Source organism: Psychrobacter sp. 1044 (assembly GCF_904846525.1).
GTDB lineage: Bacteria > Pseudomonadota > Gammaproteobacteria > Pseudomonadales > Moraxellaceae > Psychrobacter.
The window spans coordinates 1-46,417 of the sequence record NZ_CAJHAZ010000019.1 but is presented as its reverse complement, the minus strand read 5'-3'; the positions used below and the strand labels follow the sequence as shown (position 1 = coordinate 46,417).

Below are 46,417 nucleotides of genomic sequence, written 5' to 3'. Positions count from 1 at the left end.
TGGCTCGTAATTATAAGTCTATGCTGTATCTAGCTTGTACTATGATTCATTGCAAACTGAATTAGGGACACGCCCTAATAAAGTAGGATTTGTCAAAAATACTTTGAGATTACTTACTTGTTAGAAATCGGATTTGATCAAAAAAATAAAGAATTGAGTCAAAATTACACTATATAAAAAATCATCAATACGAGTAGCAATATATATCGTATATTTGAGGAATGAAACAATGAAATGGCAAGGTAGACGCGGCAGTTCCAATGTGCGCACCAGCAGTGGTGGCGGCAAAATGATAGGCGGTGGTATCGGTGGTATCGGTGGTATTATTATTGCTGGCATTTTATGGCTGGTATTCGGGGTGAATCCAATGACCGCTTTACAGACGGGTCAAGTAGTCGCAGGCGGTGGCAATAGCAGTGCCGCTACCGAACCTGCGACAAGTAACGATCGAGATACGCAGTTTGTCAAAGTAGTATTGGCTGATACTGAAGAAGTTTGGCATCAGATATTCAAAGAAGCTGGCAGCACCTATCAGGAGCCATCATTGATTCTCTTCAATGGTCAAGTCAGCTCAGCATGCGGCAGTGCTAGCTCCGCGACGGGCCCATTTTATTGCCCAGGCGATCAGACTGTCTATCTAGACAAATCTTTCTTTGTAGAAATGCGCCAAAATCTCGGTATCACGGGTGATAAACAAGGCTCTGGCGACCAAGATAATCAAGGTAAAGCGGGTGATTTTGCACAAGCCTATGTTATTGCACATGAAGTTGGTCACCACGTACAGACTTTGTTAGGCATCAGTCAGCAAGTTAATGAAGCCAGCCGTCAAGTCACTCGTGCACAAGCCAATAAGCTATCAGTACTACAAGAACTGCAAGCTGATTGTTTTGCTGGGGTTTGGGCACAACGTAACCAAGAGCGTGTACAGTTTTTGGAGGCAGGTGATATCGATGAGGCCATCAATGCCGCTGGTCAAATCGGTGATGATCGTTTAGCGCGTGCTAGCGGTGGAGCAGTCGTACCTGATAATTTCACTCATGGCACCAGTCAACAGCGTGTTCAGTGGTTCACTCGTGGTTTGGAAAGTGGCAACGTACAGTCTTGTGATACTTTTAGCGGGGCGCTATAAGTGTACTGGATATCATGATAAGCAGATTTACTTTCAACTCATGAGTTAGAAACAAAAAAGCCCGCAATATCGATTGCAGGCTTTTTGTATTTTAGAGCGTTTTAGGCATATTCAATAGATCTAAAATACAAACAGTTGAAATGCTTAAAAACGGTCTTGATAGCACCAAATAATCATTTAGCGATTATCTGCTGTTGTTAAGAATGTAAGCACCAGCGCCACCTACTGCAGCACCACCAAGTGCGCCACGAGCGATGTCTTTGCTGTCGCCGCCACTTCTAATAAGTGCACCAGCAGCAGCGCCGGCAGCAGCACCTTTAGCGGTATTGCTCAAGCCACTATTGTATCCGTTAGTTGCACAGCCACCCATGATAAGGGCAGAGCTAGTAAGAGCAGTCATTGCGATAGTTTTAGCAAATTTCATAGTATCACCTGTTAGGTTATCAAGTTAGTTTATCAAAATCAAAATACGATATTTTTATTACCACTGATTTTAATACCGATAGTAAGCTGTATTAAAATATTTGGGCAAGTATCTTAGAATAATCTATTGTGCTACCGCAAGACATACAAAGGTCTGCATTAGTAAGGATTACATCAAGGATGTTAGATATCTCGAAAATTATACTGCTATCAACACGTGATAGCAGAGTATATCTATACTGGCTCCTATACTAACCCATATAATAATTTCTAGGCGTAGTAAAAGCGCTAAGCTTTGCAAATAGCCTGTAAAGGATGTTTCTCCACTGTATCGTTGGTAGGGGTTTTGCTTAGGGTTATTGTATTTATATTGATAGTAAGCTAACTGTTTTTAATAAACGTACTTTTGGTGTTCAATAGTTAGTGCTTATCCTCATTTTTATGAGCATTTTTAAATTGAGGACATGCCTGAGCATATACAAAAACGAAAATACCGCACGAGTGCGGTATTTTCTATTTAGGTCGAATAGCTATTGAGCATGTTAAAGCGGCACGGAATTAGAACTAGTTCTGTGATTTACGTTTCATTTGCTCAAAGAATTCATCATTGGTTTTCGCTTCTTTTAAGCGATCCAACAAGAACTCAGTGGCTTGTACGCCATCCATCGGTTGCAGCAACTTACGCAAAATCCAGACTTTACGCAGCTTGTCTTCGTCCAATAAACGCTCTTCACGGCGTGTACCAGATTTTTTGATATTGATCGCAGGGAAGACACGTTTTTCGGCCAAGTCGCGTTCAAGCGTAATTTCTTGGTTACCCGTACCTTTGAACTCTTCAAAGATAACGCTGTCCATTTTACTACCCGTATCGATAAGGGCACTGGCGATAATGGTCAAACTGCCGCCTTCTTCCACGTTACGTGCAGCACCGAAGAAACGCTTCGGACGCTCAAGGGCATTGGCATCCAAACCACCGGTCAATACTTTGCCTGACGATGGTATGACCGTGTTATAAGCACGCGCCAAACGAGTAATCGAATCCAGTAAAATTACCACGTCTTGTTTGTGCTCGACCAAACGTTTGGCTTTTTCGATAACCATTTCAGCGACTTGTACATGACGCTGTGGCGGCTCATCAAAGGTAGAGGCAACCACTTCACCGCGTACCGTACGTACCATTTCGGTGACTTCTTCTGGACGCTCGTCAATTAATAGGACGATGAGATAGCATTCAGGGTTATTACGAGTGATCGACTGAGCGATGGTTTGTAGCAGCATCGTTTTACCCGCTTTTGGCGGTGCGACGATGATAGAGCGTTGACCTTTACCAATCGGCGCGATTAGGTCGATGATACGACCCGTCAGATCCTCAGTGGTGCCGTTACCAAGCTCGAGTTTTAAATGCTCAGTTGGGAATAGGGGTGTCAGGTTTTCAAAGATAAGCTTATGACGTGAGCGATCTGGGGTATCAAAGTTGATTTCGCCAACTTTCAATAACGCAAAATAACGTTCAGAATCTTTTGGTGGACGAATCGTGCCAGCGATACTATCACCTGTCTTCAGACTAAAGCGGCGAATTTGGCTAGGGCTGACATAAATGTCATCAGGACCGGCTAAGTATGAGCCTTCTGATGAGCGTAAAAAGCCAAAACCATCCGGAAGAACCTCAAGTACGCCGTCACCATAAATGGCTTCACCGTTCCGCGCATGGGTTTTTAGGATAGCAAAGATGATGTCTTGTTTACGGCTACGCGCCATATTATCAAGACCCATTTCTTTGGCGATAGCCAATAGCTCAGCGATTGATTTTTTCTTTAATTCAGTAAGATTCATAGATAGGTCATTAGCAATTGATCAGATGAGAGATGCCATTAGCAGCACAAGTCACGACAGTGATTAAAACAACGATAGTATGGTGATAGAGGGTGCGTGCACAGAGCTGGATTTATGTAGTTTGGATATTACGTGTCAGCTTATATACGAATTGCAATCGTTTATGCAAGGTAATAAGAAATAAGGATAAAGAAGTCTACATAAGAGTCTGCGTCAAAAACTCAATATCAGTAATTGTGTTTAGTCATTTCGTTCAGCAATGGTGTTTATAACGACGATTGTGTTTTTGTTGATAAACACGAGGAGAATAGCGATAAGACAGTTAGGAAAACCGTTAGTTTTCTGTTGTCAGCAGACTATACGGTCTTCGCAATAGTATTGTCAATAAATTTTGCCAAAAAAGTCGTCTAATTGAGTTTTTTGCATAAAAAACAAGCAAAAAAGCCACTATCTACGTTAGATAATGACTTTTTCGACGGTGTTGCTGTCTCTTTAGAATGCTTATGCAAAACGAGCAAGTCTCGACTTAGAGATGCTTGTCTAACACTTTTGCCAATTCAGCTTTTGGCTGTAGACCCATCACTGAGTCAACTTTTTCGCCATCTTTAAAGACAAATAGCGTTGGGATATTACGGATACCAAAACGGCTGGCCGCTTGTGGGTTGCTATCCACATCAACTTTGACGATTTTAACTTTGCCTTGGTACTCAGTGGCTAGATCTTCTAAAATAGGGGCGATTGCTTTACAAGGACCACACCATGCTGCCCAGAAGTCTACCAATACTGGCACATCTGATTGCAATACGTCTTTGTCAAAGTCGGCATCGGTAGTATGTAAAATAAGGTCTGACATAATTTATCTCTCTTGTTTTATTATTTCTATCGCCATCCATCAACCAATATATTTGTTGCATAATAGAATGATGAGTGACCAAAGAAGCGTTTAGAAGTGGTTAAAATGTGCCATTATATTAACATGTTTGCTCAGGGTTAACAGATGCAGGCTGGTTAAATTGTTTAACAATTACGATTAGCACAATAAATCGACACATAACGACACAGGCATGGTTTTATCTGTCACTTGATAATCCTGTCTGTGTCTTTTGCTCAAAAATAAGCAGTTTATAACACTATATCTATACTCTAATATCTACCACTTAAGACAGCTTTCATATGTAAGCTCATTAATCATTCAAGCCCCTTTATATAAGTGCCCATTTTTATGCCTTTTACTGCTGAAGAAGTCAACGCCCTCAATGCTCAAGAAAACGCCTATCCGCTTGAGTTTTTTCAAGCATTTGCGCAACAGATTACTGTCTACGAAGATGATGATATTTGGGTGGTTGATAAGCCTGTAGGTCTGTTGAGTGTCGATGGCAAAACGCTCAAGGTCAGTTTGCTGGCGAGACTTGAGCGTGCCAATCCCGCAGTCAAGCTGATTCATCGTCTGGATATGGATACCTCAGGGCTGCTCATTTTTGCCAAAAATGCTGCCGCACAAACCCATATTAGTAAGCAATTTATTGAACGTTTGCCACAAAAAAAATATCAGGCACGCGTCTTTGGAGAGTGGGAGCGTGTCGGCGCAACGGGTGAAATATCCGTACCAGTGCGCTATGAGCCAGAGACGAAACCGCGCCATATCGTCGATCCTAGCTGGTCAAAGCATGCCTTAACTTTATATGAAGTTATCAGCCATGAGCAATGCAACGGTCAGACAGTCACGCGCGTAATGCTAAAGCCTGTCACCGGTCGTAGTCATCAGCTGCGCGTCCATATGGTGCATGTGGGTCATGTGATGATTGGCGATCCTATTTATGCAGAAGGCACGGCTTTAGCGATTGCGCCAAGGCTTAATCTCCATGCTCAGCAATTGCGTCTCAAGCATCCTACGCTTGGTGCGTGGATGGATTGGGAAAGCCCAAGCCCTTTTTAAATGAATTTATGTAAAATTTTTTTAAACCCATCATGCAAAAACAAGGAACGTATTATGCTTGATATGACGGCAGCCAAGAAACGCTTCAAAGCTAAATCGGCACTCTCAGACACACCAGTGGATTATGAAGTACTGATTATCGGTGCAGGAATTGCCGGTATTGGTATGGCGTGCCGATTGCAGCAGCAAAAATACAAAGGACTGTTTGGTCATAAAAATTCAGGTAAGCAGAAACGCAAATCATCAAAGCAACAGCAGAAAAGTGCACAGCGATTTTTGGTGTTAGAAAAACGAGCAGATTTGGGTGGTACATGGGATTTATTTACCTATCCTGGCATCCGCTCTGACTCTGATGCCTTGACGTTTGGCTACAGTTTCAGACCATGGCTAAATCATAGGATTTTGGCAAAAGGCGGTGATATTAAAAACTATATTGCTGATACGGCGCGTGAGTTTGGTATCAGCGAACATATTCGCTATCAGCACGAGGTGCAGCAGTTGTCTTGGTCAAGTAGCCATCAACAATGGACGGCGATGGTAAAAAATCATGCCAGCGGTGAGGTATTTACGGTAACAGCAAAGTTCGTCGTTGGCGCCACGGGTTACTACGATTATGAGCAAGGTTATCGTCCTTCTTTTAATAAAGAAGCAGATTTTCAAGGTGAAATCATCCATCCGCAGCATTGGCAAAATGTGGATTATGACGATAAGAAAGTAGTCATTATCGGTAGCGGTGCCACAGCGATGACATTGCTGCCAGCTTTGGTAGATGAAAAAGGTGCGCAATGCGCGCGTCACGTCACTATGCTACAGCGTTCTCCCACGTATGTGGCAAGTGTACCGGGCGATGATTATACGCTTGATTGGCTAGCAGGTAAATTTTCACCGTTGTCAAAAGAGCAAGCTTATACGCTGCTGCGTACTCGTAATGTATTGATTCAACAAGGTACTTATCGAGCGGCTATATTGGCACCCAAGCTTATGAAAGCGTTATTAAAACGCGGTGTCAAAACAGAGCTAAAGGGTAGCGGTATCGATGTGGCGCATTTTGTACCGGACTATAATCCTTGGGACCAGCGGATATGTGCGGTGCCAGACAGTGATTTATTCAAAGCATTGCATGGCAAACGCGCCAGCGTCGTCACCGATCAAATCAGCCATTTTACCAAGACGGGCATCATGCTCGAATCGGGTAACTCTCTCGATGCTGATATCATCGTCACAGCGACAGGATTAAAGCTACAAATGCTCGGCGGTGCCAAAGTATATATTGACGGGCAGGCGATAGATATTGGTTCGCGCATGACTTATAAAGCGGTCATGATTGAAGATATACCAAATATGGTGGCGCTATTTGGCTATACCAATGCCTCATGGACACTAAAAATCGATTTGGCGTGTCAGTATGTGATGCGGTTGCTGGGTTGTATGCATCAACATCATTATCAAGTGGTATTGCCACAAGCACAGACTAAAGATGCCAAAGCGCTTACACAGACAGATACGGTGATGGGCGCGCTATCCTCAGGATATGTCAAGCGCGCTCAACATGAGCTACCCAAGCAAGGCGATATATATCCTTGGCGGGTGACAAACAACTATCTAAGTGACCGCATTATGCTCAAACATCGCAAAATAAAAGATGATTGGTTACGTTTTAGTCGTTAAGGTCGTTTGGTTACAGTCGTTTGTTAAATGTTTTTTAATGGCTATTAATAAAATCAGTAACTTGTTTGCTTAAGATCTGCCACAAGGTTTGTTGTGCACTTTTGCTGCCCCACGCATTATGCGGGCTAAATATAACGCGGGGATGCTTGGCAATGGTCAATAAAGGGTCGTCAGCGGTGATTGGCTCTTGTTCAAACACATCGCTGGCGTAGCCGATGATTTGCTCATTGTTAATGGCATCAGTCAGCGCTTGGCTATCGACAATACCACCACGAGCGACATTGACGATGAGCGGCTGTTTGACCATTTTTGCTAAAGTATCTGCATTAATCAGGTGCTGAGTTTTCTCGTTTAATGGGCAATGCAAGCTCAGTACATCAGACTGTGCCAGTACGTCGTCAAACGCAGTATAGTCGTCATTGCGCGGTGCGCGTCCTTGCTGCTCCGCCCATAATACTTTCATCCCAAAAGCGCGCGCAATATCGGTCACGCGTTTGCCAATAGTGCCAACGCCAATAATACCTAGTGTTTTATCTTCCAAATCTATTAGCGGAATATCCAGTAGGCAAAAATTACCGTTTGCTTGCCATGTGCCATCAGCGACTTTTTGATGATAATAAATACCCGCGCGCATGGCGTTGAGCATGAGCATAAAGGTATGTTCGGGCACACTTTTGACTGCATAACCTGCGACATTATAAAGCGCCACATGGTGCTCAATACAAGCGTCTTGATCTACGTTGTTCATACCAGTAGCGGTCAGCTGAATGAGCTTGAGCTTGGGCAACTTACTGATCACTTCAGCGCTGATCTGCACTTTATTGGTAATAATGATGTCGGCGTCTTTGCAGCGCTCTACAATAACAGCAGCATCTTTTGGGGTATCATCATAAGTGAGGTAGTCGCTGATGCCGTCTGGGGCTGGCAAGTCGATGCCATCAGAAAAAGTGCCTTTATCTAAAAAAACCGCGCGCATGGTTATTCCTTATTAAATAGTTATTTTTAAATGATTTTAATAATGATCGACTTAATGTAGCACGTTGGTGATTTTAGTCAAAAAGGTCGTTAAAAAGTCCAAAGCAAAAAACCTCTACTTCAATATTGAAATAGAGGTTTTGTTGATTGAGACAGTAGTCTTTTGTGCTTATTTAGTCTTATGTACTTATAAAGAGAAACGCTTACGCAGTTTACCAATAAGGCTACGTACGCGACTGCTTAAATCAATACGCACGTCGTTTTCAGGGTCATGCTCGACTTCATAGCGTTTGACCAAATCAGGGCTGGCTTTGAGTTTCGTATGATGCTGAAACGCACGGTTGACGCTAATCTCAAGCAGGCTGGCGCGCATCGGTTTCGGCAAGCAGCGATAGACCTGACCTTTATTAATCAAATCAATCAGCAAGCCAGCATCTTGAAACTCAGTCTGTACCAAAACCACCAAATGCGGTGCATCTTGTTTTAAGGTAAAGATAATCGGCGCGATATTCTCGCCGCTGACATTGATATCGGTGATACAAACACCGATATCTTCATTCGCCAAATAATCGTACGCTTCCTCTAAACTCTCAGCGTGCAGTACTTTATAACTGTGAGAAAATTGCTTACGTATTTGCTCAATCAACTCATTGGTTTCATCGATCACTAGCAGCGTTTGCTTATTACCTGAACTGTCGAATTGGTCGGCATCTTCGTCTGGATTATAGGTCAAGGCGATTTCGGTAGCACGTCCGACCACAGTGATCAGCTCTTCAGATTTACAAGGCTTAGTCAAATAACGATAAATCTCACCATCGTTAATAGAGCCAATAATCGCGTTTAAATCGGCATAGCCCGTCAATAAAATACGCATGGTGGACGGTGAGACATCTTTTACTTCGCGTAAGATATCCACACCGACTCGCTCAGGCATCCGCTGGTCACTGACCGCCACGTGTACATGGTTGTTCTTGATATAGTCAATATACTCAGTCGGGTCGGTGGTGATAAACACGTCATGCGTTTTACGAAACAGCAGTTTCATAGACCGTAAAATGCGTTGTTCATCGTCGATAAATGCCAACTTCGGCTTTGACTCAGCGCTGGTTTCAACTGTGGTTAAGTCATTTTCTAATTCATTCATGATGATATCCTTATGATGATGAATAATAGTCGTTAAATATCTAAATATGTTCTACGTAACAGGGCAGCTGACCCAGCGCTTATGTGACTAGGTTTTGCTCTGTTAAATTATTATCAATCGGCAGTATTAACGTAAATGTAGTGCCAACACCTTCAGTCGATACGACTTTGATATCGCCATTATGTTGCTCCATAATTTGCTGGCTGATTGCCATACCAAGACCAGTGCCTTCGCCTGCGCCTTTGGTCGTAAAGAACGGCTCAAAGATTTGATTGAGAACTTCTGGACTCATACCTTTACCGTTGTCGATGACATCAATATAAACATTGTGATCATCGGCACGGGTGTGCACTTCGATTTTGCCATCAGGTTTTTCACCCATGGCTTGCGCGGCGTTATTGAGCAGATTGACCAAGACTTGATTGATTTGCGACGGTGAGCATTTCACTTCAGGTGTGGGCGCAAAATCAGTCACAATTTCTTGATGTCTAATGGAGTTACCAGCGATTTTAAGCGAGGCTTCGATACATTCGCGCACATCGATGGTTTTCACTTTTGACTCATCAAGACGGGCAAAGTTACGTAGATTTAGTACCATCTCGGTGATTTGCTCGACGCCAAATAACGAGTCTTTAATCAGCTCTTTTAGCTCAGCGGACAAATCATCTTCTTGAATTTCATCGGAAGCACGGACGATATCTGCTAATAACTTATCAATCTTGCCATCAGATGCGACGTCAGACTTGATACCTTTTAACCCTTGTACCAGTTCAATCAGCTCTTCGTATTGCTCAGTTAACTGACCGATAATCTCGAGGTTATTCTGTACATAAGATAATGGCGTATTTACTTCATGGGCAACACCAGCAACCATTTGCCCCAACGTTGCCATTTTTTCTGAACGGATCAATTGTAGCTGCGAGCTTTTCAGCTCTTTTAGTGTGTCTTGCAGCTCAGCAGTACGTTCTTCTACTTTAATCTCTAGCTGTTGATTAATATTGGCAAGCTTACCTTCGTTAGATTGGATACGATCTAATAGGTCGTTAATAGAGCCGTTTACCAGTCCAATCTCGTTGCGACCTGTCTTGAATTTAACTGAGCTTAGCTTGTTGTACTGCTTGTTATTAATGATGTTTTCTGCCAAAGAAATTTTATCAGTGGTTTCTTTCAATGGCTTGAATGCTAAGAAAGTTAGCATAAAGTAGATAATACCAGCGGTGATAAGGAGCGCTAATGCAATCCAGTTAATCAAGTTTTCACTTAAGTTGTCGGCAATGGCGTTAATCTCAGCATCAGGTTGGACAACGATAAGTTTCCAATAGGTTTCAGGAATCTCAAAGACATAGGCTTGACTGCCGTTATAAAAGTCATCGTTGGTCAGCTCAAAGCTCTGCAATAAGCGACTATCCATGGCATTTTGCTTGTTTTCGCTATTATTTAGGTAAGCGGCGTAGTTGACCAAATAATAACCTTTGGAATCACCTGTTTCTGCTTTATCAATCGTATTCAATACTTGCTGAACTTGCGGTGACACGCTAGCTGCAACTTGCTCGATAATCTCGTTACGCTGCGCTTCCAAGAAGTTTAATACCGGATTCCAAGCAGGGTCAGAGTTGATAACTTGTTTGATATCAAGTGGTGTACCGGTTGCTTCATCAATATAGCTTAAGCGTTCAGGGTTAGATGAGGCGATAACTTTATCACTGTTATCCAGCAATAGAATATAACCTGAGCCCGAGCTTTTGCTTAACTTGACGATGTTTTCTTGTAGCTGGTTTAGGGTAAAGTTAACGGTACTGGCACCCCAAAACTGATTGTCACGCTCAATTGCGACACCACAGCTCATGGCAAGCTCGCCTTTAGTTTGGCTGGCGCGAACATGGTTCCAGATACAGCTGTCAGGTTTGAGTAGTTTTAAGACGCTAAACCAATCTTCTTGATAATAAGGATTGGTTGGGTTTGGATCGCTGAGTACCGCTTGATAATCACCGTTTTGGCGTACCATCAAAAACGGATGGGTTGCAGTATTGGCACCAAGAGCGCCTTTTTCTGGCCAAATGCCGCCACTACCCAATAAGTTATAGTCGCGTTTATCAAAGGCATTGGCGGTACTGACTTGCAAAATATTCTCTTGCGGTGGCAGCGTTTGCGCGCTTTGCTGTAACAGCAAGGCACTACGCATGACACGATTGATGTCGGCTGAGATACTATTAACCGCGGTATTACCACGTTCAGCGACCAGCTTTGCTGACTCAAGACGAATTTTATCATGGCCTTCTTTATCAACGACATAGACAACGACCGCAAGTACGACCGCAAAAGCAATGAACAAAATAGTGGTAACTTGGGTACTGACTTGATTAAAAAAGCCAACTTTTTTAGAGGCACTCATGACGGGATTTGTCCTTGGGAGTAGGGAGCACAAAAAGAATTGCCAATGGGATGGATTGGCTACAACGAAATATATGGTTAAGTTTCATCAAAATAGCTTGTTAACACTAGTCATAAACGTCAACTGAAAATAGTGTTAACATAACTTAAAATTATGATAATAAAATAAACTTATAACTTAATGGACTATAACAGGCAATAGTATACTTATAATCGCTGATAAAGCATCGATAACGATTATGAGGTCTATGCTATTTTTTATATAAGTAGTAGTTAGCTAAAAGTCTAATGACTTAGTTAAATTGAATAGCTTTGGTATTAAGAGAGATGTTCTATTGCATTTTTTAACAATACAGTAACAATTTTACGATAACAATATTTTTTGTTTACTTGCGAGTCGTTATCTTATTGTTTTATATGACCAACTTATGCTTGGCGTTGATATAATCTTGCAATAATCTGCTCTTGAAAAGTCAACTTAGCGCACTCATCTAGCTGCTAACGTTATATAATGGTCGGCTTTATCTTGCGACCTAGCTAATGAGCTGACGCTGCCGGTATGGCCGGCGACCTCTCAGACTATTAAGTAATGACATCGCGCTAGTGATTCACGCTAGCAACTCTCATTATGAGCTATCTATTTTTTCCTATTATCTGAGTACAAAAGACATCGCCCTATGACTATCTCTATCGCTTCATTGCACAATACTGAATTTGCCGTTGGTCAACGTTATTTATCTGATACGGAGTCCGAGCTGGGCTTGGGTGTGGTCATCGATGTAGATGACCGATGTGTGCACATTCTATTTCCACAAAGTGAAGAGACGCGCGTCTACGCCAAAAACTCCGCGCCATTATCACGCGTGGTGTTTAAAGTCGGCGATAGTATTTCTGATCAAGCGGGTAAGAGCTATACCGTAACCGCGGTCGACGAAGTGATGGGTGTACTCAAATACAGTGTCGATGAGCATGAACGAGGCATTATGGAAACCCGTCTTGCTGCCAATATCACCTTGGCTAAGCCGCTTGAGCGTCTGTTGGCTGGTCGGATTGAGCGCGGTGATTGGTATGAGCTGCGTCAAGATATCTTGCGTATGCAGTCGGCGCTAGCGGGTCATCCGCTTAAAGGTTTGATGGGTGCGCGTGTCGATATCATTGAGCATCAGCTCTATATCGCTCATGAAGTTGGCAAACGTATCGCACCGCGTGTGTTGCTTGCTGACGAAGTTGGTTTGGGAAAAACCATCGAAGCAGGTTTGATTATTCATCAACAGCTGCTAACGGGCAAAGCTGAGCGTGTACTCATTCTGGTACCAGATAGTTTGCAATATCAGTGGATGATTGAGCTGCGTCGTCGTTTTAATCTAAATTTTGCCTTATTTGACTTGGTGCGTGCTGCTGCTATCAAAGAACACGACCCTGAACAAAACGTCTTTGCCACTGAGCAATGTATCATTGCGGGTATGGATTTATTACTCGATCACCCTGATTTGTACGACCAAGCGATGGATGCAGGGTTTGATTTATTGGTGGTCGATGAGGCGCATCATCTGCATTGGGATGAAGCGCAAGGCGGCAATGATAAATATGACTTGATTGCTGACTTTGCCGAAGAAACGCCAGGGGTCATGCTATTGACAGCAACGCCAGAGCAGCTTGGGGCACAAAGTCACTTTGCTCGTTTGCGTTTGCTTGATCCAGATCGCTTTGATGATTTGGATGAGTTTATTGATGGTCAAGAAGCCTTTGCTGAAACGGCTGCCGTTGCTGGTGTATTGATAGAGGATAAGCCATTAAGCGACAGTCAAATTGCCGCTTTAAGCAGCTTGTTAGACATCAGTCTTGATGAGTTGGCAACGATTAATGATGACGAAAAATTGCGTACTTATGCGCTTAACGAGCTATTAGATCGTCATGGTACAGGTCGTATTCTATTCCGTAATACCCGTGAAAGTGTGAAAGGGTTTTATGGTCGTAGCAGCCAGCCGTACCCATTGGCATTACCTGCCGCATGGAAAGACAGCTATCAAACCAATGGTAAATTGCGTGAGCAGCTATGGGGCGAAGAAAACCAACCTGATGGTGGCTGGCTAGAAGATGACCCACGGGTGCCTTGGTTGATTGATATTTTGCGCGGCGAGCTTAAGCACAAAAAAGTGCTGTTGATTGCCCGTAGTGGCGCGACGGTTGAGAGCTTGGAGGCTGTATTACGTCTGCATGCCGGTATTAAAACCGCTATCTTTACTGAGCAGATGACCTTACTTGAGCGTGACCAAGCAGCGGCGTTCTTTGCTGATAGCGAAGGCGCGCAGATATTGTTGTGCTCGGAGATTGGCTCGGAAGGTCGTAACTTCCAGTTTGCAAGCCAGCTGATATTGTGGGATTTGCCAGCCAATCCAGATACCTTAGAGCAGCGTATTGGTCGCCTAGATCGTATCGGACAAACGCAGCAAATTATGCTCCATGTGCCTTATGTACAGGGCACAGCACAAGAGCGACTGTATCATTGGTATCACGACGCGCTGAATATGTTTAATCAAATCTCTCCAACGGCGCAGAGTGTGCAAGAGCAGTATATCCAAGAGCTAAAGCCCATGCTTGAAGGCGCGGATACTGACGAGAACCGTGCGATACTACAAGATATCATCGAAGAAGCGAAACAGACGCGATTGGGGTTAGAGGCACAGCTACAAGCGGGTCGTGATCGCCTATTAGAATACAACTCGTGTCGCCCACGTGTTGCCAAACGTATCGCTGACGCCATGCGCGATTTTGATGGTCATAATCTATTGCCGCAGTTTATTGAGCGCTTTTTTGCCTCAGCCAATATCGATCACAATATCCAGCGCGATGGCTCGTGGGTGATTGCTCCGATTGACAGCACTGAAATTAGTGATTATATCGATGGTCTGCCACTCGGTGACGAAGACGGTATGACGTTGACATTCGAGCGTGAGCAAGCACTACAGCGTGAAGATATCGAGTTTATCACTCACGAACATCCATTGATGCGCGCGATTTATGAGTTGGCGAGTACCAGCACCTTTGGTAATACCACGGTGGCGATGCTAAAAAGTTCTGCTGTACCACAAGGTATGGTGCTGCTCGAAGTGAATTTCCGTGTTGAAGCCATTGCGCCAAGGTTGCTCAATTTACCAGCGACGCTGACCACGCAAAATATCCGCGTGTTTATCAGTGAGCAAGGCAGTGATTTGTCCTCGCGTATCAGTGCGGAGATGATTATGCCGCATATTGAGCGTCTGGATAAAAACCGTGCTCGCCAAGTCATTAAAGTACGCGGTGATGTGATTGAGCAGCGTTATTATGAAGCGGAAGAGATTGCCCGTCAGCAGCTTGCTGAGATTGGTGAACAAGCCAGTGCCCGTTTTAGCCAGCAGTGGTCACGTGAAATCAAACGCCTAAAGCATCTACAAACGATTAATCCTAACGTACGTCCTGCTGAGATTGAGCGTTTGGAGCAGCTAAAAGCCCAAGGTGAGCAAGCACTAGGGAGTCTATTATTAGTCCCAGACTCTATCCGTGTGTTAGTGGCAGTGAAGCCATAAATTTAAATGATCAAAAGAACGAGATGTTTAATAGCATCTCGTTTTTTTATGATTAATATCGTTTATATTAGGATGCGCCTCAAGGTCTGTTAAGCAAAAATATCAACATGATATTGCCAAGTGAGCGTCGCTCTCTAGTCAAAGCCATCGATATTGGGTAAGATGTTTATCTTTTCGATTTATAGTCCATTCGCTATAAAAGGGTGAGCGCATCTCGTGTGAAGTATCACATATACCCTTGTACTCGATTGCTTTGTACTTCTTTTAAGTTGAAACAACGATATAATAAATGCTGGTGATAGCGCTGCTATGACCGTGTTTTTTGCGCTAAAATTTTCGTGTTAAATCTCTCTTGTGCATTTTCAGCAAGTGATTTCATATTATTTTACATTCAAATGCAAAGTGTCTTTTGTCTTTCGCGATATGATATTGATATCGTTGGGTGCGTATTTTCAGATGCTTAGCGTTTTTGATAAAAATAAGGAAACCTATCGTCATGTCCGATTATTCGCAATTGATTGATGAGCTGCTAGCTACTGTAGCGCTTATTGAAGTGACCCCCGATGTCTTTGAGGGTAAGAGCCATGACTATGTTGGCAGTCGTATTTTTGGTGGACAAGTGCTCGCCCAAGCCATCATGGCGGCGGCGCATACACTGGATAAAGACAAACCCTGTCATTCACTGCACGGCTATTTTTTGCGCGGTGGTGATATCACGCAGCCAGTTATTTATCAGGTGCGCCGCTTGCGTGACGGTCGTAGTCTGTCTGCGCGTGAAGTGACGGCGATTCAGTATAAAGAAGTGCGTGGTAAAGCGCCCATTGAGCAAGTAATATTTTCAATGATAGCCTCGTTTTCGCCGATGGAAGAGGGTTTAGAGTATCAAGAAGATATGCCTGTCTATCCGCCACCAGAGGATTTACTGGCTGAGCAAGATTTAAAAGAAGAGTATGTCGGAAAAGTCCCAGACGCACTCAAAGCCCGTTTTATGCGGCGTCGCCATGTCGAAATTAAACCGGTTAAACCGCGTGATCCGATTCATCCAGAGCCAATGAAACCGAAGCAGGCGAACTGGTTGCGTATCCGCGAATTGGGCAATCAACCTGTTGCGATTCAACAAGCGCTATTGGCATTTTCGTCCGATTTTTATCTGGTTGGTACAGGGCTGATGTCACATGGTGTTAGCTTTATGACCAGCGGCTTGCAAGCGGCTAGTATCGACCACTCGATGCATTTTCATCGTAATTTTGATCTAAACGGTTGGATGCTATACGACATGTGGAGTGATACCACGTCTAATGCCAAAGGCTTAAACCATGGGCAGTTTTGGCAAGACGGTAAGCTGGTTGCTACGGTACAACAAGAAGGCCTAATGCGTTTACGTGTGCCAAAGTCCTAAGCTCTCATCTTCTGATAAATAAAAAAAGCGACTCACTATTGATAATGAGTCGCTTTTTTTATTCTAAAATTTTAACCATTGCTCGTGGCAATCCAAGTGTTGCCTGAGCATCAACAGCATTTAGCCAATTAATATTAATTTGTGCTGCTTCTAAAGCTTCGGTTATTTCAGTAATTTGCTCAGCATTTAAAATCAGCGATTGCGGTGTCAGATACCAGTGAAAGTGCGTTAGTGAATGCTTAATAGGGGCGTCGTCTAATAAAGTTTTACTGACTGCTTTTGCTGTCGATTTATGCTTATCTAACCACTCGTTGATAATTTGCTCGGCAGTGGTAAATTCTGCTTCGTATACTTTTTCAATACTGGTCACTTTTAATGATGTATCGTCAATTTCAGTCGCTTTTTCTGCGGCAGTTTTAGTATTCATTTTGCCTGCGGTTTTTTCAACAAACTGTAAAGGTAAACTCCACAGTCCGCCCCAAATGCCATTGCCAGGGCGTTGTAGCCACAGTATTTTTCCATCAATATCTTCAATCAATAACGCATTGCTAAACTTGCTGGGTTTGGGCTGCTTTTTTGCTTTGACTGGATAATCTGTTTCGCGTCCTTGCTCGTGGGCTAGGCAATCCTTTTGAAGGGGACATAATAGGCAGGCAGGTTTGCTACGCGTGCATAACGTCGCGCCCATATCCATCATCGCTTGCGCGAATAACCCTGAGTCATCGACAGGCGTTGATCGCTCTGCCAATGCCCATAGTTCTTTGGTGGTGGCAGACTTGGTAATATCACCGTCAATCGCTGCCCAACGCGTCAAGACACGTTTGACATTGCCATCACAAATGACGCCATAACGATGGAGTCCCATCGCCATAATTGCGCCAGCGGTCGATGGCCCGACGCCAGATATGGCTTCCCACCCTGCTAGCGTCTGCGGAAAGTCGCCCGTCTCATCAATGACTTCGACCAGTTGTTTCGCGCCTTTATGCAAATTACGCGCGCGCGCATAATAACCAAGTCCTGCCCAATGCTCCGCAACCGTATCCCATTCTGCGGCTGCTAAATCTTGTACCGTTGGAAACGATGCCATAAAACGGGCAAAGTAGGGCAGCACCGTCGTTACTTGCGTTTGCTGGAGCATGACTTCGGATAGCCAGACGATATAAGGATTGGGCGCGTCGGTTTGGTGCTGTTGCCAAGGTAGGTCATGGCGACCGTTTTCGGCGAACCAATCGAGTAGGCGCGGGGCGAACGAATCGAGAGAAGTAGAGTATTGAGTAAAGGTATTTTCTATCGTTGTGAGGTTTGCAGTAGGGGTAAGCTGAGTCATATCATCAATTTTTGGCATATTAGTGTATGAATTATAACCGATTTTTGAGAGAAATGAGTTGATATCGCTGTTGTGCGCTGCTTGAGATTACCATGATGTAAGCGTCTTTTGAGTGTGAGTGTTGAAAAACAGAGTATGTAACAGAAAACTTAATATAGAGTTGCAAATTTATAAAGTAAATCTTACAAAATTAAGTGAATTTTGTAGAAAAATTAACTTATCATTGTTGTGCTTTTTGCAAGATTATGACTCTTATTCTCGCTAGGGCCGCAAGAGCACCTTTGAGTTAACGATAACTCATTGTCTGGTTTCATCAAATACGCTTATTAAAGCTCACTAAGCATCATTTCAAACAAACGCTCACATGTATGAGTAATATTTAGGACTCTTTATGAAGTTAATGTCGAACTACTTATCTAAAGCAATATTGGCGCTAGCAGTCATTGGCTGTTCAGCCAACGTTTTGGCCGCCAAACCAAATCTATTATTACAACAGCCCAATGTTTCTTTAGAGTTGGCCAATGAATTAATCGATGCCACCATGGCAGCCTGTCATGCAGAGGGCAAATCTGCCGTGGTCGCGGTTGTTGATCGTGCTGGTAATTTAATCGCGCTACAGCGTGATGATAACGTTGGTCCACACAATACTGATGCTGCTGTTCGCAAAGCATTCACGGCATTATCTACCAAAACGCCTTCACGTACGTTGGCGGATAATGCTCGCGCTAATCCAGACTCAAATAACTTGAATACGGTAAATGATTTACTGCTGATCGGCGGCGGTGTGCCGTTAAAGTTTGGCAATGATGTGATCGGCGCTATTGCAGCGGGCGGCGCAGGCGGTGCAGTACAAGATGAAGCTTGTGCGTTGAAAGCTATCGAAAAAGTTATGCCTAAACAGAAGTAGTTGATGGCTCAGATATCGCTAAATTATTTAGATATCATTGAAAAACTTAGATATCTCGCTATCAGTAGACATAAAAAAAGCCCTTAGGGGCTTTTTTTGCATGAGCTCTAAAATGATTTTAGGCAGCTAGCATTATAGACACAAAGGGTTATCGATTTACTTCCGATTCTTTCGCGTTTTCAAACGACGCAAACGTTTTTCTTCTTCTTTGGCGATTCTTTTCTCTTCTGCTGCTAAGCGTTGCTCAGCGACGACGAGCTCTTCAGCTTCAGACATGGCTGGCGTCTCAAGCGTAATACGCCCAAGCTTAGCGCTACGTAACTCGTTGATCAAAATCTCAGACATGCGGTAAGTATCGACTTGATTGCCCGAACGTACACAGCCGCGATTGCGTCCAGCGACTTCAAAAAACTCCCAATCAGTCTTTGGTAGCGCTTCAATTTTATAGCGGGTTTTGAGCAGCTCAGGATAGGCTTGCATCAAGTATTCAGCGGTATAGCTGGCAACATCAGCGAAGTCAAAAGCGGTATCACGAATACCACCCGTCGCTGCCAGACGATAGCCAGAGTTTTCGTTTTCGACCTTTGGCCACAGCATACCGGGCGTGTCATAGAGCATGATGTCATCGTCCAGCTTAATCAGCTGCTGTGATTTGGTTACGGCAGGTTCATCACCAGTTCTGGCGACAGCACGTCCAGCCAAGGTATTAATCAACGTCGATTTACCAACGTTTGGAATCCCCATAATCATGGCTTTGATTTGGCGACCTGTACCCACTTTATTGGGCACAAGTTGTTTACAGATGGCGATGATACGTTTGACATCATTGGCTTTATCAGTATCGCAAGCAATGGCTTTCACACCGCTTTGCTGCTCAAGATAGTCCATCCACGCTTGGGTCAATTCAGGATCAGCAAGGTCGGCTTTATTCAGGATTTTGATGACGGGTTTTTCGCCGCGCAATGCCGCGACCATTGGGTTTTCACTACTATATGGGATACGCGCATCGATCACCTCGATGACCAAATCCATCTGCGGCATGATTTCTTTGATTTCGTTACGGGCTTTGTTCATGTGCCCAGGGAACCACTGAATACTTGCTCTCTTATCCATCTGCTTTCATAACCTTTTATAAAAAATGCGCAAAGTAAGACGATCGTCATTTACTTTTCATGGTGTCCAGTTTACTACAGAACCACCTTGCTCACGCTACAATTTCGCCCAACCAGATGCGCGGCTACTCTTGAGCAGGATTTTCTATTTCATCGCGGGCAGGAGGTAACGGTGCAAGATAACCAATTAATAGTATTAAGCTGCCTGCGCCAAGGAAAGATATCACTCGCCAAATCGCTTCAGTCTGTGACAGGTCAACCAATACCAGTTTGAGCACGATGACACCTAATAGTCCGATACCCATAAACCAAAGCGTCCGCTGCCAATAGCGACTGGCGACGATGGTGGCGACTAAAGCCAAGAGCGTCCATAAAATAGTCAATCCTGTCTGCACTTGCTCGCTATTCCATGCGCCGCCCTGAGCGCTGTCCCAAAGCGGTGTACCGATAAAGGCATGTAGCGTTCTGACCAACATACTGGAAACCAGCCAAAAGCTGATAAGTCCCAACATAACCAATAAATAATCGGCGGTAAATATACGCTTAGTTTGGGGGGCTTCACTTGACTCGATAAGACTCTCATCGCGGCGATGTTGGCTCATGTAATATAGACTAAAACCAACCAATAGCGTCAGCAATGAGGTAATGTCGTATAAATTCAGTAGTGGGAAGTAGGACAGTCTCCAAATCACACCATCATATGACCAGTTGGTAATGATGACCCAACTTAAAGCAATGGGAGCAAAGATAGCCGCGCAGCTCAATAGCGCTTGTTGCCAATCAAACCAGTATAGTGGGCTTTGCTTGCATGCCTTGTTTGTACGCGTATTTTGCTTGGGATAGTAAGCATAACGATGACAGCACCATAATCCAGCCAATATTAAAATGGCTGGACTCAAGACAGCCATCACGCCAGCGGAATCTGCGAGTCCGTAATGGGCAGCGGCAGCGATAATTAAAATGCTAGCTCCTAGCCAGCTTGCGCCATCGTGGCGTGACAACTCGGAATGGTCGTACCACGTCTTTAACCACAACTGTCCGATGACCAACCAACCAACGATTGAACCAGTCAATAGTAGCCAATCTGCTCTCTGCCATATTAAATGAAACTCGAATTTTTGCGGTAACTGTAGGACGAGCATGAGATAAAAGACGATCGATAAGCCGTGGCTAAGTTGTCTGATTTCTATCCACGAGTGATAACGATTGATTGTCCAATATATGGCAAGGCTGACCAGTGCTGCGAGTGCAATTATGGTTGTCGTTGCCAGTGTCCAACTGGCAAACCACTGGTTAAAATCAAGCAGCAGCACTTGTAGTAGCCACGCTATAGCCGTAAAGGTCAAAAACCTTATGAGTATAGGACTGTGCCAAACAAGATTAAATACTGTGCTGTGGCTGTTGATTGAGGTTAGCCATTGCTGAGCGGCATGAGTGCTAATACCTAATGCGTTGGCATAGGTTGCTATCGCATCTGGCGTGGCATTTTGCTCTTGAGAATATGTTGAATGATTATCTAAGCTATCATTTAAGTCTTCGTTCAAACTATCATTTAGCATAGCTGGCGAGTTGTTCGTGCGTAAAATAAATACAGTGGCTAGATAAGTCATAGCCGAAATGGTTAAGGCCAATGTTGGATAATCCTGAATGGCGAAGACGACTTTTACCATCAGCATACAGATACTGATTAGCTGCAATAACAAACCAAATAACACTGACCATGCGCGTAGTGAGCGCCGTCCAAACCACACCAGTGCCAACCCTTGTACTGACCAGCCAAAAGCAATCCATTCAGCATCTAATGCTAAAGGGATTACCAGCGCCAAAAAACCAAATCCTAAAGCCAGCATGCCTTCGGTGATTAAGGCATAACGTTGGCTACGCTGCACAAACAACCAGCCGAGTCCTAAATAAACAGTGGCTAAAATAGCACTCGCGATGGTTAAAGCGTTAGGAATGTCATCTAATAATGCCGCAAATAAACCAAAGGCTAATATCGGCACTGAAAACAGTAAGCCAGTATCAATAGGGAATACATAGCTATTATTTCTTGCGTGAACGCTATCTAAATGCTTTACGTTGTCTGCGCTATTTGTCTGGATGATGTCTGTTTCATTAAGAGTATTGTAGGCAATGATTTGTTGGGCATAGCGAATGACGACAAACAGATATAGCAATAAGTGTAAGGTGACCAGCAAGACTAAAGACCAGCGCTGCGCCTCAATGACCGTGCTCAAATTCTCACTGATGCCCCAGTAGTAAGCCAATCCAAAGGTCACAGTGATACCGAATAAATTCAGTATTTTCCACGGGCGGTAATGCGCAATAATCGCAATCGTCACGTTCAATAGTAGATAGTAACTAAACAATACCACCAAACTGCCCGTGTCTTCACTGGTCAAAATAGGCGCAAAGAAACCACCCGATAATGCCAACAAAGCCAGTGGAAAGGCATTTTGACGCACGGCGAGTGCAATGGTAATCACAGATAATAGCCCAAGCCCAATAAAGCTCGGTAGACTAGGCAGGACTTGGTAAACGCTATAGGCAAAAAAGGTCGTTAAATACGCAATCGCTAAGCCTGCGCCTTGTAGAGTGATGCCATAAGCAAAGCGATTTTTTGCCAATTTTAGACCTAATGCTGCTAGACCTAAACCGAGGATGCCTATCGCTAAAAGCTTGGACGCTATCGACACTTCGATATAGTCGCTTAACAAGCGAAGTAGTAGCACCACACCGATAAGTAAGACGATCACGCCAACGCGCACGACTAGATTGCCGCCAAAAAACCAGTTTTTGATAGAGTGAATCAATGAAGTGACGATAGGCAGTGAGCGCTCATCCGGCTCTATGGGCGATGGTTTTTTTGGAGAAGTGGCTGGTTTCGGGTGGATCGTAGCAGTAGATAAAGGAGGTGCTGATTCAGATAGCTCCTCGATAATAGGTTGGGGCGAGTGAGTCTCAGCTATCGTTTGAGCCATTGGTTCAGTATGAACGTCTACGTTATTATCGGCGTTGACGTTGTTCATAAAGCTGACACGGTGTTGCTGCGCTTGTAACTCATCTTGCAGTTGCGTGATGTCTCGTTGAAGCTGATCAACGCGTCGCTTTAATTTATGGTAAAAAACGATAATCACTACTAGACAAACAAGCAATACAAACCCGCTGATATCAGACATAGCGCTACCACACCGTTACTCAATATTTGATGGCTTGATGATGACTCGATTTCAAAGCAAACACAAGCAAAGCGCTCATCAAAATAAACGGGTTAGCCCAAGACTATTCGTTCACTATCATTGAGCTGACCTTGATGCTTTATAAACTAAGATATTTATGCAGCATATAATTTATGTCTTTCTGATAATGTACATTCACGCAAGGTTAGATAATTCACCATACCTGAGACGATACCTGCAATAACACCGATAATAATTAAAGCTGAAATCAAAGATACTTCGACCGTACCTGCGTATTTTTGCCATAGTACAGCAAGAGAGGTTAATACCCCAAAGGTAAAAAATCCATGCTTTATCGTCAACCAAAAAGCAGTTGGGAAGAAGGCTACTTTTTTTCTTTGATACCAAAATAAGCCACCATAGTTAAAATCATGGCTAACGTAATCGATAAGGTAACGGAGGTACCGAGCACTGTGTCTTCATTATTGGTAATAGAGTCAACAGATATTGCGATTGATGAGTATGTTTTTAAGAAGAAGTATTGTATGCCGCCGTTAATGAAGGCATTGATTACGCCAGTAAGCATAGCGCCTTTTAGCAATTTTGCGTTTAATGTTGTTGTCATGGTTTATGTTCCAAGTCCAAGCAGGTAGGTTTATGCATAAAAAATACTGAGTAGATAAAACTCTACCCAGTATGGTCGAATGCTCAACACGCCCTATTATGTATCGTTTATAAATTTATGATTAAAATGATGGCTAAGTTTATGAGGTTGGCATTTTGCTTTTGTAAACACCGCCACCATTGACTGTCAGTTCAGCACCAGTAATCCAAGACGCTGCATCACTTAACAAAAACGCCATCGCTTGAGCGATATCTGCTGGCACGCCACGTCGTTTTAGGACGATACCTTTGACCACATTATCGATCATCTCTTGGGTATAACCGGCTTCTTCAGAGGAAGCACCATTATCTACTGTACCGATGATTAGTGAGTTAAAGCGCACTTCAGGACCTGATGCGACCGCCATACTTTTTACCATATTTAGCAAGCCCGCTTTAGCTGTGCTGTATTCGATAAATTCTGGCGATGGTGTATTACCAACCATGGATCCAGAAAATACCACAGAGGCGTTTTCTTCTTGTTTTAAATACGGCATACATAAACGAGTCAAATGATAAGATCCCAAGGTGTTGAGCTTATACGCATTGACCATTTTTTCGGTGGTAGATTCCCATAAGGGCGTATTTGCACCCCAACCGACGTTGTTAACTACTGCAGAAATCTTACCGAATTTTGCAATAGTTGCATCGACCAAGGCTGCAATTTGCGTCTCGTCAGTAAAGTCGGTTTTCATGCCTAAGGTTGCATTGCCTGTTTCTTTTTCGATATCAGCGGCAATTTGCTTCACTTTATCTTCATTTAAATCAGCGAGGACAATGTTGCCTCCTAATGAGCTTAAAAACCGTGCCGCCTCGCTACCAATAGCGCCTGCTGCACCACTGATAATGATGGTTTTATGATGAAAGTCGAATAGTTGTTGGATGGTTTTCATGGTTTTACCTTATTATTAGTGAGTGATTAGTAAGCTATCAGCAAGGGGTGTGACCGATTTTATGAATCACGACTGTGCAATAACCATGTTAGCGTCTTAAATCCTTACTAATAGTAAGCCTTTGTAAGTGTATAATGAGCAATGTGGGTTTTGTATGATCAAAAAAAGCAGAGTGCGGCGGACGCACTCTGCTATATATTGCGTTAATAGATAGGGGTTAATAAATAGTGTGTTAATAACCTGAAAACAGCTATTGATATGCCTGATCCAGAGATTATTTACCTAAGTTATTTACCTAAGTTATTTTCCATAAATTCAAGCATGTTTTCCCAGCTTTGCTTGGCAGCAGCTTCGTTGTAGCCAAGATCAACATCATTTTTAGCAGCGCGCTCATCGGCATGTGGATTGGTAAAGCCATGTTTAGCGTTGTCATAAACATCGATAATATAGTCAACGCCAGCAGCATCCAGTTCTGATTTTAGACCTTCTATTGCTTCCATAGATACCATTGAATCATCGCGACCGTGAGCAACCAATACGTTAGCGGTGAAGTTTTTATCCGCTGGCTGTTTTGGTGTTGGGTTGCCATGGAAAGTGGCGACCGCTTTTAAGGGCATACCTTCGCGAGCCATATCGAGGACGACCTTACCGCCGAAGCAAAAGCCAATCGCTGCTAGATTGTCACCATCAACGGCTAACTGGTCGCTAAAGTCATTAAGGATTAAACGGCAGCGCGCCATCAGCATATCTTGATCTTCTAATACTTGCTCCATCCACATATTCGCTTGTGCAGCATCGGTGGTCAGCTTGCCTTCACCGTACACGTCCATTGCAACGGCAGCATAACCTGCTTCTGCCAAGCGCTCGACCACTGATTTTGGGTGATCAACGATACCCCACCATTCTGGCGCTACTAAAATTCCCGCAACAGGATGGTCGTCAGATGCATTTTCTGGCAATGCCACATAGCTGATAAGCTGGACACCGTTTTCGGTGGTACTGATTAATTCAAAAGTCTTAATTGACATATTATTATCCTTTTTTATGTGAGGAGTTTTACGTTATAAAGGTTATTTGTCTGTGTTTTTGCGACATCGTTTTTCTTACTTTTACTACCTTAACGCTCAACCTAGGCAAAAACAGCTATAATACTGTAACGCTCTTTATCAAAATGCTACGGCACCTTTATGACACTAAACTTGTTAAACAACTGTGCAGCCCACCTAAGCTCTGACGAAACGTTGCCGCTAAAAGTCACGGAAAAATTAGCTGTGAGCTTATTTCCTGACAGTGGTAATGAAAGCAACAGCAATAGCGACCATGACAGTGAACTCAATGACACATTGCGTCCGAATTTTTGGTCGCGCTTTGCACTGTCAGAATTAAATCATAGCGAATGGGAAGCGTTGTGTGATGGCTGTGGCAGCTGCTGTTTGATTAAGTATATTGACGAAGATGAGAATGGCGATGTGGATGAAGAGTTGGTCGAGTATACCGATGTGACTTGCCAGCTAATGGACTGTACGACGGGTTATTGTCAGCACTATGACACGCGTCAAGAGCATGTGCCAGACTGTATTCAGCTGACCATGGACAATCTGCCGCAGATGATGTGGTTGCCTTCGCACTGTGCCTATAAGCGTTTGTATAAAGGACAAGATTTGCCAATTTGGCATTTGTTATTGACCCAAGATGCAGTGGTAACGCAGCAACAAATGCGTGCTGCCAATGTTGGCGTGGCAGGGCGCTGTGTTTCTGAGACTGGTCTGTCTGATGAAGCGATGGAGGAGCGGGTGGTCAGCTGGGTTAAGCCTTGATAATACTGAGAGTTACTGACATCAGTGACGTTGGTATTATTGCAGGGTCAAAGTACAATGCTACTTGATGTTAATAAGAAACCTGAGCCGCAGATTTGGCTTTTGCCTCAGCATCTTCTTGGGTGTCAGCCAATGGCGGGATAGGAATGTTCTGACGAATTTGCTCAGAGAACTCGCGGCTGTTTTCGTTGCTATTAACGCCAGACTCTAGATTGATTTGATTATTAAATGCTTTAACCTTTGAGTTGATATGGGTACGCTCGTACCATGTATCCATTGACCAAGGCTGTCCAGTCTTTTCTGGATTAGCGTCAAGCATACCGACATCATATAGATAATTTGGCAGCCAGCCAGAGACCCAAATCCGATAATCCCACGGCAGGCGATCGCCACTGACGATACGCGCCATATAAAAAATGATATTGGTGCAATTACTGAGTAATGTGTTATACCAAGCAGGCTTGGCATTCAATTCATCGGCAGCGGTTAAATAAGATTCAAATAGTGACTTGACCTCGTGCTGCTGCAAGTTGCTAACGGGAAATAGATAAACTTGCTCGCCACGCGCATTCGTTCGGGTATAAATAATATCGCGCTCTTCTGCGGCAATCAGGCTCAGCTCATAGCGTCTAAAAAACCCTGCCAATGCCGAAAACGATTCGCCTTCTTCTTTACGAATCTCAAACGAGAAAGCAAGCGGTCTATCATCTTCAAAACGAAAGCTGACCAAAGTATGGGCAATCAGTGGACCCATCCAGTAAGAGTTGGTGACATCGACGCCAGATAGTTTGGACATATCAATGGTACGTGTGTCCCAGCGTTCGGTCGCCTCCGTGTCGGTATGCCAATCAAAGTTGCGTACATTGGTTAAGATCACTAAATCAGGATTGGTTGCATCGCGCTCATAGGTGACCCTTTCACTTACCTCAGCCATCCAGTCGCGCTCTTGCTGAGGTTCAATAGAAAAAAACCAGCCAACGCCTACCAACCAAATAGCACCATATAAAGCGGTTAACCATTTATTTGCTGACTTACTATTTATGGTTGCTTTGTTGCTCCATTGTTTATTGCTGCGTTGTTTATGATCAAAGCGCTGAGCTATTTTCGACCAATAGCGAACGCTCAGTAAGGCTGTCAGTACACCAACAATGAAAAGTGCGGTTAACCAAGTGATGGCAGAGCCTGCTCCAAACTGATACCAAATCGCCAGCAATAACCAAACGGCTGACAGTAGCAAGGTGATAATGATGAAAAACTGTACAAGATAATATCGCCATGTAGGTGTCGGTTGGCGACCATTCGCAGTGTTATTTTTTAAGCTGTGTCGATCCGAACCATGATTATTTGACTCAAGCGTGTCCAAGCCGTTATCTGAACGATGGCTATGTGAGTGCGGCGTGAGCAGGCGAGAGAAAAAAGAACGTAGCGACATAGGGTGTGCTTTGGTGTGTGAAGGCTTTGACCATAGCAAAGTTTATAACGTACTGACAATACAATTTGAGTGAATTTATCGTTGAATGTCGGTGAGCCTTGCGCTAAAGTGAAGCTACTTTGATCTGCTCTATTTATAATTTAATAATCAAAGATCTGTTTTATTTGCTGTATTCATCCCCATCTACGTCTGTTATTACGTATTATTTTAACTGTTATTAACTAAAGAGGTTAAATCACATCACCATGTCTGACGACACTCCCAGCCCGAGTAGTTGGTCGATGCGCGGCTTAAAACGCTGGCTATCGACCGCCCCCGAAACCCGTGACGAATTGATTCGTCTGGTACAAGACTCGCGCCAGTTCTTAGAGCCTGATACCGTCGATATGTTAGAAGGCGTGCTGGATCTGCCTGCGACACAAGTGCGCGAAATCATGACGCCGCGCCCGCAAGTGGTTGGGCTGCACGAAAGCACCAGTCTCGCTGAGGTGATGGATATCATCCTTGAGACCACCCATTCGCGTTATCCTGTCTTTGACAGTCAAGATGATGATGCCGTCATTGGCATTTTATTGGCGAAAGATTTGATTCCTATTCTTGTGCATATGGTGCGCGATCAAGAAGATAAAATCGATAGCAAACGTTTGAGAGATCTGGTACGTCAGCCGCTATATATTAGTGAGACGGCACGTTCTGATACCTTGTTACGCTCATTGCAGCGTACCCAAGTACATATGGCGATTGTCGTCGATGAATTCGGCAACTTTGGCGGTGTCGTTACCATGGAAGACTTGCTTGAAGAGATTGTCGGTGACATCGTCGATGAGCATGATGACTTCGATGAAGACAGTGATATCAATAACATCGTCGCTGATCCTGAAAAACCAAATACGTGGCGTGTGCAAGCGTCTACCGTGATTGAAGACTGTAATGATGAGCTTGGTAGTCATTTTGATGATACGGATGTCGATACCATGGGTGGTCTAGTCATGCAGGCGCTTGGTTATGTGGGCGATTTGGAAGGTGAAAGCGTGGTGATAGATGATTGGAAAATCACTATTACTGATGTTGAAGGGCGTTTTATCCAAAATCTTGAGCTCACCAAAATCAATCCTGATCAGCAAATATTGATAGGCAGTCATTGATGTGTCGATAGCGACCTAAACATTGTTTGATGTACTCAAAAAAACACGATTGCGGTCGTGTTTTTTTTGTGTTTGCTATTGGGTATTTGCTACGCAATGTTACCTATTAATGGGTTGAGACTGGTATCATGGGCGGGTTTAACTTTTAGATACTGTACAAAACACAATACGGTCTGCTTCAGCTTGGTTTTCATCTGAATGTTGACGCTTAAAATTTTGAAAAATATGGTTTTGGATAACTGCTATGCGCCTGTCTACTGTTGATTTACAAAAACGCCTGAACCCTGACAAGCCAAAGGGTTTGCCTATAGCGCTGACGGTATTGATTGCGTTGTTGGCAGGGTCGGTGTTTATATTTGCACTTGCGCCTTATGGCATTTGGCCACTGGCGTTAGTGTCGCCTGCTATTTTATATGCCTTATTGATGCCTGATATGAGTGGCAAGCGTGCTTTTCTTATCGGTCAGGCTTACGGTACGGGACTTTGGTGCGTTGGTGCATTTTGGTTATACACCTCTATTCATGTTTATGGCGATACGCCAGCATGGCTTGCGCTGATTATGATTGCGCTGATGGGGCTAGGCATGGGGTTATTCCATGGCTTTTTGGCGTTGGTTTTCAACCGTATGGTCGGTCGTCAGCCGTTGTCGTTTGCGGCGCTATGGATACTCCAAGAGTGGCTGAAAACGTGGCTGTTCACTGGGTTTCCGTGGTTGTTTGTCGGTTATGCTTTTACGGAGCAGTATTGGTTATCCTCATTAGCACCAGTCGCTGGCGTCTTTGCAGTGTCTTTTGTGGCGGTATTATTGGCAGCCAGTTTGGTTGAGCTATTGCGTCGCCGTAGCGGCTATATGATTCCGTCGATAGCATTGTTGGTAATTAGCAGCGCGTTATGGTTGATTAATCCGCAATGGACCAAACCAAAAGGCACGCCTGATTTGTCCGTGTCCTTAATCCAAGGTAATATTCCACAAGATTTAAAATGGCTCACCGAATATCAAATAGAAACCCTGAAAATTTATGCAACTCTGACAAGTACTGAGTGGGATCGCGATATCGTCTTATGGCCAGAATCCTCGATTCCTATGTTTCAAGATGAAGCGATTGGCTTTATCAGTGAAATGGTTAAAATGGCCAAAGAAACAGATACCACGTGGGTAACAGGTATTCCTTATAGAGATTTAGAAAACTTTGACCCAAAAACAGATAAATATCCACCATTTTATAATAGCGTGGTTGCGCTAGGTAGTGACGCTGAGGGCATGTATAAAAAGCAGCGCCTGGTACCATTTGGTGAATATATTCCCTTCGAAGGCATGTTAGATATCTTGCCAAACCTTGCTGGTAGTCAAGAAATCATGAGCTATAGTCGTGGTAGTGACAACCAATCACCGCTGCGTGTACGTGGTCATAATTTGGGCTCAGCAGTCTGTTATGAAGTGGCTTACCCTGATACCACTCGTAAAAACGCGATTGGCACGGACTTCTTATTGACCATCTCAAACGATGCTTGGTTTGGTACGTCGGCAGGTCCATTGCAACATCTGCAAATGGTGCAGATGCGCGCGCTAGAGAATGGGCGTTGGTTTATGCGTGCGACCAATACGGGCGTGACCGCGATCATCGATCATAAAGGTCGTATCGTCGAGCGTGCACCGCAGTTTGAGCGCACCGTATTGCGCGGTGATGTTCAGGCGCGGGTTGGTAATACACCTTTTATGAGCTTCGGTAATTATCCGATTCTCTTTATCATTACGCTGTTACTTGTCTTGAGCTACTTTGGTAAGCGTGGGATGCCGCAACCGCGTTTGGGTAAGTCGCTAAAATAACTGGCTATTATTACAAGTCATAATGAATCGCTAGAATGGGTTATGAGAATTAACCACAAAAGCGAGTGGCAAAGTTTGTTGATAATAAATCCTTTAAATACTTAAGGGTTTTAACAAATCGGTACGAATTGCGATATAATAGACCAATATTTTAAATATTTTGTGCAAGGTGGATAAGGTATGTCAGAACATATTGTCGAAAACAACCCTAAAAAAGAGTTCTTATTTGCTTTAGGCGGTGTTGCCTTATTTTTAGGTATCGTCTTACTTATTGGTATTTCTGGATTTTTGCGTCCAGCAGGCGAGCACATTACTGCTGAGACAACCGAAACCTCAGCGGCGGCTGATGAAGCAGAAGCGATTGCTGCTGAAGACACTGCGCCAGCTGAAACAGCACCTGTAGCCGCGGATGCTACAGCGACTGATACTGCTGCAGACGCAAGCGTTACCCCAGCGACCGATACTGATAGCGCTGTGGTTACTGCAGAAGCTGGTACTGCAACTGCTTCTGGTACAGTTAGTCAAACTGCGGTTGCAGATGCTGATCTAACGGCTGAGCAAGCAGACGGTGATTTGGAAGCGGGTGATACCACTGATGAAGCGGTAGCCGCACAGTAATATACGTAAGTCGATGCTACTTTTTTAAAGTACGGATCGACAAACCGCTTCGCTTAACGTCCAAGTATTTTCGCTTAAAGCCTAAGTGTTTTGCTCAAAAACTAAGTATTATGGCAATATTATTGTAATACCATAAGTACAACAGCATCGTCATCAATGCCATTGATGCTAAAAATAAAAGCCCGCTTTCAGCCAATGATAGCGGGCTTTTTTGTGGGTATTTGTGTAATTATTGACCAATTATTTCTTTACTTGATTATATCCAAGTGAAACAATGATGCGCCTATATGACCGCTTGTCGGGATAATTATATGTTTGGTCGTTAATACAGTGGTCTTTAAAGGAATAAAGTTATGAGTACAGAATCAAAGTCAGAGGTTAGTGCTGCTGAATTGGCAGCACTAGATAATGGATTTATGGGGCATCCCAAGCCGCTACGTCCATTGTTTTTCACAGAAATGTGGGAACGATTCTCTTATTATAGTATCCGTCCACTATTAGTATTATTTATGGTAGCGACCGTCGGTAGTGGCGGTTTTGGTTTCGATGAGGTCACAGCTTCTGCTATCTATGGTATTTTTGCTGGTTCGTTATATTTAGCGGCAGTACCGGGTGGCTGGTTGGCTGATAATTGGCTCGGTCAAGAGCGTGCACTGTGGTGGGGTAGTATTATTATCGCCCTTGGTCATTTGTGTATCGCACTATCCGCTATGTTTGGGATGACGCTGTTTTTTGTGGGTTTGATGTGTATCGTTCTCGGTTCAGGCTTATTTAAAACCTGTATCTCCGTGATGGTCGGAACGTTGTACCCCAAAGGCGATGCACGCCGTGATAGCGGCTTTACTCTATTTTATATGGGTATCAATATTGGTGCGCTACTGGCTGCCCTTATCGTTGGCGTATTTAAAGAAAAAGGTATGTGGCATGTAGGCTTTGGTGTCGGTGGTCTTGGCATGTTAGCTTCACTATTGATTTATCGTTTTTCAGCTAAAAAAACCTTAAATCGTTATGCTCGTGCCAAAAACATTACGCCTGAATGGGAACAAACGACTGGACGTTTCAAAAATGTAGGTCGCTGGGTTGGCGGGTTTCTCGCGCTACTTGCTGCCATTACTGTCTTAGTGTCGACTGGTATTATGCCATTTAACCCTGAAATGGTTGCTCAGTATATGACTTACCTCATTGCCGCAGTCGTCATATTATACTTTGCTGTCATGTTTATTTCACCGCGATTGGACAAAACTGACAAGCTGCGTTTGTTAATTTGTTTTATCTTAATCATCGGCTCGACGCTATTTTGGTCAAGCTTTGAGCAGCAGCCAACGTCTTTTAACTTGTTCGCTGATCGCTATACAGACCTGAATGTTTTAGGCTTTGAAGTGCCTAGTATTTGGTTCCAATCGCTTAATCCCTTATTTATTTTAATATTAGCACCGATCATCAGCATTGTCTGGGTCAAGCTTGCCAATCGAGGCCTTGAGCCAAATAGTATGGTGAAGTTTGCGCTTGGTATGTTGTTTGCCGCTGCAGGCTTTGCTTTGATGATATTTGCCTCAAAAAGCATTTTGACTAGCGACGGTGGATTGGCTTCACCTTTATGGTTGGTGGGTAGTTTATTATTGCTGACCCTTGGTGAGTTGGCGCTCAGTCCTGTTGGTCTGTCTGCAATGACTAAGCTTGCGCCAAAAGGCATGCAAGGTCAGATGATGGGGCTTTTCTTTGCTTCTCTCGCTTTAGGTAATTTGGTTGCTGCGTTCTTTGGTGGTCAAGTATCAGCGGATAAGATCGAAGGGTTGCCGGGCTTATTTACGATGATGACGATCTTTTTGGTGGTCACAGCCGTTGTCTTATTGGCATTAGCCAAACCCATCAATAATATGCTGCAAAAAAGCGAGCGTGCAGATAAGCTGAGCTAATTCAGACACGCGGTTAACGTGATTTAGGATCAATAGCAATACCAGCAAAAATGTTAGATGGCGAGACGTGTTACCATGATTGGTAGCACGTTTTATGGTGACACTTAGTAAGTTATTGCCCCCACGCTATTGAAAGTACGCTTTCCGCCCAAACATCTAATGATGCTCTGCTGTAATGCTCCTAAAAATAGTTAGCCTTATCTATCTGGTCATTGACAATATTTTAATTTTTAAGACATTGAGCTGCTTACGCAGGTTTAGGTGGTGAGCATTCAGTGAATGATCAATAGCAAACGCCTAAAACAGTTCACTCGCTCAAATAAGACGACTATCTATAGTCGCCTCACAATATGATTTTTCCAAATCTTATTTTTTAAAATCAATAAGGACACCTTTTATGAATAAACAAAGCATCCACGATCGTATCGACAGCCTACGTCAGGCGTTGGTAGCACAAGATCTGACCGCGATTATCGTACCGTCTGCTGATCCGCATTTATCTGAGTATCTGCCAGAATATTGGCAAGCGCGCTTATGGTTATCAGGATTCACAGGCTCAGTCGGGACGCTCGTTGTTACCGCTGATTTTGCTGGATTATGGACGGACAGCCGCTATTGGGTACATGCCGCTGACCAATTAGAGGGTACTGGTATTAGCTTAGAGAAGCTTGCACCGGGTCAGCCAAATCATATTGATTGGCTCGCCGAGCATTTGGCTGAGGGGGATAGCGTGGCAGTCGACGGCAATGTATTGTCTATCTCTGAGCAAGATAGATTGTTAAATGCCTTTGATGCCAATGACATTACCTTAATCACTGAGCGTGACGTATTGACAGAAATATGGAGCGATCGTCCAGCGCTACCAACCGCCAGTCTATATCAACACGATGCGCAGTTTGTCGCGCAGTCTGCTACCTCAAAACTTGCCGCTGTACGCGCAGGTATGGCTGAGGCAGGCGCAACCCATCACTTGCTTTCAAGCCTAGACGATATTGCTTGGTTGACCAATTTACGCGGTGCTGATGTTGACTATAACCCTGTGTTTTTGGCACATATGCTCATTAGCGAAAATGACGCGACATTGTTTATCGATAATAATAAAGTCAGCAGCGAGATAGCACAAATCTTAAGAGACAGCGGTATCACCCTTGCTGATTATGATGCTGTGCAAGATGCGTTGGGCACATTGACTGCTGATGACTTATTGCTATTAGACCCAAGTAAAGTGGCAGTGGGTACGTTATCTAAAATGGGCGATGGCATAGGTTTTATTGAGCAAATGGCGCCAAGTACGTTGCTAAAATCGGTTAAATCTGACGCTGATATCGACCATGTGCGTGAAGCCATGCGTCAAGATGGCGCGGCATTAAGTGAGTTTTTTGCCGCATTTGAGCAGCGTTTAGCAGACGGTGAGCGTTTAAGCGAGCTGGACGTCGACAGTATGCTCATCGAAGTGCGCAGTCAGCAGCCACATTATGTGTCGCCAAGTTTCCCGACTATCGCAGGCTTTAATGAAAATGGTGCGCTGCCACATTACCGTGCAACGCCAGAAAAATTCAGCTACCTTGATGTCAATGAAGGCGAAGGTGGTTTATTACTCATTGACTCAGGCGCTCAATATCAAAACGGCACCACAGACATCACCCGTGTGGTCGGTATTGGGCAGGTAAGCAGCGAACACAAACGTGACTTTACTACCGTACTCAAAGCCCATATTGCCTTAGCAAAAGCGCATTTCCCTGATGGTATCGCTTCACCACTCATCGATGCAATATGCCGTGCACCATTATGGCAGGCACAGATGGATTATGGTCACGGTACTGGTCATGGTGTTGGTTATTTCTTGAACGTCCATGAAGGCCCACAAGTGATTGCTTATAGTGCCAGTATGCTGAAAGAGCGTGCGATGAAAGAGGGCATGATCTCAAGTAATGAGCCAGGTCTATACCGTGAAGGCAAATATGGTATTCGTATTGAAAACTTGATGGTTAATAAACGCGTTGCTCAACCAGTAGAGACGGAATTTGGCGATTTTCTTAATTTTGAGACCGTCACTTATTGCCCAATTGATACTCGTTTAATTGAGTCGTCATTATTGACTCAAATCGAAATTGATTGGTTGAATAATTATCATAGCCAAGTCTATGCAGAGCTAAAAGACCGCGTTGAAGGTGCAGCTCTTGACTGGCTGACTGAGCGGACTAAGGCTATCTAATGTAAACGCTCATATCGACGAAGCTAAAATGAAAAAACCCCCGTAAAGTTTACGGGGGTTTTTTAGTACTAGGAATTTATTACTGAGGATTTATTGCTAAAAGGTGATGCGTAGGGAGCAGCGTTTAGCTTTTTTTCGATTCTTTGTCAGTTCCTGCTTCATCTTCGCTTAGATTTTGAGTCACTTCAGCACGTAACCAAGATTTTAAATTCTCAGACATCAGCATCATTTGCTCGCTGAGATAGTCATCAATTTGCATTTCCAACTCACGGATCATCTCTTGATGCGTGGTACTTAGTTTCGCATCTTTCAGGGCCAGTTTGATGGCGGCGCTGGCTTTGTCATTGACCGCTTTTATACTGTGGTCGTCATTGATATGCTTGTCATTAGCGACATTAGCATGTTCACTAATGGTTTTGTTCTCAGAGCTAGATTGCGTCGCAGCCGATTTTTCAACATCTTGGTTTTTCTCAACCGTGCTATCAATGCTGAGCGATTCTGAATCACTCGCATCATTGGTGTTCATAGCGGTCGTTTTATCAGCAAGATTATTCTTCTCAGCGGCTATTTGCTCAGTTTTCTGTTGTTCTTTTTGCGCGGTATCTGCTGCTTCTTTTAATCTAGCACTTTCTTTTAATCTGGCATCCTCTGCCGCTTTTACTTTTTGTTGTTCTTCTCGCTGTTGTTTTTCAGCAGTCGCTTGCTCTTCGGCTTTTTTGTCAGTAATGGCTTTAGCGATGGCTTGCTCCGCTTCATGGTTTTCGTAGAGCTCATCGATGTGGGTATCCAAATCATGAGTATTAAACACAAAGCTTTCAAATGGGGTATCGTTTTGCAATAAGGTGGTGATGTCTTTTAGCTCTTGGGTAATTGCTGCGCGAATAGGTTCAGGCGCACACGTCCAGCGCTGGTAAAACTGATGGGAAAATGAGTAGCTTGACATGGTATCGTCCATAAATGTTCCAAAAATTACCCCTTATCATACGCAAATACGATAAGGGGCTGCAAGTGGACAAACGTATCAAATCTGACACCAAGGTTACAACGACCGATATGGTGAGTTTTATACCTTAGTGATTCACGGGCCAGCGCGCAAATACTAACGAGCCATTGGTACCACCAAAGCCAAAGCTATTGGATACGGCATACTGTAGGTTTTCAACTTTGCGCGATTGGTTGGCGACATAGTCGAGATTACAGTTGTCTTCCACATTGTCCAAATTAATGGTGGGTGGCACATGCTGATGCTGTAGGGCAAGGACGGTGAATATGGCTTCAACAGCACCCGCGGCACCAAGCAAATGACCCGTCATCGATTTGGTTGAGCTGACCAAAATGTGGTCTTTGACTGGGGCAAAAACGGTTTCAATAGCAATCGATTCAGCGACATCACCTGCAGGGGTGCTGGTGCCATGAGCATTGACATAACCAACACTCGATGGCTCAATGCCTGCATCATTTAGGGCATTACGCATCGCTCGTGCCGCACCGCTGCCATCTTCAGGCGGTGCTGTGATGTGACTGGCATCATCACTCATCCCAAAGCCGACCAGTTCAGCCAGTATGGTTGCACCGCGTGCTTTGGCGTGAGCGAGGCTTTCTAGCACCACCATACCCGCGCCATCACCGAGCACAAAGCCATCACGGTCTTTGTCAAAGGGACGCGACGCCTTGGTCGGTTCGTCATTGCGAGTTGAGAGGGCATGCATGGCACCAAAACCCGATATGCCAAGCGGGCTGGAGCCTTTTTCACTACCACCTGCTAGCATGACATCGGCGTCACCATAAGCAATCAGACGTGCAGCGAGACCCATCGCATGGGTCGCGGTGGTACAAGCCGTCGATGTCGCAAGGTTGGGACCTTTTAAGGTATGTTTAATCGCCACTAAGCCTGCTGCCATATTCACAATAGAGCCAGGAATGATAAAGGGCGAAACTTTCATAGCGCCTTTTTCTCGTAGCGTATCGCGACTGTTTTCAATGGTTTGGATACCACCAATACCTGAGCCTAAAATAATGCCGAATCGCTCTTGATCGACATTTTGTACAGGTGCATCAGCAGCACTTACTTCATCGATAAAACCAGCATTCTGTAATGCCATACTAGAGGCGGCAATACCATAATGAATAAATTCATCATAGCGTCGCGCGTCTTTGGCATTCATATATTGCTTGGCATCGAAATCCTTGACCACGCCAGCAATTTGAGCGCGATAGCCAGTAGCATCAAAATGTGTAATTGGCGCGATGCCGCTATCACCATTGAGCAGTTTAGTCCATGAGCTATCGACGTCGAGTCCCAAAGGTGTCAACGCACCCATACCCGTAATTACGACGCGCAAGTCATCGCTACGCTCATAGTGCGGTAGTTTCTGACGCGGTTGATGCTCTGCTGTTGCGCTAGCATCATTGGTAGCTTGATCAGTAAGTGAACTGCTGTGTTGGCTCATGCGATATATCCTATACTTACAAGTCCTAAGAGGAGGGTATTTCAGAATTCATTATAAAACACATAAGTGCACGTGTGTAAACTAAAATTTGACCAGTCAGGCGAAACAAACCTGACCCAAAACCACGCCTTTACTCGCACCAGTCACGGCTGGCAAATTACCCGTTTCACCTATTAGTGTTTGCCGTGCGAGCCATGCAAAGGCGACGGCTTCGACCCACGCTGGATTCAGTCCTAAGCTTGCGGTGGTCTCTACTGTGCAATGGGGCAGATGCGCTTGCAAGCGAGTCATCAAATAATCGTTTAATGCACCGCCACCACAGACGTAAACCGAGCTATTTTCATGAGCATTAATAAACATATTAATTTGCATGCTGGCACTCATCGCTGTCAGTTCAGTAAGCGTCGCCTGCACATCCGCTGACGAATAGCGAATATGGGCAGATGCCTGATCGAACTTTTGCAGCTCATCCTGTAGCCATGCTAAGTTAAAATCTTCACGCCCAGTGCTTTTTGGATACGTTCGCGCAAAAAACGGATGTTCTATTAGCTGATTAAGTAGCGGCTCAATCACTTGTCCAGACTGCGCCCATGCGCCGCCATCATCATAATCTTTATCAGTATGCAATGCTGTCCACGCATCGAGTAATAAATTGGCAGGACCCGTATCATAACCAATCGCAGGACTATCGTTTGCTGGCAAGACTGTGATATTGGCAATACCGCCTAAATTTAATAACACGCGCGTGCTATCAGGCGTGGCAAATAACGCTTGATGAAAAGCTGGAACCAACGGCGCTCCTTGTCCACCAACCGCCATATCGCGGCGGCGAAAATCACTGACGACGCTAATGCCAGTACGCTCAGCAATGATATTGGCATCGACCAACTGCAAGCTAAAGCCCAATTGCGGACGATGGCGTACCGTTTGACCGTGACAGCCAATCGCCAACACCGACTCTACATCAGTATTCGATTGCTGCAATAAATTATTGACCACCTCGCTGGCAAATTCAGCGTATTCTTTACTTGCCCAACCGAACCAGTCTAATTCGCTGTTTGGTTCACCCTCTGCGGGTACTAACTCTTGCACACCATTAGGCTGACATAAAGCCAATAACACTTCACGCAAACGCAGCGGAAACTCTTGGCTATGAGTTGCTAACAGTCGCATCGGTTGCTGGGTATCTGTTTCAGCACTACTGTCACTACTAAACTGACAAAGAACCGCATCCATCCCGTCTAAGCTGGTGCCAGACATCATGCCGATATATAAACCATCATCGAAGTTTTCAAACACCGTTTGCTCAAGCGCATCGGTCAAAGTGGCATAATTTAAATCGTCATCTAAAGTGTTATTTAAATTATCGTCATAATTTATAGTTGAATCATTAGTATCAGCAATCGATGCAGGGTTGGTCATGGCAATTTACCTTAAAAAACGCTAGTATATCTCTCAAATTCTAACATCTTTTACTGGCTACGAGATTCTAAATAGCCCAAACGCGTTACCCTTTTAATAAAGACAATAAAGAGAGCATCATGACCACGAAAACCTACACCCTAGAAGAACAGCTTGCCCTGATCCAACGCGGCACCCAAGAAATCCTATCTGAAGAAGATTTGGTTAAAAAACTGAAATTAAACCGTCCACTACGTATTAAGGCAGGCTTTGATCCCACTGCGCCTGACCTGCATTTGGGTCATACCGTGCTGATTAATAAACTCAAGCATTTTCAAGATTTGGGTCATGAGATTTACTTTTTAATCGGTGATTATACCGCCAAGATTGGCGACCCTTCTGGCAAAAACAGCACCCGTCCGCCATTGACCGACGAGCAAATCAAAGTCAATGCGCAGACTTATGCTGAGCAAGTCTTTAAGATTTTGGATAAAGAAAAAACCAAGATAGTCTTCAACTCTGAATGGTTCAAGGATATGTCAGCGGGCGATATGATTCAGCTTTCTAGCCAGCTGACTGTCTCGCGTATGCTTGAGCGCGATGATTTCTCTAAACGCTATGCTGCGCAAACGCCGATTGCGATTCATGAGTTTTTATATCCATTGGTACAAGGCTATGATTCTATCGCCCTAAAAGCGGATGTCGAGCTTGGCGGTACTGACCAAACCTTTAACATCCTAATGGGACGCACCCTGCAAGGTCGTTATGGTCAAGAGCCACAAGTGTGTATCACCGTGCCAATCTTAGAAGGGCTAGATGGCGTTAATAAAATGTCTAAATCCCTGAATAACTATGTCGGCATTTATGATGCACCGGGTACCATGTACCAAAAACTATTGTCTATGCCAGATACCTTAATCCGTCGCTATTTTGAATTTTTAAGCTTTCAGCCGATGGAAGAAGTCGAAGCGTTGATGGCTGAGATGGAAAATGGTCGCAATCCACAAGAAATCAAACGTATTCTTGCTGAAGAACTAATCGAGCGTTTCCACGATGCTGATGCTGCCGCTAATGCGCACAAGTCAGCAGGTAACGTACTTGCCGATGGTGAACTGCCAGTCGATTTACCAGAAGTGACCTTAGATTTGGAAGGGCAGGACGCATTATTTATCACGCAAATCTTAAACCAAGCGGAACTGGCTAAAAATAGCTCATCGGCTAAAGACATGATTAAGCGCGGCGCAGTAAAAGTAGATGGCGAAGTGGTCGATGCGAGCTTTAGCTTAACGTCTGGTCAGACAGTTGTTATCCAAGCGGGTAAAAAGGCTTATGCGAAAGTGACGGTTGAATGATATGGATAATATCGAACATTTTATGGAGATTCGGAAAGGGTTTGAAAACCTACAATATAATGATGACAATGAGTTAGATAGGTTATCTCGTCGCTTATCTATGTTTATAAAAAATATTCATGGTCAGGCATCAGAGTATTCAGATGAATTTAGTTGCATAAGATTTCGTCCAGTTTCAGTATTGTTTAAGCCTGATAATGGTGAAGAATGGGAAAAAGGTAGAATTATTACTATTAATTTAATAAATACGATTATTGATGAATTTACTATTTTTAAAAATAATGATGTCACTCCCAGTATATTAGGTAATAGAGATAAAGAATTATCAAAAGTTTTTATTGTTCATGGACATGATGATGGCGCTAAAAATGAAGTAGCAAGATTTGTTGAGAAGTTAGGTTTTGAAGCTATTATTCTCCATGAGCAAGTAGACTCCAGTGCTACAATCATAGAGAAATTAGAAAAGCATACGGATGTAGGTTTTGCTATCGTTCTCTATACTGAGTGTGACATCGGCGGAGTTATTAAGTCTAAGCCAGAAGAACTGAGACCACGAGCAAGGCAAAACGTAATTTTTGAACACGGACTCTTGATTGGTAAGATTGGTCGAGCAAACGTAGTTGCACTTGTGAAAGGTAATGTCGAAATTCCAAATGACATATCAGGCGTGGTCTATAAATCCATGGATACAAGCGGAGCTTGGAAGTATAGTATCGCTAGAGAAATGAAAAGCTCTGGCTACGATGTTGACATGAATAAAATTGCTTAATGGAAACAACTATGTCTGAACAAACCCAAAACGTCCCCCAAGGTATTTACCGCCATTACAAAGGCAGCCTTTACCAAGTCCTGCATACGGCACAGCATTCAGAAACCGAAGAAGCATTAGTCGTTTATCGCTGCCTATACGGTGAGTATGGCGTATGGGTACGACCGTTAGCGATGTTTTCTGAAACGGTTGAAGTTGATGGTAAGGAAGTAGCTAGATTTGAGTTGACCAAAGCATTAGCTGATTAATGGTTAAAATTTATTGCTCACATAAAAAAGCGACTTTTGGAGTCGCTTTTTTATTTATATTTAAAATTAAACAGCCAAAAACTGCTTTAAAATTTTATAAAACCCAACAGGCTCATCCATCGGTATCGCATGACCTGAGCGCGGTAACACGACCTCAGTTGCATTGGGTAGCATTTGGGTGACTTTTTCCTGCCACTTAGCATCGTAAAGTTTGGAGCGACCACCGATGAGGTTAACCACTGGAATAGTGACACGCTCTATCGCACCGCGAAAGTCATAGGGTAGTGTCAAATAAGCTTGCAAGCAGCGCATTTTATGATGCCAAATACTATGATCATAAAGCGCAAGTTTAGGGTCATTTTTATAAGTCATCACTTGTATAAACGCTTTCGAGCGCGTTCGATTAACAGATAATAGAGAGAACAGTCGTTCGACATCCGTTGCACGGCGTTTTAGAGCAAACGGTAGGTGGGTAAAGCTTTTCATTTCAGCATAAGGTAAAGTTTTCTCAATTACCTCGTGAAAGATATCGAATACTTCTTGCTGCCGCGCACCAAACAAGCCACCTTGCCAATCAGGCTGATTATGGATAGCAGGACTTTGGTCAATATTCAAATAACGGCTGATTTTCGCGCTGCCATAACGCTCAAAATACGCCCACATCACTTGCGCACCCATCGAAATAGCGGCAACAGGCAAGGACTCTATATTGCGTGCCAAGCAAATTTGCTCAATCACAATGCTGATATCATCGGCATACTGACGCACAAAATCAAACTGGTTGAGATCGATATCTTTTGCAACGCCAAATCCTCGTAAGTGCGGCAGGTAAAATAAATGGTAAAAACTCACGTGCATCCATGCCATAGGCATGCAGTAATATTACAGGTTTGCCACTACCTATGACTGACACTGGTAGCAGCGCACCGTCAGTTAACGCAATATCAATCGTTTTCAACTGGTAGTTAGCAAGCAAAGCAAGTAAGTTTGACTGCATAAAGTAATATCCCTTGTTTTTATTAAGCAGTTTTATAAAGTCGATTTAGCCAAAATGTATCGTAGCAAAAGTCTTTATCTCATTTCTAAAAGACTGCTATATTAAAGCAGGTAATTAACCATAGCATAAAAGCTGTTTAGGGTTAAAAGTAGTGACTTGTCATAGACTTTGACCAATCGAATCAAACGTCAGCAAGTAAAATATAAGGATATTAAGGTATGAACAAGCTGACGTTACCATTGCTTGATAGCAGCCTATATCCACAATTTTGGCAGCAGCAAACATTTACCAATCCGCAGGCGCTATTGATGGCAATGCTGACAGCGGATATTACGCCAGATGCCGATGTTTTCACTAGGCAGTTACTAGCTAATGATATTTATCAAGAATGGATTAATAGCAGCGTGTTTGGACGTTACTTACATCGTAACTTTACGGCGTTCTCTCAGCAAACAGAAGACAGTTTTAATAGTGATATGCTAGCATTATTTCGTCAGGAATTGATGCGTCATACGCAGTATTTACCACTAGAGCAAGTCTTGTTTTTTGCAGGGAATTTGCCAAAAAGTGTGCGCCAAACAAAGGTTTTAAGCACAACTGTTAATCCTGCCACAGTGATCATTAATGCTCAGAAGTTAAGTGCTAAATCTATCATCAATAATCTGACCATGATTATCAATCAGATAGGGATTAGGGGTAAGCAAGTATTAGGATTTCCGATACGCCATCATAAACGTACTAGCGAGCGCTTGCGCAATGAGGTATTGATTTTAGACTTTCAGGATTTACGCTTGGTCAATGAAGAGAATGTTAGTAGCAAAAAAAGAAGCAATATAAAGGAATCTATATTGCTTCGCTCTTATGAATTACGTTAGTGAGCCAAACGGTCAGCTAAAATTTTAAGAATCTTGCTTAGCAATCGTCAGCCCGTTATAAGTTTGCGCAACTGGCATCACTTCTAAACGATTGACGTTAATATGAGCAGGCGATTCAATCAGCCATAATAAAATATCGCCAATATCATCGCCGGTCATGGTTTTAAAGCCGTCGTAAACCTTGGCGGCTTTATCGTCATCGCCATGATAACGGACGTTTGAAAACTCAGTACCCGCGACATTACCCGGTTCAAGATTGGTCACGCGCACTTGCGTACCAATTAAGTCAGCTCGCAGATTTAAGCTAAATTGTTTTACAAAGGCTTTGGTCGCGCCATAGACGTTAGCGCCGAAGTATGGCCAACTGCCCGCAATTGAACCAACGTTGATAATATAACCGCTATCGCGCGCTACCATTGCTGGCAAGACTGCATGGGTCAGTGCCATCAACCCTTTAATATTGGTATCGGTCATACGCATCCAATCATCAAGATTTGCCTTGTACGCAGGTTCTGTACCGAGTGCCAATCCAGCGTTATTTACTAAGACATCGATTTGCTTAAATTTATCAGGCAAATCAGCAATAATTTGCGGGATAGTAGCCGTGTCACTCACATCCATGACCACAGGTAAAAATGTTTCGCCCAAAGTATCTGCTAAAGCATTCAGCTTATCGAGGCGTCTGGCACAGCCAATCACGCGATGACCATTGGCAACCAAACGCTCGGCCAGCGCTTTACCAAAACCTGCGCTTGCTCCCGTAATCAATACGTTCATCTTATATCCTTATCATTGATGTTTTGTACCTGTGTCATGGGTGTTACGATGACGGCTAGTCTTGATTTACTTGCTTTTTCTTACTTGTTGAATAATTGCTTACCAAAGATTTTATCGCCCGCATCGCCTAAACCTGGGATGATATAGCCATGTTCATCTAAATGACTATCTAGTGCAGCGGTATAAATGGTCACATCAGGATGTGCTTCATTGACCACACGTACGCCTTCAGGCGCGGCAACCAATACCAAGGCTTTAATGTTGGTACAGCCATTTTTCTTTAACATCTCGATGGTCGCGACCATTGAGCCGCCAGTGGCTAACATTGGGTCAATGATAAGGGCTGGGCGTTTGTCCATGTGGCTGACAAATTTTTCAAAGAACGGCACAGGTTGTAAGGTTTCTTCATCACGTTGCAAACCGACGACAGAGATTTTTGCGGTAGGAATCAAATCGAGCACGCCGTCGAGCATGCCAATGCCAGCACGCAAAATCGGTACAATCGTCGCCGTCTTACCGATGATTTGCTCACCAGTGATTTCACCACACCAGCCTTGCATTGGGAAGGTTTCGATTTCAAAATCACGGCTTGCTTCATATGCCATCAAGCGTGCAAGCTCTTTGGTCAAGGTGCGAAACTTATAAGTGCTACAGTCTTTTTCGCGCATAAGGCTGAGTTTATGACGGACTAACGGGTGATCAATGACGGTGATTTTTAAGTCGCTCATAAGGTTTCTCTTGGTTTTTGGTCTGATGCTTGCGCAGTTACTGCGGTTGCCATTAGTATGAAAGATACAAACACTTACTGCACTTCAACCTTATATCTGTCTCACAAATAGTAAGCTTGCTACTTTGATAATAAAGTAAGCTAAATATATTTATAGCAGGGTTGGTCTTATTTAAGCCGACTATGTTTGACTATAATAGCGCCCTAATAAATGAAGCAGTGTTTAGGCTTGCTATGATAGCAAAAAAACCGCTTTTCTGATGAAGAATCTTATGACTACACAACCATATCACACCCATAATAATACGCATAAAACCGATAACAGCTTAATATTATCTGAAGCCCAAGCAACAGAGGTAGAAACGCATCCGTTCGTTCCCGTTTTACCACCTAATGCTACGGTAATGATGATGGGCACTTTTCCACCGACCGCTGATAAATGGGCAATGCCATTTCACTATCCAAACTTTTACAATGACATGTGGCGTATCTATGGTAGTGTTTTTTTTGATGACGTGGATTATTTTAGAGTAGGGGATGAGAAGCGCTTTGATCCTGAGCGTATTCGCGCCTTTATGTTCGAGCGCGGAATTGCTTCTTGTCCAACGGTCAAGCAAGCGATTCGCGAGACTGGTAATGCCTCAGATAAGAACTTAACCGTTGTCACACCCGTTGACCTAGATAGTATATTGCCACAAGTTCCAAAGGTTGAAACTTTGTTTACCACGGGCGGTAAAGCAACAGAAGTGCTGCTTGGTTTATTAGCCGAGCCACCTGCTAAATCCAAGTATCCTAAGACCAATCAAAGTATGGATTATCCATATCAATGGCAAAACCATCACAATCGAAAAGTGGATATAAATAATCTTACCTTATATAGGTTGCCTTCAACCTCGCGTGCCTATCCTTTAGCGTTAGATAAGAAAGTCGCTGCTTACAAAGACTTCTTCAAAAATATAGGCAAGCTGTAAAGGTGGCATTTATAGAAAGGGGTAAGCAATTTTAAGGGGAAAAAGCTATCCTTGCTCAAAACCCCATATACTACTACCCGATTGAAGCAAAAGTAGCGTCGCCATTCCTTCAATTTAGTCTAATCACCAAGATTATTCAAATTAAGATAAAATAGCCCTTGACTAAAGATTCAAACCCTCTATAATACGCCCTCATCAAGACGAGCTGGACAGTTTATATGTAGATTACATATAAATAACCCAATTCACTTGAAGAAACAAAACATAAAAAAGCTTGACAAATCAAATCATTATGATAAGATAGTCGGCTCGCTAGATAGCTTGACCCACAAGG

At 43.7% G+C, this 46,417-nt stretch carries 37 protein-coding genes; 17 read left to right on the top strand and 20 right to left on the bottom strand.

What is annotated here, in order from left to right; all coding sequences use genetic code 11:
• Positions 1 to 229 precede the first annotated feature (229 nt).
• Positions 230 to 1,129, top strand: coding sequence for a neutral zinc metallopeptidase (locus JMX82_RS12245; protein ID WP_201540735.1), 900 nt, complete (start codon positions 230 to 232; stop codon positions 1,127 to 1,129).
• Between the two features lie 184 nt (positions 1,130 to 1,313).
• Here the strand turns inward: JMX82_RS12245 and JMX82_RS12240 are convergent, their stop codons facing one another.
• From JMX82_RS12240 to trxA, 3 genes are all read right to left on the bottom strand, one after another.
• On the bottom strand, positions 1,314 to 1,553 hold the full coding sequence (locus JMX82_RS12240) for a hypothetical protein (protein ID WP_055125335.1): 240 nt from the start codon (positions 1,551 to 1,553) through the stop codon (positions 1,314 to 1,316).
• Between the two features lie 563 nt (positions 1,554 to 2,116).
• The gene (gene rho, locus JMX82_RS12235) at positions 2,117 to 3,385 is read right to left on the bottom strand and encodes a transcription termination factor Rho (RefSeq protein WP_055125334.1); all 1,269 of its coding nucleotides are present in this window, start codon (positions 3,383 to 3,385) and stop codon (positions 2,117 to 2,119) included.
• 526 nt (positions 3,386 to 3,911) lie between these two features.
• A complete protein-coding gene (trxA, locus tag JMX82_RS12230; RefSeq protein WP_060491956.1) occupies positions 3,912 to 4,238 on the bottom strand; it encodes a thioredoxin in 327 nt (108 codons plus the stop codon).
• A gap of 369 nt (positions 4,239 to 4,607) precedes the next feature.
• On the opposite strand from trxA, the gene JMX82_RS12225 reads away from it, so the two are divergent.
• Positions 4,608 to 5,321: an RluA family pseudouridine synthase gene (locus tag JMX82_RS12225; RefSeq protein WP_193007340.1), complete on the top strand. Its 714-nt coding sequence runs from the start codon at positions 4,608 to 4,610 to the stop codon at positions 5,319 to 5,321.
• A gap of 54 nt (positions 5,322 to 5,375) precedes the next feature.
• A complete protein-coding gene (locus JMX82_RS12220; protein ID WP_201540734.1) occupies positions 5,376 to 6,989 on the top strand; it encodes a flavin-containing monooxygenase in 1,614 nt (537 codons plus the stop codon).
• Between the two features lie 34 nt (positions 6,990 to 7,023).
• Here the strand turns inward: JMX82_RS12220 and JMX82_RS12215 are convergent, their stop codons facing one another.
• The 3 genes from JMX82_RS12215 to JMX82_RS12205 form a co-directional block, all read right to left on the bottom strand.
• Complete coding sequence (locus tag JMX82_RS12215) at positions 7,024 to 7,965, bottom strand: D-2-hydroxyacid dehydrogenase (protein ID WP_201540733.1); 942 nt, start codon at positions 7,963 to 7,965, stop codon at positions 7,024 to 7,026.
• A gap of 186 nt (positions 7,966 to 8,151) precedes the next feature.
• The gene (locus JMX82_RS12210; RefSeq protein WP_201540732.1) at positions 8,152 to 9,108 is read right to left on the bottom strand and encodes a response regulator; all 957 of its coding nucleotides are present in this window, start codon (positions 9,106 to 9,108) and stop codon (positions 8,152 to 8,154) included.
• Positions 9,109 to 9,187: 79 nt separating this feature from the next.
• The gene (locus JMX82_RS12205; RefSeq protein ID WP_201540731.1) at positions 9,188 to 11,500 is read right to left on the bottom strand and encodes a sensor histidine kinase; all 2,313 of its coding nucleotides are present in this window, start codon (positions 11,498 to 11,500) and stop codon (positions 9,188 to 9,190) included.
• Positions 11,501 to 12,176: 676 nt separating this feature from the next.
• Here JMX82_RS12205 and rapA point away from each other — a divergent pair.
• Both rapA and JMX82_RS12195 read left to right on the top strand, forming a co-directional pair.
• A complete protein-coding gene (gene rapA / locus JMX82_RS12200; protein ID WP_201540730.1) occupies positions 12,177 to 15,065 on the top strand; it encodes an RNA polymerase-associated protein RapA in 2,889 nt (962 codons plus the stop codon).
• 496 nt (positions 15,066 to 15,561) lie between these two features.
• The gene (locus JMX82_RS12195; protein WP_045452453.1) at positions 15,562 to 16,464 is read left to right on the top strand and encodes an acyl-CoA thioesterase; all 903 of its coding nucleotides are present in this window, start codon (positions 15,562 to 15,564) and stop codon (positions 16,462 to 16,464) included.
• Positions 16,465 to 16,522: 58 nt separating this feature from the next.
• Here the strand turns inward: JMX82_RS12195 and mutY are convergent, their stop codons facing one another.
• Positions 16,523 to 17,791 (bottom strand): A/G-specific adenine glycosylase, encoded by a 1,269-nt coding sequence (mutY, locus tag JMX82_RS12190; protein ID WP_201540729.1) that lies wholly within the window; start codon positions 17,789 to 17,791, stop codon positions 16,523 to 16,525.
• Positions 17,792 to 18,182: 391 nt separating this feature from the next.
• Between mutY and JMX82_RS12185 the strand changes: the two genes are divergently transcribed.
• The gene (locus JMX82_RS12185; RefSeq protein ID WP_265089325.1) at positions 18,183 to 18,698 is read left to right on the top strand and encodes a GlcG/HbpS family heme-binding protein; all 516 of its coding nucleotides are present in this window, start codon (positions 18,183 to 18,185) and stop codon (positions 18,696 to 18,698) included.
• A 156-nt stretch (positions 18,699 to 18,854) separates the two neighbouring features.
• Here the strand turns inward: JMX82_RS12185 and ylqF are convergent, their stop codons facing one another.
• The 6 genes from ylqF to JMX82_RS12155 all read right to left on the bottom strand — a co-directional run bounded on the left by ylqF (position 18,855) and on the right by JMX82_RS12155 (position 25,573).
• Positions 18,855 to 19,811: a ribosome biogenesis GTPase YlqF gene (ylqF, locus tag JMX82_RS12180; RefSeq protein ID WP_045452455.1), complete on the bottom strand. Its 957-nt coding sequence runs from the start codon at positions 19,809 to 19,811 to the stop codon at positions 18,855 to 18,857.
• A 124-nt stretch (positions 19,812 to 19,935) separates the two neighbouring features.
• A complete protein-coding gene (locus JMX82_RS12175) occupies positions 19,936 to 22,989 on the bottom strand; it encodes a DUF2339 domain-containing protein (protein ID WP_201540728.1) in 3,054 nt (1,017 codons plus the stop codon).
• A 155-nt stretch (positions 22,990 to 23,144) separates the two neighbouring features.
• Entirely contained in the window at positions 23,145 to 23,351 is a 207-nt protein-coding gene (locus tag JMX82_RS12170; RefSeq protein ID WP_201540727.1) for a hypothetical protein, read from the bottom strand.
• A 23-nt stretch (positions 23,352 to 23,374) separates the two neighbouring features.
• Positions 23,375 to 23,614 carry a hypothetical protein gene (locus tag JMX82_RS12165; RefSeq protein WP_201540726.1) on the bottom strand — a complete coding sequence of 80 codons (240 nt, stop codon included), beginning with the start codon at positions 23,612 to 23,614 and terminating at the stop codon, positions 23,375 to 23,377.
• Positions 23,615 to 23,753: 139 nt separating this feature from the next.
• The gene (locus JMX82_RS12160) at positions 23,754 to 24,545 is read right to left on the bottom strand and encodes an SDR family NAD(P)-dependent oxidoreductase (protein WP_087813609.1); all 792 of its coding nucleotides are present in this window, start codon (positions 24,543 to 24,545) and stop codon (positions 23,754 to 23,756) included.
• Positions 24,546 to 24,832: 287 nt separating this feature from the next.
• On the bottom strand, positions 24,833 to 25,573 hold the full coding sequence (locus JMX82_RS12155; protein ID WP_201540725.1) for a dienelactone hydrolase family protein: 741 nt from the start codon (positions 25,571 to 25,573) through the stop codon (positions 24,833 to 24,835).
• 315 nt (positions 25,574 to 25,888) lie between these two features.
• Here JMX82_RS12155 and JMX82_RS12150 point away from each other — a divergent pair, with 315 nt between their 5' ends.
• Positions 25,889 to 26,362: a YcgN family cysteine cluster protein gene (locus JMX82_RS12150; RefSeq protein WP_227676742.1), complete on the top strand. Its 474-nt coding sequence runs from the start codon at positions 25,889 to 25,891 to the stop codon at positions 26,360 to 26,362.
• Positions 26,363 to 26,432: 70 nt separating this feature from the next.
• Here JMX82_RS12150 and JMX82_RS12145 read toward each other — a convergent pair whose 3' ends face one another.
• Entirely contained in the window at positions 26,433 to 27,794 is a 1,362-nt protein-coding gene (locus tag JMX82_RS12145) for a DUF4105 domain-containing protein (RefSeq protein ID WP_201540723.1), read from the bottom strand.
• Positions 27,795 to 28,039: 245 nt separating this feature from the next.
• Here JMX82_RS12145 and JMX82_RS12140 point away from each other — a divergent pair, with 245 nt between their 5' ends.
• The 5 genes from JMX82_RS12140 to JMX82_RS12120 all read left to right on the top strand — a co-directional run bounded on the left by JMX82_RS12140 (position 28,040) and on the right by JMX82_RS12120 (position 35,516).
• Positions 28,040 to 28,939 (top strand): CBS domain-containing protein, encoded by a 900-nt coding sequence (locus tag JMX82_RS12140; protein ID WP_045445952.1) that lies wholly within the window; start codon positions 28,040 to 28,042, stop codon positions 28,937 to 28,939.
• A 244-nt stretch (positions 28,940 to 29,183) separates the two neighbouring features.
• Complete coding sequence (lnt, locus tag JMX82_RS12135) at positions 29,184 to 30,767, top strand: apolipoprotein N-acyltransferase (protein ID WP_201540722.1); 1,584 nt, start codon at positions 29,184 to 29,186, stop codon at positions 30,765 to 30,767.
• A gap of 180 nt (positions 30,768 to 30,947) precedes the next feature.
• Positions 30,948 to 31,385 (top strand): hypothetical protein, encoded by a 438-nt coding sequence (locus JMX82_RS12130; RefSeq protein ID WP_060491940.1) that lies wholly within the window; start codon positions 30,948 to 30,950, stop codon positions 31,383 to 31,385.
• A gap of 353 nt (positions 31,386 to 31,738) precedes the next feature.
• Positions 31,739 to 33,301, top strand: coding sequence for a peptide MFS transporter (locus JMX82_RS12125; protein ID WP_109592090.1), 1,563 nt, complete (start codon positions 31,739 to 31,741; stop codon positions 33,299 to 33,301).
• 397 nt (positions 33,302 to 33,698) lie between these two features.
• Entirely contained in the window at positions 33,699 to 35,516 is a 1,818-nt protein-coding gene (locus tag JMX82_RS12120; protein WP_201540721.1) for an aminopeptidase P family protein, read from the top strand.
• 124 nt (positions 35,517 to 35,640) lie between these two features.
• Here the strand turns inward: JMX82_RS12120 and JMX82_RS12115 are convergent, their stop codons facing one another.
• From JMX82_RS12115 to JMX82_RS12105, 3 genes are all read right to left on the bottom strand, one after another.
• Complete coding sequence (locus tag JMX82_RS12115) at positions 35,641 to 36,471, bottom strand: hypothetical protein (RefSeq protein WP_201540720.1); 831 nt, start codon at positions 36,469 to 36,471, stop codon at positions 35,641 to 35,643.
• A 115-nt stretch (positions 36,472 to 36,586) separates the two neighbouring features.
• Complete coding sequence (fabF, locus tag JMX82_RS12110) at positions 36,587 to 37,966, bottom strand: beta-ketoacyl-ACP synthase II (protein WP_201540719.1); 1,380 nt, start codon at positions 37,964 to 37,966, stop codon at positions 36,587 to 36,589.
• A 96-nt stretch (positions 37,967 to 38,062) separates the two neighbouring features.
• Positions 38,063 to 39,388, bottom strand: coding sequence for an anhydro-N-acetylmuramic acid kinase (locus JMX82_RS12105; RefSeq protein WP_201540718.1), 1,326 nt, complete (start codon positions 39,386 to 39,388; stop codon positions 38,063 to 38,065).
• A gap of 119 nt (positions 39,389 to 39,507) precedes the next feature.
• On the opposite strand from JMX82_RS12105, the gene tyrS reads away from it, so the two are divergent.
• From tyrS to JMX82_RS12090, 3 genes are read left to right on the top strand one after another with little or no spacing between them, the layout of a single operon-like run.
• Positions 39,508 to 40,719, top strand: coding sequence for a tyrosine--tRNA ligase (tyrS, locus tag JMX82_RS12100; RefSeq protein ID WP_201540717.1), 1,212 nt, complete (start codon positions 39,508 to 39,510; stop codon positions 40,717 to 40,719).
• Position 40,720: 1 nt separating this feature from the next.
• Positions 40,721 to 41,488, top strand: a complete 768-nt coding sequence (locus JMX82_RS12095) for a TIR domain-containing protein (protein ID WP_201540716.1) — start codon at positions 40,721 to 40,723, stop codon at positions 41,486 to 41,488.
• Positions 41,489 to 41,499: 11 nt separating this feature from the next.
• Positions 41,500 to 41,736 (top strand): DUF1653 domain-containing protein, encoded by a 237-nt coding sequence (locus tag JMX82_RS12090; RefSeq protein ID WP_201540715.1) that lies wholly within the window; start codon positions 41,500 to 41,502, stop codon positions 41,734 to 41,736.
• Positions 41,737 to 41,802: 66 nt separating this feature from the next.
• On the opposite strand, the gene JMX82_RS12085 is transcribed toward JMX82_RS12090, so the two are convergent.
• On the bottom strand, positions 41,803 to 42,588 hold the full coding sequence (locus tag JMX82_RS12085) for an alpha/beta hydrolase (RefSeq protein WP_227676739.1): 786 nt from the start codon (positions 42,586 to 42,588) through the stop codon (positions 41,803 to 41,805).
• Positions 42,589 to 42,951: 363 nt separating this feature from the next.
• Here JMX82_RS12085 and JMX82_RS12080 point away from each other — a divergent pair, with 363 nt between their 5' ends.
• Entirely contained in the window at positions 42,952 to 43,608 is a 657-nt protein-coding gene (locus tag JMX82_RS12080) for a hypothetical protein (protein WP_201540714.1), read from the top strand.
• Between the two features lie 24 nt (positions 43,609 to 43,632).
• Here the strand turns inward: JMX82_RS12080 and JMX82_RS12075 are convergent, their stop codons facing one another.
• Together JMX82_RS12075 and upp are read right to left on the bottom strand one after the other, a co-directional pair.
• Positions 43,633 to 44,385: an SDR family NAD(P)-dependent oxidoreductase gene (locus JMX82_RS12075; RefSeq protein WP_201540713.1), complete on the bottom strand. Its 753-nt coding sequence runs from the start codon at positions 44,383 to 44,385 to the stop codon at positions 43,633 to 43,635.
• A gap of 80 nt (positions 44,386 to 44,465) precedes the next feature.
• A complete protein-coding gene (gene upp, locus JMX82_RS12070; protein WP_045445969.1) occupies positions 44,466 to 45,113 on the bottom strand; it encodes a uracil phosphoribosyltransferase in 648 nt (215 codons plus the stop codon).
• A 403-nt stretch (positions 45,114 to 45,516) separates the two neighbouring features.
• On the opposite strand from upp, the gene JMX82_RS12065 reads away from it, so the two are divergent.
• The gene (locus JMX82_RS12065; RefSeq protein ID WP_413786780.1) at positions 45,517 to 46,083 is read left to right on the top strand and encodes a DNA glycosylase; all 567 of its coding nucleotides are present in this window, start codon (positions 45,517 to 45,519) and stop codon (positions 46,081 to 46,083) included.
• The last annotated feature ends 334 nt before the right edge of the window (positions 46,084 to 46,417 follow it).

Bases quoted from the DNA above. Each gene is read 5' to 3' on its own strand.
- JMX82_RS12245 (WP_201540735.1), top strand. From the start codon at position 230: ATGAAATGGCAAGGTAGACGCGGCAGTTCCAATGTGCGCACCAGCAGT.
- JMX82_RS12240 (WP_055125335.1), bottom strand. From the start codon at position 1,553: ATGAAATTTGCTAAAACTATCGCAATGACTGCTCTTACTAGCTCTGCC.
- rho (WP_055125334.1), bottom strand. From the start codon at position 3,385: ATGAATCTTACTGAATTAAAGAAAAAATCAATCGCTGAGCTATTGGCT.
- trxA (WP_060491956.1), bottom strand. From the start codon at position 4,238: ATGTCAGACCTTATTTTACATACTACCGATGCCGACTTTGACAAAGAC.
- JMX82_RS12225 (WP_193007340.1), top strand. From the start codon at position 4,608: ATGCCTTTTACTGCTGAAGAAGTCAACGCCCTCAATGCTCAAGAAAAC.
- JMX82_RS12220 (WP_201540734.1), top strand. From the start codon at position 5,376: ATGCTTGATATGACGGCAGCCAAGAAACGCTTCAAAGCTAAATCGGCA.
- JMX82_RS12215 (WP_201540733.1), bottom strand. From the start codon at position 7,965: ATGCGCGCGGTTTTTTTAGATAAAGGCACTTTTTCTGATGGCATCGAC.
- JMX82_RS12210 (WP_201540732.1), bottom strand. From the start codon at position 9,108: ATGAATGAATTAGAAAATGACTTAACCACAGTTGAAACCAGCGCTGAG.
- JMX82_RS12205 (WP_201540731.1), bottom strand. From the start codon at position 11,500: ATGAGTGCCTCTAAAAAAGTTGGCTTTTTTAATCAAGTCAGTACCCAA.
- rapA (WP_201540730.1), top strand. From the start codon at position 12,177: ATGACTATCTCTATCGCTTCATTGCACAATACTGAATTTGCCGTTGGT.
- JMX82_RS12195 (WP_045452453.1), top strand. From the start codon at position 15,562: ATGTCCGATTATTCGCAATTGATTGATGAGCTGCTAGCTACTGTAGCG.
- mutY (WP_201540729.1), bottom strand. From the start codon at position 17,791: ATGACTCAGCTTACCCCTACTGCAAACCTCACAACGATAGAAAATACC.
- JMX82_RS12185 (WP_265089325.1), top strand. From the start codon at position 18,183: ATGAAGTTAATGTCGAACTACTTATCTAAAGCAATATTGGCGCTAGCA.
- ylqF (WP_045452455.1), bottom strand. From the start codon at position 19,811: ATGGATAAGAGAGCAAGTATTCAGTGGTTCCCTGGGCACATGAACAAA.
- JMX82_RS12175 (WP_201540728.1), bottom strand. From the start codon at position 22,989: ATGTCTGATATCAGCGGGTTTGTATTGCTTGTTTGTCTAGTAGTGATT.
- JMX82_RS12165 (WP_201540726.1), bottom strand. From the start codon at position 23,614: ATGACAACAACATTAAACGCAAAATTGCTAAAAGGCGCTATGCTTACT.
- JMX82_RS12160 (WP_087813609.1), bottom strand. From the start codon at position 24,545: ATGAAAACCATCCAACAACTATTCGACTTTCATCATAAAACCATCATT.
- JMX82_RS12155 (WP_201540725.1), bottom strand. From the start codon at position 25,573: ATGTCAATTAAGACTTTTGAATTAATCAGTACCACCGAAAACGGTGTC.
- JMX82_RS12145 (WP_201540723.1), bottom strand. From the start codon at position 27,794: ATGTCGCTACGTTCTTTTTTCTCTCGCCTGCTCACGCCGCACTCACAT.
- JMX82_RS12140 (WP_045445952.1), top strand. From the start codon at position 28,040: ATGTCTGACGACACTCCCAGCCCGAGTAGTTGGTCGATGCGCGGCTTA.
- lnt (WP_201540722.1), top strand. From the start codon at position 29,184: ATGCGCCTGTCTACTGTTGATTTACAAAAACGCCTGAACCCTGACAAG.
- JMX82_RS12130 (WP_060491940.1), top strand. From the start codon at position 30,948: ATGTCAGAACATATTGTCGAAAACAACCCTAAAAAAGAGTTCTTATTT.
- JMX82_RS12125 (WP_109592090.1), top strand. From the start codon at position 31,739: ATGAGTACAGAATCAAAGTCAGAGGTTAGTGCTGCTGAATTGGCAGCA.
- JMX82_RS12120 (WP_201540721.1), top strand. From the start codon at position 33,699: ATGAATAAACAAAGCATCCACGATCGTATCGACAGCCTACGTCAGGCG.
- JMX82_RS12115 (WP_201540720.1), bottom strand. From the start codon at position 36,471: ATGGACGATACCATGTCAAGCTACTCATTTTCCCATCAGTTTTACCAG.
- fabF (WP_201540719.1), bottom strand. From the start codon at position 37,966: ATGAGCCAACACAGCAGTTCACTTACTGATCAAGCTACCAATGATGCT.
- JMX82_RS12105 (WP_201540718.1), bottom strand. From the start codon at position 39,388: ATGACCAACCCTGCATCGATTGCTGATACTAATGATTCAACTATAAAT.
- tyrS (WP_201540717.1), top strand. From the start codon at position 39,508: ATGACCACGAAAACCTACACCCTAGAAGAACAGCTTGCCCTGATCCAA.
- JMX82_RS12095 (WP_201540716.1), top strand. From the start codon at position 40,721: ATGGATAATATCGAACATTTTATGGAGATTCGGAAAGGGTTTGAAAAC.
- JMX82_RS12090 (WP_201540715.1), top strand. From the start codon at position 41,500: ATGTCTGAACAAACCCAAAACGTCCCCCAAGGTATTTACCGCCATTAC.
- JMX82_RS12080 (WP_201540714.1), top strand. From the start codon at position 42,952: ATGAACAAGCTGACGTTACCATTGCTTGATAGCAGCCTATATCCACAA.
- JMX82_RS12075 (WP_201540713.1), bottom strand. From the start codon at position 44,385: ATGAACGTATTGATTACGGGAGCAAGCGCAGGTTTTGGTAAAGCGCTG.
- upp (WP_045445969.1), bottom strand. From the start codon at position 45,113: ATGAGCGACTTAAAAATCACCGTCATTGATCACCCGTTAGTCCGTCAT.
- JMX82_RS12065 (WP_413786780.1), top strand. From the start codon at position 45,517: ATGATGATGGGCACTTTTCCACCGACCGCTGATAAATGGGCAATGCCA.